This window comes from Parabacteroides sp. Y3-G-102, from assembly GCF_023656845.1.
Taxonomy (GTDB): Bacteria; Bacteroidota; Bacteroidia; order Bacteroidales; family Tannerellaceae; genus Parabacteroides; species Parabacteroides distasonis.
In genome coordinates this window covers 1-57,460 of record NZ_JAMOKU010000027.1, presented here as the reverse complement: position 1 = coordinate 57,460, position 57,460 = coordinate 1, and the positions used below count along the sequence as shown (strand labels likewise).

Below are 57,460 nucleotides of genomic sequence, written 5' to 3'. Positions count from 1 at the left end.
ATGAGGCGGTACTTCCGGCTCGGAATGGGGGTGCCGATTGGTACGATGGCGGAAGGTATGTCCAGTTGAAACGTCATGAGTGGGATAACCAGAACGTGGCTATCACAGGGGCATGGAGATATTGTTATAATGGAATCTCGACGGTTAATGCCATTATCTCACAAATAGAAGGGTCTTCTTTAAAGGATGAGCAGAAAAATAAGATGTTTGCTGAACTACGGGCTATACGTGCTTATTACTATTACCGCTTGATCGATTGGTTCGGAAATGTACCGTTGATTACGGACTATAAGGATCTGACATTACCGACAAACTCGACGCGGGCTGAGATCTTTGATTTTACGGAAAAAGAGTTATTAGCTATTATTGACCAATTGCCTGAATCCGGCTATGGCAAGATGACTAAGAACGCAGGGTATTGTTTATTAGCTCGTCTATATTTGAATGCCGAGGTATTTTCTGGAAAATCCCGTTGGGAGGATTGCCTTAAGGCTTGTCAGCAAATATCCGGTTCATTGGAAACGAATTATTTTACTAATTTCTTGACAGAGAATGAGGTTTCCAAGGAAATCTTATTAGCTATACCCTATGACCATAAGATGGCTACGACCGGGAATTTCTTGAATTGGGCCTTAACGCATAATGAGCAAAGATGGGCGATCTCATCGACCGGAACTTTTTATGGAGGGGGTAATAGTATTGTGGCTCAACCCGGATTATACCATAGCTTCGATGAGAAAGACGTACGCCGTAATACAATGTTGATCGGTGATCAGATCGATCTTCGTACCGGGGAGGTTGTCGATCGAGATCCGAATCAGGAGGGACTTCAACCATTGAGTTTTACGGATGGAATTGGTGATATCATGGACGCAAAAGATTATGAGGGAGTGCATTGGTGTAAATATGAGCAAAAAGATGGTGAGGAGTGGGAACGTGATCATGATTTGGTCGTGATGCGTTATGCTGAGGTGTTATTGATGCAAGCGGAGTGTTATGTGCGCTTAAATCAGCCGGAGAAGGCCCGTCCTTTCTTAGAACAGATTCGTTCCCGTGCCGGCCTTACCGGAACCCCGGAAACAATAACCTTACAAACAATCGAGGAGGAGTTGAAAAAAGAGTTTGTTTTCGAGGATCATCGCCGTACGGATATGATACGCTTTGGGACTTTTTTTACAGGAACTTGGTGGGAGAAAAATAAAATAACCCCAGCCTATAGAGGGATATTCCCTATTCCGGCGTTAGAAATGCAGAAAAATAATAAATTGCGACAAAATCCGGGATATTGATTCATTTATAGCCTTAAAAGGCTATTTGCAAAAGAAGGTGTTTCAAAATACGCACCTTCTTTTTTGTGACAAAGCCCCCACTTTCACAAGTTGGGGCTTTGCTATTACCTAAAGATTTTGTATCTTTTACTTCTAATCTGATAAAGGTACATTTTCATTCTTATACTCCCAACCGAACGATGTTTTTTCTCCAGAAAAACGATCTAGTGAGTATGATTGACGCTTTGGTTGAAAGTCTGAATCTTGAGAATTTCAGAAAGTTATATAAGGAACGCAGTCACAGCCCTTACCATCCCAAAATGATGCTTAAGGTTATTCTGCATGCCCACATGAACAAGCGATTCAAGCGTTTCTTCATCCAAGAGAGCGTAGGCTTGGTAGGGGCTGAGGACCTAAAGATATTATACGATCCAGTAAATAGATAGCTATGAGCGCAGGAAAGAGACGGCGCAGGAATCTATGATGGAATACAGAGAGAAGCGGAAGTGTCTCCGATGATAGAAAAGAAGGAGGTGTGGCAAGCCGGTATATACCGGTGTTCGCCATACCTCCTGAAGATCTGAGGGTGTACCCAAAACGCAAAATGGCACACCCTCGCTTTGTGTTTAGTGCTTAGAAGTTCAGTTTATAGGATTGTTTACCTATCTGGATAACGTAAGAACCTTGCGGCATCGCTTCCGTGTACTCGCCGGCGGACAAGGACAGGGTCTTGTACACACGGCCATCGAAAGTAACGATATAGGCCGTATCGGCTACCGGTGTCTGGATAAACAGGCGACCGTTGACGTCCCATACACGCAATTCATCGGAGCCGATCGTCTCATTCGCTGTCGGATCGTCACCCTTCACGATACCGGTTACGGTTACTACCACGTTACTGCGGATGTTGGCGATCGTGTAGCGACCATTCGCGTCCGGCGTAAGTGTCGTACCGTTGGCTTTCACCACCATCTTGTCGGCGTTATAACCCGCTTTCACTTCCACGGTGAAGGAGAGGCTGCTACCCTCCGAAACGGTAGTGGAACCTGTGGCCGCAATCGTCGCGCCCTCTACTACCGGCAATGTCACGGTGTAAGTGACCGGGGTCGGGGTAGGATCCAGATCGGGTGTTGGATCAGGTATGCGGTTTCCGTCCGCCACAATCACTAGCGTGCCGGTGATCTGCTCCAGTGCGAACTTACCGGTAGAGCGATCGTACGTATAATCCGTTCTGGAAGCAAGTGCCGTACCGCCCATCGTCACGAAGATATCAGACGGACGCTCATAACCGGAGCTAGGCTTCAAAGTCAGCTCGATCTTCGTATCCTTGACTTGCGGTTCGAAGGAGACGGGATCGGAGGTGAGGTTGGTGAGGTTTAGCACTACCTCGAAGTAACCCTCTCGAACGCCTTTGGCCATGATAGATATCGGACCGCTCACGTTCGGGATCTCGATCTTGCCGGAAACACTATCATAAGAATACTCGCTGGCACTCAACAGGCGACCATTCATAATGACATTAATTGCGTATGGCCGCTGGTAACCGGAAACGACATTCAGCGTAGCGATGAAGGTCTCGCCTTCCACGATGTTCTCCGGAGCGTCGATTGTCAAGTTCTCCACATCTCCTTTAACGTTATGGACCTTATCCGCTATGACGGTGATCTCGATCGGACCTAATACCTTGGCGATAGAGATCTTGCCGTTCGCATACGAGAAGTCGGCGGCGGTCAGGTCTTTGCCGTTCATCTTCACGTTGACGCTCTTCGGCAGCTCATAGCCGGCAGTGGCTGTCAATTGGATATCCAGCTTAGCGCCATGGTTCACCTTCGTGCCCTCCTTGAAGTCGGAAGCCAGCTTCTCCAGCGTCAGCTTCACCTCGTAAGTCTTCAATACGGCTACGGCCGTTATCACCACCTCGCCGGTCACCTTGACGATGGAAACCTCGCCGGTAGCCTTGTTGTAGATGTAATCCGTAGCGGCGGCGAGGGTCTTATCGCCCACCTTCACCTTGATAGTCTCCGGTAGCTCATAGCCCTCGTCCGGCGTGATCTTGAATGATAGTGCGTTGCCATGCAGCACGTTCTTCGGCAGCTCTTCGGCAGCTCTTCGGCAGGTGTCGATACATTTGTATAAGCAGTCGTAACGCTATATGACTTTTGCGTGCCCTTGGCGGTGATGGTCAAGGTAGCGGAAAGAGGTGTCTTCAACGTGAAAGGAAGATCGTTCTCCGGCACGTACTCATAGTCTGCCGGGGTAGAAAGAAGCTTATCGCCCATTCTCACCTCGATCTTACCGTCATACTCATATCCTTCGGCGGCGGCAAAAGCGACTTCGAATACAGGTTTCGTATTGATGGTAAACGGTCCTACCTCGTTGGGAGTAGCGATAACACCCTCCAGATTGAATACGACTTGTATCTGATGATTGTCGTTCATAATAATATCTGGCACGTGATTCATATTCATCGGCATTTTCCCCGCAATTCTGTGCCTCATCTAATTTCTTTCCTGCTTCCTCTTTGTAAGTGTCGTATCCCTCATAATCCCCATAGCTAAACTCCGTCCCTGCTTGTTGTAACAAATAGCCAGCCTCTTCCTCCAATCCTTGAGCACGAATTTTATACTCGTGCGCTAAACGATGAAACCTCTCGGATCATCGTCATCAGTTTTTGGCTGGTATCGTTCTTTATCTGGCCTTGAAGACGGCACGGGATATTCCACTCCAGAACCACTGGAATCATTTATGTTATAATCAGACGAAAGTTCGCATTCCGATTCATTTTCAGGCTCTATAGCCGAATGGAAATACGAGTTCCAGCCTTTTATGTAAATTTTGTAGGTAATATATAGAATTAATTCCTAATCCTGCCCCTGTCCACCAATTATCGAAGAAAAGCCATGTGATAAAGGCTAAGAAGAAGGCAGGGAAAAGAAGTCTCAAAACTGTAATCCCTACAAGGAATACTAAACAGGCAATAATACCGGCGATCGCCAATCCCGCAAAAAGTCTTATCGCGCCCCATATCCAGTCCCTAAGTATAATTTTCCAATATTTGATAACAAATATACTAAATAAGTCATTTTTATATATTTTTTGGTTCACATGTAATATCTCTCTAAATTTAGACAACAAATATTTTTTTATCTCAATATGATTTTATTATTTTACGATTATTAGTGATGTATGGTTAACCGTTTTTTGTAAAGACTCTTACCATTGGTTCGTTATAATACGTTTGTATTATATCTCTCTTAGTTCTGCAATATGAATATTCCTTTATTAACGCCTAAATTGCATGTATCATGAAAAAATTATTATTTAAATGTTTGGCTTTAGCTGTTGTTTTCATTATGGTAGGTTGCTCGGATGAGTTATCTGTTCTGAGTAATTCAGAACGATCGTCTGTGGGGACTGTAGGACAAGAGGAAATATGTGTAGATCAGTCTAAAGCCTTGGAAGCATTCTCAGATCTGAAAGATTTTTATGGATTGAATACAAGGAGCTTGCAGGATGATAGCAAGTCTGTTTATTTTCCTGATTATTATGGTGGATCTTATCTAGACGGAAATGAACTTGTTGTATATATTAAAAGGGGAACAGAAAATTTACCATTAATATTAACAGAGAACCCCAATATAATATTGAAAGAATCTGATTTCTCTTTTAACTATTTATCTGGTGTTTTGAGCGACATGAATAAAATCTATTTATCTAGTGGGGCAAAACTTAATCCTGTTATTGAAAACATAGAAATGTTCGGTCTATCGGAAACAAATAACAGAATAGAGGTTTATCTTTATGATTGTAGTAACACTGCGATCTCGGATTTTAAGCATTATATGATGGATTCACCCGCGATATGTTTTATCCGGTCCCGATGTCAACAAGAAGACTTTGTGAATTTTATCGAAAGCTTAAAATCTTCAACTTTCAGAGCAAATTTTACCGTTAATCCTGGAAACTCAATAGGGGCATCACCAGATCCTGATTCAAATCTAGTTCCTAGTTCTTTTGGGTATAAGGCAACGTATAACAACAAAGTGGGATTTATAACCGCAGCTCATGTCGTGGCTTTAAATGACTACTTTTCAATTATATACGATACTAATAAATCAAATCCTATAGGAAGATGTCTTTATTCTAGCAGGTCAGGTAGTGTAGATGCAGCTTTTTGTGATCTATCCGAAGGTAACTGTACTATTACAAACAATATCAGTGGTAACACATCGCAAGTTTTATCTGGTAAATGTATAAGCACATATTTTATATCATAATCTTATCTTGTATCTCTTGCCAGTATACGAAAAAAGATGGTGTAATAGGATATACACCCAAAGATACCCTTATAGTTCCCTCGAACGTTGTGGATGAAAAAAATTGCGAATTACAAGTAGACTCCGTTTTTCCCGTGTCACAACGCGGAATTCCGATCAGGATAATAAATCACACGGATAATGTTATTGAGTTGGGAAGAAATGATTATAAGCTGGAGTTTTATAATGAGAGTTCCCAAGCTTGGGAAAACGCGTTACCAGAAAGCCATGCTTATCTAATGATCGCCGATGCAGTTCTTCCACATGACACATTGGAATTAACCATATACGAGTATACAGGAAGGGCAGGGAGATACCGGGTGACTAAAAACGCCACGGTAACATATGGTCTCAGTAGAAAATCCCATGATTATATACTTTCGGGTGAGTTCCGTTTGGGCAAGGAAGATAATGGTGTCATTAATGATATGGCGATAAAAAAGTCTGTTTATGACAGTTTCAGAGATACGTTTGGAGATTATTACAGGACAGAATATGACAGTTTACCAGGTTTCCTTGGTGGAATCTATGAAGCGGATCAATATAACTTTGTCATTTATGTTGTCGGAGATCTTACGGACGGCAAAATGTTACTAAATAGGATGTTAGGGCGTACGGACTTTAACGTTAAACCCGCTCTTTTTTCTTATAGGCATCTAAGGAGGATGAATGATAGCATATTATCTTTTACGATGAGAGAGAAGAATAAAAATATCCGCAAAGAGATCGGATTTTTGTGTATTTGGATGATTGTAACGATTTATCCATCTCTAAATTTAAAGAATATATAGCAAATGATAGTTGCATTATATTTAGGCAATATGAAAATGTTCCTTTTATTGTCACTGATTAGCACGATGTGCTCTTGTGTACATAAGAATACCAACGAGGAAGTCTGGAAAGACTTGCTAGGTAAAGCGACCATCGCTAACGCGAATAAGGATAAATATAAAGACTCATTCCCCATGGATAGCTTGGGTAACATAAGATACCCGGATTATTACGCAGGATCTTATGTTAATTCCGCATATGAACTGGTCATAGGGATTGTAGGGGATACGTCCGTGTATCGAGATGAGATAAGGAAAACGCTCGGCGATGATTTGTTCTTGATTGCCGAGCGTGAGTATTCATATAATCATTTATTGTCTAAATATGACTCACTTGTAATATTTTTGGAACCATTTATCGAGGAAAAGGACACGGGGAGGATAGAGCACTATGAGATAGGGATTAACGATCTCTATATCTCAGAAGAGAAAAATAGAATAGTTGTGGAGTTGATAGAAATCGATCCGGTACACGTACATCGTTTCTTGGGCCAAATCGCAGACATGCCAGAAATTCAATTAAAAAAGGCCGATTTACCCGTGTTGCATTGATAATCCAAGCTATCTATATGAAGTTCCCCTCCGTATTCCCCTGTCAACCACGTTCCGGTATTTCCTTAGGTTGAATATAAGCGCCAGCGCTTAAAGGCGATTTATTGTCTGATCAGGGACTATGTATTCTTCTACGAATGTTCTTCCTGTTATGGAAAAATAGTTCTTCTGCGCAAATACACATATAGGAAACTCAACAGGATAATTTTTCTCATGGATAACTCAAGCCATGATATGTAAAGGCCAGAAAGCCCCCGGCGAGTCACCCCCGCCGGAGGCTTGTTCTTAGAAATATATATTTAGCGTAAGATATATATGTGCTCGTCCGTGAAGTTCTTCATAATGATTATCTATTATGTTTCATCTCCTTATCCTTGCAATTATAGAAACCCTCTATATAGATATTCAAGTCTTTGTCTATCTCAATGACGGCAAAACTATTATTTTCAGGAAGGCTTCCTTCTATCATTCCTTTCATCGTAAAATAATGGATTCCATGCCGGAAACCATAGTTCCCGGCATGATGGTGCCCTTGGATAACGGCCACGACCTTGCCACTTTGCTCAAGTGCCGAAACGATCTCTTCCGCATTGCCGATACAAAGTTCCTCGTCGACCCCGGAGAAAGTATCCAGCAATTCGTGGATAAAGATCACGACAGGCAAATCGTCTTTCTTCAGCTCTTGCCAGAGCCATTCCCTCTGCCCAGCCGGGACAAACGCTTTCGTCCAATCGAAATCACCGGAATCATAATCGGAACCATCCTCGTTGCAATTACCGTCGAGCACGATAAACTTAATCTGGTTCCGTACGAAGGAATAATAAGGTTTTCCTTTCGCGCTCCCGTAATTGGTCGTACGTGCGAGAAATTCTGACTTTGAGATACTATCCATATCATGATTGCCCAGCACATGATAGACAGGGCCATCGAATGTCTGAAACTTTGCTTCTATCTCATCTAAAAATGACAAAGTCTGCCCTCTTTCAGGAATATCCCCCATATCCTTCAAGTCTCCAAGTTCAATCATGAAATCTAATTTCCGCCTATTAAAAACGTCTATCGCTTCCGATAACTTCGTGATGGATTGTTCATAATAGCGAGTTCCGTGTACATTCCGATGAGCAAAATGTATATCCGTTACCAAGCCGAAGCGCAGTCTCTTCTCATTTTCCCGCACCAACAAGCCCGTTGACACCCCAACTATGAACAACAAACAGACAACTATTTATTTGAGACAGCAGAATGTTTCTGTTTTATTAAAATAAAAAGGAAACAAACTTTTGAAGTAATACTTACGGAAAAACAGACTTTATGATGTTTCTTTTTCGTACATTTGCAGCAACATAATAAAAGCGAAACATATAATGGAGAAGCAAGGAGAAATCATACTATACCAACCGGATGAAGCTGTAAAGTTGGAAGTACGTTTAGAAGATGAAACCGTTTGGCTCACACAAGCGCAGATAGCAGAACTTTTTCAACGTGACAGAACCGTTATAACCAAACATATAAATAACGTTTTTAAGGAAAAGGAATTGGAAGAGAAAAGCAATGTGCATTTTTTGCACATTGCTAATTCCGATAAGCCTGTCAAGTTCTTTAGTCTAGACGTAATAATTTCAGTTGGATACAGAGTTAAAAGCGTAAGAGGTACGCAATTCAGGCAATGGGCAAATAAAATTTTAAAAGAATATTTATTGAAAGGCTATTCTATAAACCAACGGCTCAATGACATGGAATATAGAATGAACAATAAATTCTTCCAAATAGAGAAAACCATTGCTGAACATGATGCAAAGATAGACTTCTTTGTGCGCACCTCATTGCCTCCGGTGGAAGGTATCTTCTTTGACGGTCAGATATTCGATGCGTATAAGTTTGCTACAGATTTAATAAAGTCTGCCAAATGCTCACTTATACTTATCGACAACTATGTAGATGAATCCGTGTTACTCATGTTGAGCAAACGAAACATCGGTGTTTCAGCCACCATTTACACCCAGCGCATCACGCAGCAACTCCAACTCGATCTTGACAGGCATAACAGCCAGTACCCGCCTATCGACATCAGGACGTACCGAGACAGTCACGACCGCTTCTTAATCATTGATAATACGGAAGTATATCATATTGGGGCATCGCTAAAGGATTTGGGCAAGAAAATGTTTGCTTTCTCCAAACTGGAACTTCCTGTCCATACAATAATTGATGTATTATAAAATAAGCTAATCACCCATGCGAGAAACGGAAGAGAATATAAAATTCAAGATGGAAATTGACGTATTGGTTCCCATTCCACGTACTGTCACCCGTGATTTCACCAGTTTGAAGCACCTGCGTCAATGGCAAAAACGGAATGACATTGACGGTTCTCTTTACTGTTTTGCACACCGGGAATACCTGCTCAACGAAAAGGGAGAATGGGAACAATTTACCGTTATCGGCAAACAGGTAGTAACTATCGGAGAATTGGAAAGACTTCTTTTGGCTATGAAGCAAAAGGGGTTCAACCAATACAGCCGTGAGGAATATGAAGAATTAATGTCTTCATGTTTGAAAAAGTGAAGAATTAAAACCTTCATTAAACAACTAAATACAAAACAGGATGAAAATAGGATATGCCCGTGTTTCCACCAAGGAACAACATCTGGATATGCAACTGGAAGCGTTGAAGGCTGCCGGATGTGAGAAGATCTTCTCTGAGAAAATGACCGGACGTCAACAAAACCGCCCGGAACTGGATGCCTGCCTGAACTTTCTCCGGGAAGGCGACACGCTTGTCGTATATAAGCTGGACCGGCTTGGCCGTTCGCTGAAGAATATCCTTACGCTATTGGAAGATTTCAAGAATAGGGGCATCCAATTCACCTCACTGCAAGACAACATCAGTACGGAAGGCGCAATCGGCCAACTGATGAACAACATTCTCGGTGCTTTCGCCCAATTTGAGCGTGACCTTATTTATGAGAGAACCCAAGAAGGCAGAAGAATCGCCAAGGAAAAAGGTGTCAAATTCGGCAGAAAGACACTTATCAACAAAAACAACATCGCCAAGCAGAAAAGCTGCATCCAGCTCTATGAATCCGGAACACCGGTAAGGGAGATACAGAAAATATTAAATATAGGCAGTAGCGGAACAGTGTATCGTCTGCTGCGAAGGAATGGTATTACACTAAAATCTGAGAACAAAAATAGAAAATAAATCTCTTCTCCCATCCTTCACCTTCAAAGATGATTCCGCATGGCACTCATACTATTTTATTTAATGAAGGCAACCCTTTCACCTCGCCGGCGTGCCACTCCCTGTAGTCCGCAAGGGAGAGTCCGGGTACGGTCAATTGCTTGTAATCCATATCGTCTCTTCGCAAGATGTGCCTCCTTGCATACGCACAGAGCGAACGATCCGTCACGGATACCATCACCACCGGGAACGGGTAGCCGAGCAAGCGCATCGGCATGACCTCGCTGTCCGGGAACGTGCGGCGCAACTGATAGGCCGAGCGCTCGAAAGCGACCCAGTAAGGACCCGTGCAATACAGGTGAATCGAGTTTTGGTTCGCACGCTCGCGGTTCATGATATCATTTAAATGCTCGTTCAGCAACCGCACCAAACGAACGCCGGAAGGAAGGGAAGACATTTTGAGTTATGATTTATGAGTTGACAAGTTGACGAGGGGACAGGCGTCCTTGCGGTCTCCTTACCTCTCCACCCGTCCGCCTAACCCGAATCCTACACGGTTTCATCTTCTCCGAGCCGTCGCAGGAAGGCCCGCGGGATGTAAGAGGTGGCGACGGCGCATACGCCCCGGATGACGACCACTAGGCAGCTGTCCTTCCTGATGCGGCAGATGACACCCTCTGCGCCCTTGAACTTCCCGTCGGTGACCCGCACACGGCAACCGCAGTGGAACTTGGGGCTGTCCTCGCCAAGGTACTCCATCCCGCGCTCGCCGGACGAGGTGACCAGCATGAAGATGTTCATCTCCCGTTCGGGAATGGCAAAAGGAATTTTCTTCAGTCCCTCCTGCCTTGTATACAGGATCACCTTGTCTGTCAGCACCCGCTGCACTTCCGTGGCCTGCCTGGCCGTGGAACGGAAGAACATGAGCGAGCTGATAAGCGGGCGGCGGACTTTCTTCCGCACGCCGGCGCGCTCAACAAGGGCCTCCTCGCAGGGGATATAGGTCTGCAGGGCGTCCTTTTTCAACAGCTCTTCGATGTCGAAGACCTTGTTGTAGAATACTTTCAGGGCGAACCAGTGTTCGGCGGTATGCGCTTCTGTCTCCAATGGAAAAATCGGGATGGACGGGTTGAAAAAAAGATATACTTCTCATTCCTGCGCCTCCCGTATTTTCCAATCCGGCAAGGTGCAGCAATCAGGGTTAATCCGGCTGTTCCCCTTATGGAAATCCCGGCACGTGGGCCGCCCCTGACTACAGTGGGCGGGATCCGTAACCCCCGCATCCGTACCGTTTCTAAGTAAGAGACGGTACATCTTTCTTTTTCATTGATAGCCAGTCGTATACATCGACGCGGAAGTGTTTTTTTGCTCGGTTTGCTCGGTTCCGTACTCGGAAATACATCCGGATAGGGAAAAGGAATGGCCTCCTTCCATCCCGCATCCTTATTCCTCCATTATTTGGAATCATTCTATATTTATTTTTAATATACTGATAATCAGTAAATTGAAACAGGGGGGGGGGTAAAACAGGAAAATAAATCCGGCTGTTTCTCATTGCTTTTTTTAATGAAAATTATTACCTTTACCATATATTTGTACCACATCTTACTTAGAAACGGTATCGTTCAAATCCCTTAGAATCCGCTCGTTTGCGTTGTCTATCACGGCATTGTCCAAAGAATCCAGATAAATAAGCGTAGTCTTTTCGCTGCTATGTCCCATTCCCGCGCTGATGACAGCCAATGGCACGCCACGGTCACGCGCGGCGGTGGCCCAGCTGTGGCGCGGCGTATAGGAGGACAGGGGAGCGGTATGCCGAGCAGTCCGCCCAGCCGTTTCAGCTTCCGGTTGTGGTAGTTCAACCCGGTCCGATATTGGCGGTATGCCCGTTCCGGATCCGTGTCTGTAAGGATCGGGAAGACGTAGGGGCTTTCCGGACGGGCCCGCGTGTACAACTTCAGTATCGCTTCCATACACGGTTCCACGCGGATGGTCAGACGCTGGCCGGTCTTGTGACGGCGATAGGTGAACCGTCCCTCGCTCACGTTCTCCTTTCGCAAATACGCCATATCCACGAACGTCATTCCCCGGGCGCAGTAGCCGAACACGAACAGGTCCCTTGAGAGTGCGAGGGCGGGCGAGACCGACAGGTCCAGCCGTTGCAACGCGAGGACAGTCTCCCCATCCACGGCGCGTTTCGGCGTACGGGCCACGCCCGTATAGACCCCACCAAACGGGAAATCCTGCGTCGCGAGACCCTCCCTCACGCCCTTGTTGTAGGCGGCACGCAGAACCCGCATGTAGAACGAGCAGCTGTTCCGATCCACCTTCCGCCCTCGCAGCCATGCCTCGTAGCGACGGACCAGGGCAGAATCGAGGGCGGAGAAAGGGATATCCTTATCGTTCAGGAAAGTGGAGAGACTCTCCATCGCACGCCGGTAGTTACGGGCGGTGCCGTATCGCGCGTTCTCCCTGAGCCGGCCGGCCTCTTTCCCGAGATAGTCTAAGAAACAAGGTTCGGGAGGCAGGCTGCGGTAACGGTTGATTATTTCGGATAAGGTGTACGCCTCTCCGCCACAGTCCAGCTCGCGGATAATCTCACGGACAATCCGCATCTCCCGCTCGGTGCGCTTATGATAGCCAGTGATAATCTCCTCATTGCCGGGGAGAGTGACAAGCCTGCGTCTCGTTTCGTCCCACCATTCGGGGAATATCCGCATGTCGGTGGTGATCTGTCTGTTCTCCTGACGGTGGCAGAGCTGGTAACAGAGCGTACCCGCCTTGCCCCGTACCGTCGACGGACGGAATTTTAATTTGATGGTTGCCATACAGGTTCTGTCTTTATTATGAATAACAGAGCGTAATATAAACCCGCGGGCTATTACATGGTTATGGGAAGGGCACATTTATTGATGCCGCCGGAAACGCTTTCTCGTGTCCCCTCATGGAAGGTCCATGTCCTTTGCCTCCTCTCCGAAAAAGGTTAGATACGGGTGGAGGCGGCACTACGGTGCCATTATGCGAGTATCGGACTCACCCGCGGGGTGTCCATGTTGAGGAAAGCCCCGTGATGTGCGATCATCCCATGTGTTTACTTTTTTGGAAAAACTGGTAATGTATGAAAATGAAAGACGATACATCTTATTGCTGTCACATCATAAATCTTACATAGAAATGATATTGTGTCGCACTAGAGAAAGATTTTGATCTTGATTTATTTTGTTCTTTAGATATATTAGTCTATCTTGTAGCCGAAAATATTACTGATATTATGAATACAATCCACCTTATAGAATCAAGGAAAGGTAATCTTTATCTATTTTCTTATAGAGGAAGAAGTCTTTCGTTTGTTCATCCGAAAATGTCGCATATAATACGTCAGATGTTTAAAGACGAGTATAAGACCGGTAAATCTCGAAAATATTATGAGAGAAAAGTTGCTTATTTAAAAAAACATGGACTATTCAATAATGAAACCTTTGAACATAAAATTGTGAAATTTGATAGATCTCAAGTAAGAGATAGTTTAATTCACGTAGGCCAGATAATTTTTGAGGTGACGAACTCATGTAATTTGAAATGTAAATATTGTTGTTTTAATGATCTTTACGAAGAATCTTCCTTAATAAACAAACAAGGTAAACTGGGATTTGAGACGGCAAAAAAACTGTTAGACTATTTGATGGAACTATGGGGGGATACTTTGTGTTCAAAAGAAGTAGATATAGCTTTCTATGGTGGGGAACCATTGCTTAATTATTCCTTTATAAAAAAAGTGTTGAATTATACGGAACATCTGAAATCAGATAGATTGCGTTTTACTTATTCCATGACCACTAATGGATTGTTACTAGACAAATATCTTGATGATTTAGTGAATAAAAACTTTAAAATTCTTGTGAGTCTAGACGGTGATTTTGATGCTTCAGTATATAGAGTGGGTGAGGATAGAAGAGATTTGTATGATAAAATAATCAATAATTTGGACTTATACAAGAATAAATATCCGTTACATTTTGAACGAAATGTAGATTTTAATGTTGTTATCCATCGAAAGAATGATATACAGTCCGTGTTTTCTTTTATTAAGAAAAAGTATGGAAAAACACCTCGATTTAGCCCATTGAGTACAAGAAATGTAAAGGAATCACAGAAAGAGACGTTTAAAACGATGTATAGAAAAATGCCCGATGATTTGATAGAAGGTAAAGACTTGGATGCGATAACTGAAAATTTGCATCCTTATACATCGGGGTTTATGGAAATGGTCAAATTTGCTAATGCTCTTTTAGATATTCAGTATCAGACATATAATGATCTTTTTGTGAACACAGGTTTAAATGATATAGTATATACACCTAGTGGTACGTGTTGGCCTTTCAGTAGAAAATTTTTTTTAAGTACAAATGGTGATATTTTAGCTTGTGAGAAGATTAGTCACCGAAATGTATTAGGAAATGTTGATAACAATTCCGTAAATATAGATTATATAAATATTGCAGATATATACAATGAAAAAATATACTCGTCTTTTTCTGACTGCAAAAAATGTTATAGATTGCCTTATTGCCCTGTTTGTTTTTTTGACTCTTTATTAGGTGATAGGAGTTGCCTTGCATTTGAGGATGAAAATAAATTCACGGAGAATTTGAAGCGTAAGATCGATTATTTGGAGTTAAATCCGATTCAAGTTAATGAAATACTTAAAATAAAGGTACAATGAGGAACATGAGATCTAAATATATATGGTTCTATGTGGAACCATATGTTTACGTTGAGGTTAATAAGTGGGAGTGTTTGTTGGTAAACACTTTGGATAAACAATTTATATATAGCAAAGATCAACAAGTTTTGTCCTTTTTGAGAGATTTCATGAGTCCTTTAAATGCTGGTGTATCTAGTGTTGACCCTAATCTGTTTAGTCTTGTTGAGTTTAAGCGTTTTATAGGAGAGGTGAGGCATAAGTTTATAGGGGATCTTGTTGTGACAGATACTTTAGATTCTAAACCTATACAGATAACTTCTAATGCGAAAATCATGCATGATGTGAGAGAGGGGAAATATGCATCTTTTGATGATCCTCTAAATTATTTGCATGAAATTACAATACATACAAATAGTTCATGTTCTTCTAGTTGCGAATCTTGTGTGAACTATTTTAAGCAGTTTGATTGTTGTACAAAGAACAGGAATGTAATTAGAAATGAAGCTTTGTCTGTTATAACAAAAATACTAAAAGAATTAGACTTCGCTCGAAAAAGAATTAGGATAAATCTTGTCGTAACAGATGAAATATATGCAAAATCGGATGAGCTAATTGATATTCTGAATAAATATGATAATGATTTTTATTTGGTTGTTAATTATAATAATATACGGAAACTGACATCTCGGTTATGCTCTTTTTTTCAAAATAGAATATCGGTTATAATAGCTGGCGTTCAAATATCTGAAATAGATTTCTCTATATTGAAAGATTTGGATTTGACTTTTTTTGTTGAGAATGAAGTGGAGTTGGAAAATGTCTGTTCTTTTATAAATAGCGAGTTAAGTAATTGTCGCTATGTTATAAGACCAATATTTAATGGAAAGAATATGCCTTTTTTTAAGAAATATGTATTCTTGAAAAAGAAAGAGGTTTTAAATAGTATTGATTCTATGCAGGATATACATAGAAATGAACTGTTGAATACGTTGTTTTTTGGGAAATTATTGGTTTTTTCAGATGGTTCTATATATAATAATGTTCATTTTAAAAAAATGGGTAATATAAAAGAATATGATTTGTCTTATTTTGTGCATAAGTCTCTGGTGAATCCAAACTCATCTTGGTTTTATACAAGAAACAGAGCTCCTTGTTCTAAATGTGTATATAAATATATTTGTCCTCCACCGTCAAATTATGAGCTATTTATGAATCAATTGGCATTATGCGATAAATCCTGTGTTTTGAATTGTTAATTAAAAAAAGTAATGGGTATGAAAGATCTAAGATTGGGGAAACTTGCAAGATTTGAGAAAATGAGAAAGGAAGAACTTGTTAAGCTACAAGGTGGTATTTCTCCTAGAGGATGTAGTTGTAGTTGTTCTGGTGTTGGCCAGAATGATAATACGAGAAAGGCATGGCAATCTACGTCTAGTGAACAGTTAAATTGATTATTAATCGCTCCACTTCTTTTTAGAAGTGGAGCAAAAAATGTATTTATGTCTAAATTTTGGATTTTCTTTAATTGCTCATTGTTTTTCTTTTCTTGCCATTTTGGATCGGAGAAATTTTCAGAGTATAATTTGCCGATAATAAATATGCCGGGTTCCTCTATTTGTGAGAGAATAGAGCTGCGGTCGATTTCGGATGTCTCTTATGTGAAATTGGATACTGATTCCTCTTATCTTGTTATAGGTAACCCTTCTTGTGTGACGGATAGTTTTTTTATTTTTAAAAACTACAAGAACAAAAATATTATGTGTTTTGATTGTACAGGCAAGAAGCGGTTCTTAATAAACCGAAGAGGGAGTGCCCCGGAAGAATATATGGGCATTGGGCGTTTGGCTTATGATGAAAAAGAGGAGGAACTTTTTTGCGAGGCCGTAGGAACAGGTAGAATTAATGTGTATAAGCCGGATGGAACTTTTGTGAGATCATTGGATCTGGTAGCAGGATATTTGGCAGAGATGTATAATTATAACGATAGTTTACTTTTATGTCATGCTCGTGACGAGGAAGAAAAGAGTTCCTTTTTGTATTTACTTCATAAGACGATTCCTCACAGAATCTACGGATTGGATTCAATATCAGGTGATAGATATCGAAGTTTGTCAATCACAAAACAAAACGGTTCATTTATGAAAGGGGGAACAGCTCCGTTGCGAACTATTATTCATAGAAATGATCGATGGATATATTCAGAACCTTCTCATGATACGATTTATGAGTTAAGTGAGACTTTGCGTTTACGTCCATTTCTGGCATATTCTCCACAAATAAGAAAGAAAGAGATACCTTGTTTGATACGTTATAATCAAGAGACCGAAAATGATATATTGATATCTCTCATAGAGATGATATATGATGTTGATAAAGATAAAGGATTCCCAGAGAAGGATTATATATATGATAGGGAAGCCGGGAAAATGAAATGGGTCTCTATTATTAATGAGGATTTTCCTAGCGATCCTGATTTTAACATTTCTTCCTCTGTGTACTATTATTCTGCGGATAACTTGAGAGAGGCATTGGAGAAGGGAGAATTGGGAGGGAGGCTTAGAGAATTAGCACTGGAACTCGATGAGGAAGATAATGGAATTTTACTTTTAATGCGTTTTAAGGAATAAAATGAATATCACAGTATTGGACAATAAAGTTTTTCCGATAATAAGCATTTACCTTTTTTACTGTGGAACAGCACATATAAGCGTCGTGGCAATAAATGATCGCTTGTTCTTCCCGGACGGCTTCCTCCAGCATTCGTATTTTCTCGTTATAAGAAGTGATCGGATAGGTGTCGTAAGCAAGATATCCATTCCGGGGATACGCTGGCTACTAAAGGAATCACGTCCCCGGCAAAAACAAATGTTCGGTAAGCAGTCAAAAATTGGCTATTGATTGAAAGGAATACCTTCGCTGCCAATCAAAATTATAGCATTATGTATACAGTGAATATCTAGAAAGGTTTTACTTTCAGTACCAGAGCGAGGCTTTGCCTCATGGAGAATCTCTCCAATCGTTTTGTGTCAAGAATAAAGTTCCTTATAACATTTTCCAAAAATGGTTTAAGGATACTCGAAAAAAAGTAGTCGAGGTTCAGGTTGATGGTGCTCCTGAGGATTGAGATATTATTGGGAAGCAATGGTATTGGGTTGCCCTTGGTATAACTACAGTATGTATCATCCATTAAGCGGATCGCGTCGCAGGCGGTCGTGCAACGTTGCAAGGCGATTCGCTGAAGTTCCTCGATCATGAACATTCCTTTCTTGTTGACAAGGGCTTTCCGGCCGGTGATCGTTGTTTCCCCGATGCCTAGTTGCTTCTCGTTCAGGCAAGGATAGGCCGTGTTGAGGAATTCATGCGTTAAACAATCGGTGTGGCCTGTATACGGCGACACTTCTTCATCGTTATTTTTCATATAATAAAGACACTTGGCTGTAACTTGCCATTTACGGAATCCAGAAACCTCTGCCGAGCAAAAAGCCGGACTCGGATCGGAGGAAAGAAGCCGGGGGAGGCAGCCCATAAAAAGGGCAATCCGATACAATCAAGAAATTAACCTGCTATACCCTTGTACGAATGAAATAATCCATCATAGACACTACATACCTAAGCAATGGTATCAATACACCGATTACATATATCATAGCGTACCCCAAAAGGACAAAAGGTAATGTTCTACGATAAAGACATGCAACAGCGAGCAATATAAACGAAAAAGAAAAGCCATAAACTCCTATTTGAAAACCGGGTATCAATTCATAAACAGGTACGGGTTCCGGATGAAGCATGGCTCCGGCCACAATAGAATAAAGGCTGGTCAATAATATAAGCAGCGTATATAAGCAACTCTTAAGAATCCTGGGATCATTCCTTTTACAATAGAGAATCGTTCGGATATCACTTCTAAGAAACTCAATGCCCAGTAAAAGAGCCACCATAACGCCTGTATCAAAAGCAGAAAATATATTCATTCCGATCACCTTTGGCGCGAAGATATGTATTTATTCTGAAAAGCCACGTCCTTGCGTATTTTACGATGTCGCATCGATAGTCTGGGAAGCATTTTTTTGGTTCTTTTTTGGGGTAACTGCCAAAAAAGAACCCCGAAGCCGAAATTCCGGGCAGACGGGATTTCTCCCGTCCACCTTTACCTCTTTTGCAATCTTCCCTCGTCCGCATAGCTATAATAGTTATTGCCTGCCACAATCACATGGTCTAACAGACGGATGTCTAATGTTTCAGCGGCTTTTTTAACCGCTTCCGTCAAACGGTCATCCGCACCGCTGGGCTTGCGTGCCCCTGACGGATGGTTATGCACCATGATAAAAGATACGGCGTTATAATACAATGCCTGCTTCATGATAACCCGTATATCCACAGGGGCGGTATTTATCCCACCGCATGAGATACGGACTTTACGGATGAGTTTGGACGAACTGTTCAGCAACAGCACCCACATCTCTTCAGTAGTTATATCGGACAAAACAGGATGCATCATTTTATAAACATTATTGCTGGATAAAAGCGCAGGACTTTCAACTTGCCCTTCTTTCAGCCGTTTATATAGCTCAATCGCCGCATAAGCGACTTTTTTACGGCTGGGTGTCAGTGTTTCCAGTACATCAGACAAAAACAACCCGTCCATTTCCATCTGTTCATACTTATATTCTTCACGTTTCAGTTTCTCACTGTTCGTCAAGGTATAAATCAACTCGCTGTTTTCCATCACCCGATAAACGTCATTCACCTCAAATACGGTTCTCTTCGTTTTCATACTGCCAAAAATTAAAAGATTAATACTCGCAAACATCGCTTGTCGCCCCAACCATAAATTTTTCCTCAACTGATTGGGAACAGTGCATTGAAGAGAAAGCGGGAAAGACGGATCAGAACGGGATTGAACTGGTAAATACTACCTCCCGGAATGGGAGGATGGAGATTTGGCTTTTCAATATCGGGCGTTCCGTCCACGCCTACCTTCGCAACGTTCCTATCAGTTCAAGAAAAAATCATCATACCTCTCTTCCGGCATAGCCGGAGCGTAGAGCGTTAGGGATAGCAGGGAAAAGCCCGGAGGGTAACGAGGACTTGCAACGAATAGTCCGGCCAGAAGGGAACGCCCTGAAAAACCAATTGGGATACAAAAGAACAGAACCGCCTTCCAATCATATAAAAAAACGTGAAAATCAACACATACTTCCGAAAAATCTTTTTCCGAAAGTATGTATAGGGCATGTGAAGGGAAAATAAATTTTCCCGGTCATTTCTTTGGGGATATTTAAAGGGGTTAGGAGTTTAGGTCTTTATTATGTATTTTGGTGGATGGTTTTACACAGCCAATGCCTTTTATTCAAAAACTTCTCTATTTTATTTCACTGATATACTGACATATAAAAAACAGCTATTACCTATTCCTTTCATCAACGGGTGGACGGTTTTACACAGCTGACCAGTGAAACCGGACATTTTTACACAACTAAAGCAAAAGGAGTGGACGGTTCTACACAGCTGGATTGTCCATATTCACCGCCCCGTCCGTTTCCGGGGATATAAACTCTTCAGGAGCAGGAGCAACTTCCGTTCCATTGGCACTCTCCAACTCTTCCTGTGCCCATCCTTCCGGAAACCTGCCGAATACAGCCACGAAATCACTGATATATATTTGTTTTTTCTTTTCTACGCTTTCCGGGGAGTTTGCCCATAAAAGGAACTCTTTATACAGTCCGGCATCTTCCTCCACCTCTTTGATCTTCTTCCTCCTGACAGCCATATCCGTGTCCGGGTAGGCAATCTCGACATACAGCCCAAGCAGGTTCTTATAGAATTTCTTCACTACGACAGCATATTGTCCTTCATCAAAATAGTGCAGCGTATGCCTAGGAAACGAGAACAACACGGTATATACCCATCTCTCATGATCGCCTTTCACAAAAGAGAAATTGAAATTGGTATATTTCAGGTAAGTATTCATCTTTTTCAGTATCGAGGCGACCTTCTTTTTCCGGTCTTTGGGTTCGGCAATCTCTATGCCGAGCTTTTTAGCCAGTTGATCGACTGTCAGCACATAAAAAGGAGCCTCATTCTTGGCGGTCTTATACTTGATCAGGTAAACCATCTTGGAAAGCTCCAGATAGAAATAGCGGTAACGGCTGGGCATGCTGCGGTAATCCTGAAGCTCCAAGAGGTTATAGAGCGAGAACATGAAATTTTTTATCTCCGGGCTTACCACTGCCGAGTACAGCCTTTTCGTTGACTTCTTCGTCTTGAAATCGGTCATTATGTCGAAACGTTTCAGGATCTGCACGAAATTATAGGATGTACGGCCATCCTCGCCAATGGTCGGATAGCAGAGGTTCTCCAATCCCAGTTTATAGAGAGCCGCCTCAAAAACCGTCTCGATAGGATGGCTGATTCTCTGTCCTGCCGTGCCAGTACATACATATTCCGGCTACATATTCTTTCCGAACATGGCCGCAAGCTGCCGGCTATCCAGCTTGCGCTGCAAGTTGGTACGGTCATACCCCATCTTACGGCAAAAGTCTTCTACGGAGAACCAGGAAGTCCCGAACAAGTCTTTGAGGTGATAGCTGCCCAGGTATATGATCAGATCGAGCATGACGTTTCCACCTGCCTCATACAACCGTTCAATCAGCACGGAATTATACCTGGGGACACGGATCAGTTCTTTTGCCATGATAAAACTTACAAAATTGTACTAATACACTAAAATACTAAAAGTAGTAAATACTACATTCTAGGGAACAAACCTCTATTCTTTTTAAAATCAATCCAGAAAAGCCATAAAATCCTTGTATAAACGAGATATACTCCCTATACTTGCGTAGTAATCCTCTGTTGTCCCTGTCGTAAGACAAACTCCAGGGTTTTGTTTTTATATACTCCCCTATTCATTACTTGACCAATGATGCGATTACTTTCGTAAACTCCGAAATATCCCCTTCCACGCTGGCCTTTTCCAACGCTTTCATATATTCTTTTCTACGCTCCACCGGAACGACCGTCCAGTTATAGCCTCCAGACGCAAGCATGGCGTTCAAGACGAACCGTCCCATTCTCCCGTTCCCGTCCATATAGGGGTGAATATACACGAAAAAGAAGTGTCCCAGGACAGCCCTTACCGCCGGGTGCGGCTCATTCTTCAAGAGATCGAAAAGGACGGGCATAGCGTCCCTGACCGCTTTCGGGTTCAACGGGATATGTTGCGGTCCCCGTATATAGACCTGCCCGGTACGATAACCCACAAGATCCTCCCTTTGCAAGATCCCCACCGTAACGAACGGCATCCACATCTGCATATACCAGACCGGATGATCCGCCCTTACCGCTTCCCCTGCGTTCTTTCCTTTCAGTATATCGGAGATCGTCCCCCTGACAGCCTGGAACGCCTGGTAATACCCACGTGCCACCAGCGCGTTTTTATGCTCCTTATCTTCTTCCTCCGGCTTCCAGTTCCCGACACGCACTTTCTCGATCAGTTCCGGGGAAACCCTATATCCCTCGATCGAGAGAGAATGATAAGCGTCCTCCGAATACTTTTCATCGACGGATCTCAAATACCCCTCCACGTCATCAATCTTTCCAGGGGCTTCGGGAAACAGTTCTACAACCTTATCCCTCATGTTCTCCCACATCAGGCGCAAGCGTGTGACGTAAGGCGACACCTCATAAACAAGGGGCGTTCGTGGCTGATCCTCGAACGGATCTTCTTCTCTCACGTCATACCCGAACCCCCGCATCGTGGAAACGATGCAGTCGGCGATTTCGCTGTTCCCGATGTTCCGGAACGCCCCGGCTATTCTTCCGGCACGAAGCGAAGCCCCGTTTCTCGCCAGTACCTTTAATATATCGGCAGCGTCCCGTATCATGGCCAGGCAGGTACGGGCCGCGATCCTCTCCACCTGGAAATATCTCGGCGTGGCATATACCAGGGCTTCGGCAAGCGGATAGAGATTAAGGCCGTATTCCGGCTCTTTATATACCTGATCCGGGATCTCGCTTTGAAACACCAAAAGCGAGGTATCATACATCAGCTTTTGCGTGTTGTTATGGCCTTTCGGCGACTTGATAATCACCAGCACGGGCACGGTCGTTTTCCCCGAATACAGATCCAGCGACTGGTCGGCCGTCAAACACCACCGTTCCCCCAGCCGGACGGCCGCGTATTTCGCGATAAAATACCAGAATGAGGTGTACCAGATCGTCGTATCCCCCTCTGTTCCCGGCCTGGCCGCAATATACCAGCCTTTCATTACTTCCTGCAACCAGCCGTTATCCAACAGCCGGGTTAAATGCGTCCTCCCTATCTCGGCCGTCCCTTGTAGGACGACACAGCGGTCTTTCTCCTGGAGCTTTCTTAATTCCTCCAGTGAAGCCGCCATTTTCTCCGCCATTGTTGCCATACTACCGTTTTTATTTAGATTCTGATTATTTTCGTGCAAATACTCGTTTTTAGACATGTGCAAATACTCGTTTTTAATTTCGCGCATTTACTCGTATTTGTTGCAAAAATACAATATTTGTTCCGATAATCAGCTATTAATGAAGTCTTTTTTTACTTGTTGTATCGTCGAAACGGCTTTTCCCGTGAGCTTCGCCACGTTCCGGATCGAGTAGCCTTTCTTCAACAAGGCGATCGCCTCCCGGTATTCCTCTTTCCTCTGTTCGGCCGTTTTCCGGCTTCCCGGCTTCCGTCCCAGCCTGCCCCCTTTCTGGATGTACAACTCCCGTCCGCTATTAAGGCGGTCAATGATCCCCTGGCGTTCGATCGCGGCCAGTTCCCCCAATAGGGTAGTAATCAGAGAGGACAAGGGGTTTACCGTCTTGTCCGGCCGTAATGTTTCCAGGTTCAAGTTTTGGATATACACGCATATTTTATGCGTGTGCAGCGTATCGAGTGCCTTTAGTATCTCCAGGGTGGAACGCCCCAGGCGTGAGATCTCGGTCAGCAACAGCATATCCACCCGGTTCTGCGGATCTGTGCAGTATTCCAGGCAACGGCTTAAAACCGGGCGTTCAATATTGGCCTTTCGTCCGCTTATCTTTTCCTCAAAGACCGCCGTCACCTCGTACCCCCGTCCGGCTGCGAACCTCTCCAGATCGACAACCTGCCGTTCGGTCGATTGCCTGGCCGACTGCGAGCTTACACGTGAATAGATAACCACATTCATAAGACAAGGGATATTATAACAGGTCAGTTATCACAACCGCCGGAATATCCAGCTTTGAGAAAGCGAACATCTTTTTCCCCAGATCCTTTAACGAGGCTCCGATATGGTACACGTCCGTTTCATCAACGATCAGGAAACGGTCGTGACTGTCCCGGTACGTCCTGATGTCGATAGGTGGGTACTGGCTGTTATGCCTGTCAAGATCAAGTTGGAGTTGCTGCGTGATACGCTGTGTGTAAATGGTGGCCGAGACACCGACGCTGCGTTTACTCAACATGAGCAAGACCGTTTCGTCCACATAGTTGTCGATAAGCACGATCGAACGCCTGGCCGACTTTACCAGATCGGTGGCGAACTTGTACGCATCGAAAATCTGGCCGTTATAAAAAATGCCTTCGACCGGGGGCAAGGCAGTACGCACGAAAAAATCTATCTTCTCGGTATGTTGAGCGACAGTCCTTTCAAGTTCTGACAAACGTTTATTAATGGAATACCCCTTTAAAAGATAATCCTTTAATACACTATTCGCCCATTTCCTAAAAAGGGTTGCGTTCTTGCTATTAACCCGATATCCTATTGACAGAATCGCATCAAGATTATAATATTTAGTAGTATATCTCTGTTTGCCGTCATTACCCATATGTTCCAAAATGGAACATGTGCTATCTATATCAAGTTCGCCGCTTTTGTAAATGTTGTTCAAATGTTTGGTAATAGCTGGCCTTTTAGTCCCGAACAAGTCGGCTATTTGTTCTTGTGTCAGCCAAACGGTTTCATCTTCCAACCTCACTTCCAACTTGACCGCTTCATCCGGCTGGTATAATATGATTTCTCCCTGTTCCATTGCTTACTTACCTTTTCTTAATTCATCAAGCCTCTGCATCGCACCGCTGAACTTCTCACCAAACATCATATCATCGGGCAAAACAAACCAGGTGGGAATACCTCTCGACTGTGGATTACCTATACATTCATCTTGCCCGTTCTGTTTGCGGTAATCGTCCCATTCACTATAAGCGATGTTCCAACGAATACCTAATTTATAGGTATTTTCCCATTTAATAATAGCCAGTGAATAGGCCGGATCATCTTTGCCGTCATAAATCACTTCTACAACTTCAACCACCCCTTTAGGGGAATTTATAAACTTCGGATTTTTATACGAATAAGTGCTCATGTCTTTTATTTTTTATTTATAGCACACAAAGATACTCAAAAACAAATATATACATATATACATACGTATGATTAACGTATAAAAACATTTATGGTTATTCTAATCTTTGATTAATTCCGGTACAGAAACAAAACGTACCGAAAGACGGAAACAGGATTTATTTCGGTACGCTTCCCCGATCGGTACAAAAAACACGCAAAAAACGAAAATACTACTTTTAGTCTTTTAGTATATTAGTATTTTGACTATATTTGCGGACATGACAACCATTTAAAAAACTGAATTTATGAGCAAAGCAAAAGTAATCTCCGTATTGAATCACAAGGGGGGAGTAGGAAAGACCACAACCACGATCAACCTGGGCGGCGCGTTACGTCAAAAAGGGTACAAGGTTCTTTTGATCGACCTTGACGGGCAGGCCAACCTGACCGAATCGCTGGGCTTCTCCGCGGAGCTTCCCCAAACGATCTACGGCGCGATGAAAGGCGAATACGACCTGCCGATCTACGAGCATAAGGACGGTCTTAGAGTCGTTCCCTCCTGCCTGGATCTCTCGGCCGTTGAAACGGAGTTAATCAACGAGGCCGGGCGGGAACTTATCTTAGCCCACCTTATCAAGGGCCAAAAGGAAAAATTCGATTATATCCTGATCGACTGCCCCCCCTCGCTGTCGCTGCTCACGCTTAACGCACTGACGGCCTCGGATCGGTTGATTATCCCGGTTCAGGCTCAATTCCTGGCAATGCGTGGAATGGCCAAACTTATGCAGGTCGTCCACAAGGTGCAGCAACGTTTGAACTCGGATCTTTCGATCGCCGGGGTCCTGATAACCCAGTACGACGGAAGAAAGAACCTGAACAAGAGCGTTTCGGAACTGGTACAGGAAACATTCCAGGGCAAAGTGTTCAGCACCCATATACGCAACGCCATTACGCTGGCCGAAGCCCCGACACAAGGGCAGGATATTTTTCACTATGCCCCCAAATCTGCCGGGGTAGAGGACTACGAAAAGGTATGTAACGAACTGCTAACAGAAATAAAGTAACCATATGGCAAAGAAGAACGATTTAAAAAACAGTATGTCGGCCGGGCTGACCGGGGGATTAGACAGCCTGATCCAATCCACGGCCGGGCAAAAAGAGGCTCAAAAGCCGAAGAAAGCGAAAACCGTGCATTGTAATTTTGTCATGGACGAAACCTATCACCAGAACTTAAAGCTGATCGCGATCCGCAAAGGCGATTCGCTAAAATCGGTATTGCAAGAGGCTATATCTGACTACTTGGATAAAAACAGTTCCCTGCTATAACAGCGTATCGGGAATATACAGGGCAAACACTCCACAAAAGAAATTCTCCAGGAAAAAGGTACGCAAAAAGCAACCCTACACATAAATTACAGATGATAAAAGCAATAAAAAACCCGTTGGCGGGATTAATCTTGCGTATGTTTAACCTGCCAACGGGTACGATATTAATAAACGTTTGGATTAAGGTTTGACGTTTACGTCTTTATTATCTGCATCAACCCAGCCTGTTGTCTCTGCATCAAACCGGATCGGATTCAACACAGCCTCTCCCTGATCATCATAACCACCACCGAAAATCAACGTGTAGATATGACGCTTGCCCGCTACCCATGTATCTCCGAACGGAACATAAATTGTTTTGTATTCGCTTGCTGAACCCAACAGATAAGCTCCGGACTGCCGGATTTTGCAGGAGATCTCCAGGTAACATTGCTTCGCATTATCGGCCTCCAACTTGCTTTTGTTGGGTGCGGAAACAGTCCAAGCAGTCAGCGTCTGTGGTATATTCAGCATAGGAGTATTTGTGGAAATATCGGTAGCTGCGGTATTACTATTGACCGTGATATTTGCGTTTTTCACTACGGTAAATGCGTGTGGAAATGCTAAATCAGACGAACTCCAACTTCCCGTTTCTTCGGCTGTCGCAGGCAATGTGAAGGCGCCGGCAAATTTGAAATTATGAATCTTGATCATGTCGATGTCCACCTCCATGTTATCGTATTCGGTCTTTGCTTTGAATACGACCTGTGACAGAATATGCTTGAAGTTAAATTTCACTACTCCGTTGTTCATGTCTTTTGTCCGGTCTTTGGCCATGGCATACATCACGTCGTAGTTTTCATGAGTACCGGCTCCATACTCATCGATGCAGGTATAACTTATCTTTTGGACAGTCCCGGAGGCTTCCCACATATAATTCACCATCATGTCTTCACTAACCGTTCCGGGATTGAACGCGTAAAAGTCCAAAGCCTCGGTAGGCCAATAACGAAGGTCGCTCGCATTGTCATAATCCCACTTACCATTTTTGTACACGATCTTCACTCCGTCATGTCCAAAATCCGTGTCTACCTTTCCCATGAAGGCAGTACCATCCGCCGTAAAAGCGAACACGTCGAAATCGGTGTTCTTCAAGTTGGTGTTGGTAGTAGGGGTAGCCCTCGTTTCCGCCGCATTACTTAACACGTTAAAACCAATCGCATTTCGTGAGGAGATTTCCACATTCGCAATCTCCTCTTCTGAGCAACTCATCAGTAGTACTCCAAAGATTGCCCAAAGCATTACTGTACTTTTTTTCATAAAATGAATAAAATTGTTAATAAATATAATTAATAAAACTCGATTACAACACTATATCCACATTCACATCATCCCAATCATCAACGTCCACATCAAATCCCGGACCGCCACTTCCCGGCTCGGATGGTACCTCATAATCAAAATTCAACACCAGATGCACATCACCGATATGCCCCGCTACCGGGACATCATGCACTTGGTCGCTCACGTCCTGTTCCAATACAGACATGCTGCCTGAACGGTTCTTGAGATACAGCCGGAAAACATTGGGCTCTCCTTCAAGTGCGGAATGTCCAAACGTATAGAATCCGCCTATAATCTGATTCCGTGAAACCATTCCATCAAAGAGCAGGCTCTCCGAAAGATCGGCGGGCAAACTGTCGCCGGACATGTTAAGCGAGCCGGACATGCCGGAAAGAGCGGCCCGCAAATCCGCCACCCTGTCCAGTCCCCGAATTCCGTTCACCTCATACGTGTAGTGACATACCATGTTTACGGGAGTTAGCCGTATTATCTTCGTGCTTCCTTCCGGAATGTCCTTGAGGATAACTCTGTCTATATGGTCGCCACACAGCCAGGGTGGGGTGACGGCCATTGTCTGGTTATCCGGCGACCGAACATCACGCGTATCGGCAGTAAAAAGCGTGTAACTGCCGTTTTCTTTCCAAACCATCCCGTCGGTATCGTAGTTGAAGCAAATTACCCGGTAATCATTCTCGGGGAGCTCCACTTCCCCATCCTCTCCTCCGGGGAAATCAAATATCCACGTGTTGCTTTCATCATCGGTCGGATAAAATACGACCCTCATGCCTTCAGGCTTGTCATGATTGGAAATCTTGGTCCAGTCGAATACTACCCGCACCGTGGCAAAGTGCGGATGATCGTAACATAAATCCTTATGCTCACAAGCCGTCAGTCCCATCCATAAAAATATGAACACCAGACTAAAGCGTATCAGTATCACTGCCTGCCTCCTTTCTTCCGGCTATAATTCCCCCGCCCGATCAACCACACCAAAGAGATACCCGCCTTGGTCGGGCCGAACCAGCGGCGTTTTTTAGTGGTCTGCCATACATAGTGACCGTCCAAAGGGATGTACTCCTTGTACAATCCTCCAAGGTAGCCGATTCCCAACGTGAAATCCACATTGAACCGATGTCCCACAGGTAACGAGTAGCCGTAAGCCACGCCTCCCCCGTAACTCCATTTATCCCCCAAGTAACCTTTCCCACCCAATTCGAAATCATAGGTGACGATCTGCCCGTACAATCCGACATGATGCCCGGAAAACGGTTTTTCCACCGCTCTCCGACCGAACCAGCGGCGCAACTCCACATCTCCCCCATAGATACGCCAATAATTATGCTTCCGATCACTTTTCCACCAGGCATACATCCAATTCCCGGCCACAGACCAGTTCTTCCCCAAACAGAACTCAACCCCGATGTCAGGTATCAAAACAGCGTCATAAAGCAAGTTTGTTTTCACCGCCATGCAAAACGGCCGTTTCTTTACCGGAGCTATGACGGTAACGGTATCACGGATGCACAACGTATCACGTGTATGTATATATACCGTATCTCTGACGGGATTTATCGGATCACTATCATAGCATATTTTCACCATCGACGAACGAAGTTTCGGAAAATGGAATTTATACAAATATGAGTATGGCCTCCCCCCTTTCAGTCTTTTCAGTTCTCCCCCCCAATAAGGGCTGTCCTGGTTTTCCAAACGGACGATCTTCTCCAACAAACGAAGGACATCCTCCCTCTCCGGAACATTCACATCCGCTCTCACCATCGTTATAAGTCCGTTCCAGTCGCTTCCCGAAAAATGAAAATCCCTCTCCAATACCGGAATCTTTATATAAGGTGATATATACCGCCACAAAACCTCTGCTCGTTTTTCAGACAGCCTTCCATTCAACAGCCCCCCTCCTTCCGGGGAAGCTCCTCCTATTATTTGAATTTTCCTGATAAGACGGACGGAGTCGTTCAATGCGGAACAGATTTTAGCAAACCGCTCCATCTCGTTCCCATTGTCAAGTAAACATGTATCTATATTTACCTTTCCTTGATGAAAATAGATCCTTACCGAATCACGCTTCTCCTGAGCGGATATTTCTCCGCTTATACTCAACACGAGCACGAACAATACACATTTAATATAAAAAAAACATCTTTTCGTCATTTAATCGTTTGTTAATATGACAATCCCAACCCAGGCTTTTACACCCCTTGAATTTCGACCGCAAAATACACACCTATAAACCAACCTCCAAAGCAAAAAACAAGTATTTTAAACTTATAAATACTTAAAAAGACAACCACACAACAGCTACAACACTTACCACAGCAGCCAATCACGCTTACACAACAATTAAAAACACTTAACATCATAAAGAAAAGTACTTAAACATACAAAAAAAAAAAAAAAAAACAGTTATTTTTACAGGAAACATTATACTTAATAACACTTAAAACAATAAAACACATGAAAATCAGCACAAAAGCCACTACTTTTCTAAGCTCAATAAAAACTCAAACTTACGACAAAAAAGAAAGAGAAATGATAATAACGTATCAACAAAAACGTGTCTTTCATCTATCCCTGCTCATGCTGGCCTTATGCGCACCCATATACATATATTCAGTTCCATTTCCCAATGAACAGTTTTATTATATTAACAGCGTATTATTCCTGTTTATCATTATGTGCACTCTCGCTTATTTTAAAAAGAGAGTAAATCTGACCACGACCTTTTCCATTATACTGATAGCCATACATATCGAGATTTTTATCGAGATAATTTATTGCTCAATATGTAGCGGATATGAATATAGTTATCAAAGAGCATTGATAATGAGTAACATTACTATCTCTCTCTTATTTACCATGCTTTCCATCTGTGCCTATATGAGTAATATCTCCATCCTATTGTCCTCCCTTACCATAGCTTCCTATACAATCTGCACACTTATCACCGACGAACCGTTCCTATACAGTTATCTGCCTTTGGTCATCATCATATACACCATGATCCCCTTATTAGGAAGATCCTTACACAGTAATATCAGCAGCTTGCTAAAAAGTAGCAACTTGCTAAAAGAGGAAGAGGAAATGCTTTTGAAACGTCTCCAAATGAAAAGGGAAGAACTATTCGCGTTCGCCGAGTTGTTAAGCGAGAATAACCCGGAAGAAAAGACAAGCTCCCTGTTAAGCATAATAGGGGAACAATCCAAAGAAAATCTTTTTACAGCCCTTGCCGCACACCAGAAAAAGGAAAAAAGTAAACTTGATACGATCAGGAGAATATATCCCTATTTATCCCCGTCCGAATTAAACATCTGCCGTTTAATACTGCAAGACAAGACCGTCAGCCAAATATGCGAATTATTACATCGGAGTAGCGGAAACATAACCAGCCAACGAGCGAACATACGTGCCAAACTCGGACTGAAAAAAAGCGACAATTTAAAAGAAGCATTACAAGAACGCATGAGGCTGTATGAAGAAGAACACCGGCAAGAGGACTTTTCAGCCATGCGTTAGGGATTGCAGAGTAAAGCCCACAGCCTTTAGGCGAGGACTTGAAACGTAAAGCCCGACCGTCCCACGGGAACGCCCAAAAGAAAAAAAATCCCCCGAACATTCATCCGGGGGACATTCAGGCCGTCACGTCAATTATAATACAGATTCAGATCATCCGTGCCAATCTCCTTTCCGTCCCGGAAAACAAGGCGTAAATCAATCCTCTCTCTGTTTTCATTGCCACAAAGATAGACATACCGGCCAACATACGCATCATACTTATCAATCAGTTCTAACGGTATGACCGGCATGGGAAAAGAAGAAGTACTTTCCTGAAGAATGCTTTATCCGCCCTTCATCAGAAAGAAAGCGTCTTACACCTGTACCCCATAGACATCCTATTATTGCTTTTTCAGTTCTTCCGATAAAAAGGAACGGTCTATCAATACTTGCACCAATGATTTCTCTTTGACAAACTCATCAAGCTCACGCTTTATCAATTTACCGCCCAGCCCTATGCGTCGTCCAAATTCCTCGAAATCCTTCCGCCCTACCTGATGGGTATCACCCAAATTCATTCCTTCTTTAAACAATCCTTTATCAAGAGCGAATATTCGGGGTTCAGTCAAATGCAATGAGGTGTTTATCAAGTCATACGCGGGAGAAAGCCGATATTCGTTTCCTCTATTAATCAGAGAGAAATTCTTCAGATGCGCATCGTCATTCAAAGAGATGAAGTTAAATACAATCAGCCTGAAGAAACGAAGCAAATCAATCCGGGCAGCTTTTACATATTTCTGTATTACCTCCGCACACTCTTCATAGCTGCCATTGCAATATTTATAGTCACTCCCTCCATTCGCTTTCGTATATCCCATCAATGCCGCAAAATCTTCCTGCTGATATTTTCTCCCGTCATGAACATCAAATCGCCGTGTCAAATAAGCGGCTTCATCATTACTGAAAAAGCAAAGCCTGTTGGCCGCCGTCTCTATTCCATATACTTGTGCCGCAATTTGCATGGTCAAATGCTCATTGGCAGCGCAATAATCCCGGTTCAGTATATGGTAACTGCTGGGACACGGCTTTAATATATATGCTCCCTGCTCGCCTTCCTGTGTATAACGAAGATACGATTCTTGTTCATCAACAATGACCGAATACTTGGGCTGTACGCCCGACAATGAGATGCGCTTTGCATTCCGTATGGCTTCATTGGCTTCTTCACTGTTTGTCGAAGGGCTTGGCACTCTCAGATAATGAGACACCGCTTTATCGTCAAACATTTTTTTTCGTGCGGCAAGAGAATAAGTATCGAATCCCTCGGCCAATGTCGAAGGACAAACCGTCAAAGTCATCATGGCAATACAGGGTTAGTGGTTACGGCACCTATGGTATCATAGCGGGCTGTGGCCAGCAGTATGCCAAAGTCATCTTCGGCATCGATGTGCAACAATTGGGATTGCAGTTTCCGGTTTTCACCTTCCGACAACATATTAAAGAAGAACGGGAATAAGACCGTTGACCGATACGGCTCTTCACGTAATGGAAGAGTCAAGCTGACCGATGGATAATCCTCTTTTTCCAAATAAGAAGAATCATAGGTGAATGTATATTCTCCATTATCCTCTTCTGTCAACATCCCGGCTCTAATACCGTGCAAATAAACTTCACATCGTCTCATTTCAATTAACAGTTAAATTCAACTTTTCAATCCGATAGTCATTTGAAGCCCAAGCGTGTCAAGAATGGAAAGCAGTGTCTCCAATTTAGGATTTCCTTCTCCACGCTCGATGGCCACCAACGTATTGATGCCCACACCTGCCAGCTCGGAGAGTTCCAGCTGATTGACCTTCAAACTCTTTCTACGCTCTTTAATAATCTTTCCTATCTCTTTCATATTCACAATACATTGTGATTTTATTTGCTTTTAATTCAAGAAAAGACAAGGCAACTATAATCATTATATTTATATAGATTAACATCATATATTCAAGTTAATCTATACATTTACATGGATTATTTGTATATTTGCAAAAAAGGAACAACCATGTGGCATGAAATGAGCAATCCGGCTGTGCTGATGAGAATCGGCCAACGCATCAAAGAGACACGTATCAGGCAGCGTATCACGCAGGAAGAACTGGCAACGGCTTCCGGTGTAAGCCCCTTGACCGTTGCGAACATCGAGAAGGGCAAATCGGTATCGCTGCTGTTGTTCATCAGCGTACTCCGCTCGCTCGGCCTGCTGGAGAACCTGGAGCAACTGGTACCGGAAATCCGGGTCAGCCCGATAGAGCTCAAAAAACTGCAAGGGAAGAAACGCTACCGTGTACGCCATTTAAAACAAGATAACCATGAATGATTTGATAGTAGATGTAAAGCTGTGGGGAGAAAGCGTAGGCTCTCTCTATTGGGAAAAGGAAAGCAATGCCGCCTTGTTCGACTATGAACGGAAGTTCATCCGCTCCGGTCTTGACATTTCTCCCATCATCATGCCCATCGACCAATACAGGAACACACCCTACCGGTTCCTTGAAAACCGCACCGACTGTTTCAAGGGGTTGCCCGGACTGTTTGCCGATTCACTGCCGGATACTTTTGGAAACCAGATCATCAATGAATGGTTTGCCAGCAAGGGATTGTCCAGAGAAGAGATAACCCCTTTAGACAGGCTTTGCTATGTAGGCAAACGTGGCATGGGCGCACTGGAGTTTGAGCCGTCCTCGCCAATCAACGGCATGAACGAATCATCGGTCCTCCATATCGAGGAACTGACGGAGCTTGCCCAATTCGTATTCACAGATAGGATGGCTTTTCAGACCCAACTGCGCCAGGAAGGAAGAAACATACTGGATATACTGAAGGTAGGAACATCAGCCGGAGGTGCCAAGCCCAAGGCCATCATCGCCTATAACGATATTACCGGAGAGGTACGCTCCGGGCAGGTAAAAGCCCCTGAAGGATTCGGGTATTGGCTGCTGAAATTTGATGGCGGCAAATACAGCGAACACACGCAGATAACGGACAATCCACAAGGAATAGGAAACATCGAATATGCCTATCACCGAATGGCAAAAGCCTGTGGTATCGATATGATGGAATGTCGGTTACTTCAGGAAAAAGAGTCATGCCATTTTATGACACGCCGTTTTGACCGTATGGAAAACGGAGAGAAGATTCATGTACAGACATTGGCCGGGCTTGCCCACTATGACCGTGACCAGCGCCATTCATACGAAGAGATATTCCGCATCATGAGGCAAATGAACCTGCCTTATCCCAGCCAAGAGGAGCTTTACCGAAGAATGGTGTTCAACGTCATGGGCCGGAACCATGACGACCATAGCAAGAACTTCTCTTTCCTGATGGATAGACAAGGGAAGTGGAAACTGTCACCGGCATACGACCTCTGCTACTCATACACACCGGGCGGCAAATGGACGAACCGCCACCAACTGTCACTCAACGGCAAACAAGACAATTTCACGATGGAAGATCTGCAAAAGGTGGGTGAGAACATGGGTATCCGGGAACACAAACAGATTATCGAAAAGGTACAGGAAACCGTATCGCATTGGCATGAGACTGCCAAGGATTGCGGGGTCAAACCGGAACACGCCGACTTTATCGGAAAAAACCTGCTCTTGTTCGGCAGGCAACTGCATACCATCCAAATGCCGGACATTGCCAACGAACAAGAGCAGGCTTTCATGAAGGCTATGTGGAATGATGACTTCAACGCCATCCTGGAACTGAAGATGAAAGGATATCAGCCATCGGAGAAGGTACTGAAAATCCTCCAGCCGGATATATCCGCCACCACCTTCATCGCTGCCGCCAAAATCTTCCAAATGGAGGAAGTGCTAAAAAGCATTCAGGACATAAAGCCCGCACAAAGCCCGATTATAGGCGGCAATAAGCGAAGCATGGAATTGGGGGATTAGCACACAAACGACATCTCGCAACATTCAATATAATAGTAAATATATTAATTATTATCTATTATATTTTGATTTAACAGTTAATATATTTACCTTTGTGATATGACAACGAATCACATCACCCAAGCCATGGCCAATCCGGAAATCATAGCGGAACTGGGCAGGCGATTTAAGGAATACAGACTAACCTATAGGTTCACCCAAAAAGAGGTTGCCGAGAAAGCCGGTGTCAGCCTTATCACCTTGCGCCAGTTTGAGAACGGGAAGGCCTATAACATCAATATGGGCAACTTTCTTGCCCTGCTGCGAGTAGTGGACTGTCTGGAACAGATGGACGACCTGCTGCCGGAAATACCTGTTTCAGCCTATACTATGGAACAAATAATGAATAAAAAGCCGAAAAGGATAAGACATGGAAAATAATGTTGTGAGTGTTATGTTATGGGGGGAAGAAGTCGGAAAGCTCTATTGGGACGAAAGGAGCAAAAGAGCCGTCTTCAACTATCATCCGGACTTCATCAAGAAAGGAGTGGAAATCGCCCCACTGACCGCTTCTGTCAAAGGATCGACGGCAAAGGGTATGCCCATACTCGGAAACAGAGAAAAGATTTATCAAGGTCTTCCACCGTTCTTGGCAGATTCATTGCCTGACCGGTGGGGTAACATGGTCTTCGACCAATGGGCGGCACAAAACCATATCCCCAAGCGCAAACTCACGCCGGTAGATAAACTGTCTTTCATCGGAAAACGGGGAATGGGAGCCTTTGAGTTCATTCCGGCCACACCGGGATTGGAATCCTCTTCTACTCTCCAGATAGAGAGTTTATACCAACTGGCACGCCGTATCTTTGAGGAACGGGAGGAAATATCCGTGCAAGATGATGAAGCACTGCAACTGCAAAGTATCTATGAGATAGGGACATCAGCCGGAGGACAGCACCCGAAAGCCATCATCGCCATCAATGAAACGACACATGATATACGTTCCGGCCAAGTTCCTTTGCCGGAGGGCTATACCTACTACATATTGAAGTTTGCAGAAGGGGACGATTTTCCGTTCACGCAAATGGAAATGGTATATTATGAGTTGGCAAAAGAAGCCGGGATTACGATGATGCCTTCCCGACTCATTCAAATTGAGGGGAAACATCACTTCCTGACGGAGCGTTACGATAGGATAAACGGAGAGAAGATACATACACAGACGCTCGCTGCCATGAATCCGGACGCAACAAGCTATGAGGATTTGTTTGAAGTCTGCCGAAAGCTGAGCATCCCGGCAAGTGAGCAATCTGAACTGTACCGCCGGATGGTATTCAATGTCATGGGTGGCAACGTGGATGACCACATCAAGAATTTCTCTTTCCTGATGGAAAGAAACGGCACATGGCACATCACCCCTGCATACGACATGACATTCACCACCAATTTAGACGGTGCGGCCTATGAAAACGTACACTCTATGAATATTTCGGGAAAAGACAACGGCATCACGGAAGATGACCTCTTGCAATTTGCCCGACAAAACGGAATAAAGAATGCGAAAAGAATAATCGAGGAAGTCAGCCTTGCCATCAGCCATTTCTACGATTATGCCACCAATTATCAAATCGATGAGTATTGGAAAGACCGCATCGAAGAGCATCTTTCCGGCTTGGTATCTCCGCTCATAGGGGAAACCATGAAGCACTACCTGCCCACCATCGTTGAACCCTACGAAACAGAGGATGGCTTTCTAGTATCAGAAATCAACATCATCGAAAACACCCGGCATGATTTCCGTATCGAGGCAGTCATCAACGGAAAGCGACAAAAATACATCGCCGGGCGTAAAAGCGATTTGGCTGCTGAAATCATAGCCAAAGGAAGAAACAAAATGACCGTTGAGAACAAGAAAGAACTTCTGGAACGGTTGTTGCTCCCTTTGACTAGAAGGTGAACTACCGCTAAACTAAAGATTTAGCGGCTTCGGAGATACCAATACCTCCTCTCTTTTCCTGCTTCTTCCTGCCATTGCTTTTTAGGACACGAGGTCGGTCATCCACAAGAGGACAGTCCACAGGCTTGACTTTCCCACGCTCCGTGGGTAGGGCTTTCAAGCCAAATTCTTTGATGTTGCAAGCGGCATTGAAGTCCCGGTCGTGATGCGTGCCACATTCCGGACAAGTCCAGTTTCGCTCGTTCAATTTCAATCCTTTATACACATAGCCGCATTTGCCGCAGGTCTTCGAGCTTGGGACAAAGCGGTCTATCTTGATGAGATTCACACCATACCAGCGGCACTTGTATTCAAGCAGCATCAGGAATATCCCGAAAGATGCGTCACCTACGGCTTGCGCCAAATGGTGGTTATGCTGCATACCCTTCACGTTCAAATCCTCCATGCAGAGGGTACGCACTTGGCTGTCGTGCGTGAGTGCGTGGGTGATTTTATGAAGGTTATCCTCACGGCAGTTAGCAATACGCTCCTGCAACCGAGCTACACGGATGCGAGCCTCGTTGCGGTTGGCAGAACCTTTCTGTTTGCGGCTCAACCGCTTTTGTAACAGCTTCAAGCGGTCAAGGCTTCTCTGCAAGTTCTTCGGGTTGTCAAACGTGCGTCCGTCAGAACATACAGCGAGTGATTTGATTCCTAAGTCAATGCCCAAAGTCGTATTGCCCTGTATCGCTGATGCCGGAAGTTCTTGAATGGTCGTATCAACCAATACGGAAGCAAAGTATTTTCCCGAAGGTGTCATGCTGATGGTAACGGTCTTCACCATACCCTTGAACTTGCGGTGCGGTACGGCAGAAATATCTTTGGCTTTCGGTATGGTGAGTGTCCCTTTTTCAAAATCCACACGGCAATGCTGGGGGCAAAGAAAACTCTGCCTGTCCCTGCGGCTCTTGAAACGTGGTTTATCCTGTGTTATTTCCGTGCAATTCGTTTCGTAAACCATAACTTCCGTTTTTAAGTTCAACATTCCGTTTACCCCTTAATCAATTCAGGCAATCCTTTACCGTCGTACCGGTTTTCAGCCCTTTATCCAGCTGCACGGTCAACCCACGAACATTCACCTCTTGAATTTGAGAAAGAAGCACATACCCCCATTCCTATTCTTGAATATGGCAATAGCCGAAAAAGAGCCAGTCACCGTCTTCCTGCTGTTCAGCTTCCGTTACCAACCATACCGCCGAAGAGAAAGGAAGAAAAAATCTCGCTATAACTTCCGCATTAAGCCCCTGCCCCTCTTTTGAATACAAAGGGTTGGCTTCAAACACATTCTTTAGTTGTTCTGTCACTGTAATCATACGTCACATTTTTAATGGGTTAAACTTCTAATTTTATGCTTCAGCTAGATTTAAAGACCTTTTTTTAAACCCCCTTTCCGGGATAGCCTTTTCTTTCTGCCGACTTTTTTTTGAGCTTTCATGCCCCATCTGAGTTAATGAGCCTTTTTTTTACGGCACGCATCAATAAGGAAGGAGGGATTTAGAAAAGTTTTGGACGACAAAAAATGTTGGGGACAGCGAAGCCGTCCGGCGTTATTTTTTTCAGGACAAAGGGCGAAGACCGGAACTCTTTCATATCCATCCACCGACATAAATTTGCCGTTCAAAAACAAAGGGTCTCAGATGGAGCTATGAAAAAGCACACAAGAGGAGGCAGAAAACAAGGAAAAGGGAAGAACGGAAATAAAAAAAGAGTAAAATCCAACCTTATTTACACTGATATATAATAGCTAAGTATTTCGCCGTATTGATACAAACCCAACTATAATCAAAATTAAACAGATGTCTAATTTATTGGTTATTAACCATATAATACACCAAAATATTTATTTTGGAGAATATATAATATTAATTAAACAAAAAATGGCATCATTGAAAATAAAGTATCGACATTCCTCTATAGAAGGAAAAGCGGGAACCTTGTTCTATCAAGTAATTCATAATCGTGTAGCAAGACAGATAAATTCAGGATACAAGATTTATCCTGATGAGTGGGATATTTTCAACTCCCAAATAATCATACCGGCAAAGACCGGAGAAAACCGACACCGGTATTTGGTTTCTTTAAAAAAATGTATAAAAGAAGATACCTCACGTCTAAAAGATATCATGATAAGATTTGAGAATCTTGGATACAAATATACAGCAGACGAAATCATTGAATATTATTCCGCTCCTCCTGTAAACGAATACTTTGTGTCTTTTTGTGAGAATCTCATTGAACAACTGAGACAAATAGGGAAAATGCGCACCACCGAAACTTATACCACTACACTCAATAGCTTCAAGCGATTCATGCACTCCCGAAAGAGAGACAGGGACATCCCTTTCGACAACGTAGACTCCAATCTGATGATAGAATATGAACAATATCTAAAATCTCAGGACATTTGTCCGAACAGTACTTCTTATTACATGAGAAATCTCAGGGCCATGTATAACCGTGCCGTAGAGAAAGAATTGGTCATACAGCGATATCCGTTTAAACATGTATATACAGGCATAGATAAAACTATAAAACGGGCGGTTCCGGCCAAAATTATCCGGCAGATACGCGATATGGATTTAAGCCACGATTCCTCTTTGGAATATGCAAGAGACCTATTTATGTTCAGTTTTTATACTCGGGGAATGTCATTTATAGATATGGCTTATCTAAAGAAAAGTAATCTGCAAAACGGTTTTTTATCATATCGCAGAAAAAAGACCAACCAACAGCTACTAATCAAATGGGAAAAGCCCATGCAAGAAATCATAGATAAATACGACACCATGGGTTCTTCCTATCTGTTGCCGATCATTCTCGACGCAGAAGCGGACGAACGGAAGCAATACAAGAGTGCAGCCCAGCTGGTGAATTCAAAACTAAAGAAATTGGGAGAACAAATCGGTCTTCCTATTCCGCTGACGAGTTACGTGGCGAAACACAATGCTTTTGCTATCTAACTGAAAATTAAATAGTTCTCTTGTTATTTTTATTTAATAGGTAACTATTTAGAAACGAGCGAAATTCAGCGGCTTGTTTCATCTTGCATACATTCAAAGGACGTTTTTGTTATGCAAAAAAAGGTTTTCAAGTGAGAAAAACAAAATATCCTTAGGCTTTATCTCCTAAAAACTACCAGTAATGGGGGGGCTGGAAAACAATCCTCCTTTTGAAGATATTTCTCTTTTTTTATGTACATATCCGCGTATGCTTTGCGGAACAAATGTCTTTTTCTATTATTAATATTCATCATTTCCTTTTTTGCCAAACGCATCTTACTATCAGGTCTGTCCTTTTTTCTATAGTTGTGTCCCTGGCATAAGACTGTCCTGCCGGGTTACGGGTATGGAAGTGTTCCTCTTCCCCTTTGTCTGGCGGTTGCATCTCAAAGGTTCATCCCGGGCAAGGCAGCCGGTAACACAAGCAGGGCGGTCCGTCGGAGTCCACGTAATAATTTCACATTCTCTGTGTTTCTTTCTGTAAGGCTTCCTTCAGCGTCTGCTTGTCCAGTGTTTTCTGTTTCGACATGAGCAGCTGCAGGGCGCAGCGGCGCACCACGTTGGTTATGGAAGGAAAGGTAAAAATAATAAAAGAATTGATTCGCTTCAATAAAAATCCAGTTTTTTTTCATATCGGACATTATACCTTTGTTGTTTCGGGTATATTAAAAGGCGTGCCATAAGAAACTTTACAAAAGTATTAGGACACAAAATCAATCTTTTCTATGCAGATATATGCTGAACTGATTAACCCAAAGGTCGGAGAAGATACGGACAAAATTTTCGATAAGATTAGTTTCATATATCGCTTAGCTAATTAGAAATGTATTCTACATAGAGATACACTTGGCACAAAAAACATCGTAAGATATATAACTTGATGCAATCCTTTCCGCACAGCCATGCAAGCGTCGGAACAAACAGGCGGGATATTTGACGTAACTTGTGCACCGCTTATCAACCTGTGGGGATTTGGCTTTACAAAGTTCGACAGCATCACTCCGCAACTCGTAGACAGTATCCGCCACTTTGTAGGCTTCCGGAAAGTGCGTTTACAGGGCAACCGTGTGATGAAAGACGATCCCCGCATCCTGCTCAATTTCTCGGCGCTCGGCGGCGGTACTATCTGTGACATAATCGCGTGTTTGTTCGACCGCAAAGGCATATCGAACTATATGATAGACATCGGCGGCGAAATGATAGCGAAAGGAAAGAACCCGCAAGGGTGGAATTGGTGCATTGGCATTGTCAGACCGAAGGATGACAGTACCGGAACAAACTCCGAGCTTGAACAAATTGTGCAACTGCCGGAACGGCTGGGACTCGCAACTTCCGGCAACTACCGTAATTTCTATCTGAAAGATGGAAGGAAATACGCTCATGCCATCAATCCGATAACAGGATATCCGGTTCAAAAGGATATATTGAGTGCTACAATTATTGCCCATCAGTGCATGCTTGCTAATGCCTATGCAACGGCCTTTATGACGTTGGGGAGCCGCAAAGCCCGTCAGTTGTAGAAAGAGCATCCGGAAATTGACAATTTCATTATCTATACGGACAGTTGCGGAAACTACCGGACAGAGTACTCGCCGGGAATGAAAAGGTATCTGGCAGATTAATGCTTTCTATATTCCTGCGGAGTAGAGCCGGTGAACCGTTTAAAGAATTGGGTGAAGAACGTCGTATTTTCAAATCCCAGCGAATGGGCCATCTCCTTTACGAACATATACGCAATTACTTCGGCGTGAAAGTGACAAAGGGAGTCGCTTTCCAGTTTATGGTGAACAACCTGTTGAGCAAGGAGTGCGGCTATCGTTCGATAACATTCATGGTGAAATTGGATATTACTTTTTAACAGTAGAAGGATAATAACCAGGAGCCGTAATGGAGAGATTACTTTCGTTACGACTCCTTTCGCATGCCGTCTGCATGATTTTAACGTCTCAACTCTCTTATTCACAGTCGTTAGACCATGTGTATCGCATTCCACATCATTGTAGAAAAAATGCCCATCAGACATTTGCATTATGCAATATGAATAATTCATAAGGGTCTGTTTTACAGCAATATGATAAATATCCATTTATTTGGCACGGTGATTGTCTATTCTTTAGCGTAAGACGATAAGATGTTTAACAATTTAATAATTAGCATTATGAAAAAGGTATTGTTTGCAGTAGCACTGGTAATGGGATTAGGTAGTTCAGTAGCATTCGCTAACAACATGGCATCAGATGTTGAAATCGTTGCAATGGTGAACGAGTTTAAACCGATTGATATAAAGGAACTCCCGCAGGCAGTTCAGGACGCCATCAAGAAAGACTATGCTGAATCCACCATTAAGGAAGCAGCCGTAGAAGTGGCAGAAGATGGCGTAAAGACTTATAAAGTAACTTTGGTTGATGCCGTCGGAACCGAAAGCGTTGTGTTTTTCAACGAAAAAGGTGAAATGCTGAAATAATTCTGAATGGTTATTTAGGATAACAGTTACATTTGCACATAAAATAAACAAGGCTGTCTCAAATAAACTTTGGGATGGCCTTTTTTGTGTCCGCAAAAAATCGGGTAAGCCCTAACTTCGCTCAGCCAGAACTTGCCCATCTCCCTAATTTTTTGTATCTTAGGGCATCAAGTAAGATATCCCAAAGATAATGTTTAAAAGTTACACATCCAACGATAATCTGCTTTTACCTCCGTGTTTAGGCGATTTTATTCCCCGGAACGATCCGGTCCGGGTTGTTCACCGCATCATTGAACAGATAAACCTTGAAGCACTTTACCGTAAGTATTCCCCTAAAGGCTGTTCTGCGTACCACTCACGCATGATGCTTCAGATTCTTGTCTATGCATTTGCGTAATATCTATTCCAGCCGTCGCATAGAAGAGTTCTGTCGTAATGACATACGCTTCATGTGGCTTACCGGCAATGTAACTCCTGACCATAATACCATCAACCGTTTCCGCAGCAGCCGGCTAAAGGATGTGCTGAAGACGATATTTGCAACCATTGTAAAGTTTCTCGTGGCGGAAGGTTTTGTAAGTCTGGATGTGGCCTGTACCGACGGGACGAAGATGGAGGTGAACGCCAACCGTTATACGTTCGTCTGGGGGGGCAAATCTATACATACCCGCATATCCAGAATCGCGGAACAGCTTGAGGAGATATGGCAATACGCCGAGTCCCTCACCAAGCAGGAACTGCGTGATTCCGCTCCGGTTGCCTATCAGGATATCACCCCGGAGAAAGTGGAAAAGGCACTCGGGCAGATAGATGATGCCCTGAATGGAGTGGATGCTGACAAGAAGATGAAAGCGAAGGTAAGACGTGTAAGGAAGTCATGGCCTGAACAGCTCAAGAAATATGAATCGCAGGGAAAGATACTTGACGGACGTAACAGCCACTCAAAGACAGACAATGATGCTACTTTCATGCGCATGAAAGATGACCATATGAAGAACAGACAACTCAAACCCGGATACAATCCCCAGTTCAGTACCAATAAACAGTTCATTCTGAACTATACCATCCATCAGTGTTGGGCGATACCTCCACCTATCCTCTGCATATGGATGATTTCCATTCCCTCTACGGCAGATACCCTGACGTGTCTGTCTGTGATGCCGGATACGGAAGTGAAGAGAACTATCTGTATGCTTTCAGACATGGCATTGAAACCTTTATAAAGTACAATTATTTTCATAACGAAGAAACCGACGGCATGTATTGTCCTACGGGACAGAGAATGGAAAGACTCTCCGATGCAAGGCGGGTAACAAACAACGGTTTTGTGCAGACCATATCAAGATACAAGGCACGTAACTATAAGGGCTGCCCGTTAAGATGCCGGTGCTACAGAAGCCGCTCGGAAAGGATTGTACAGGTAAATCACCGTCTGAGGAAAATCAAGGAAAGAGAACGTGAAAAGCTACTCTCTGATGAAGGTCTGAAATATCGCAGTCAGCGACCACAGGATGTGGAAGCCGTATTTGGAAACCTCAAGAACAACAAGCACTTCAAGAGGTTCCATCTTCGTGGATTTAAGAAGGTTGAAATTGAGTTCGCCCTGCTAGCCATAGCATATAATCTTGCAAAAGTAGCCTCTTAGGAGGCTTATGGCAACGAAAAAGCAGTTTGAAAGGATGAAATCTTCAAAAGTAAGTTTGTAAACACCTCTTTTGAGACAGCCTCTCCTTTTTTAGTAAATTTGTATCTGTCTAATTTTTAAGCCCCTATATCCATACTCAATCTAACCAAACATCGCATGAAGTGGTACTGCTTCATCCAAATGCAACTGATAGGCACGTTCGTACATTATTTTGTGCTTGATTGTATCGTTATATCCATTGCAGCCATTATCTGTAGTCCATTTGTATCCATGACCCATTACAGACAGGCGTTGTTCAGTATGACTTATTTTTCCTCCCTTGTGTTTTTTGTGGAGTATGCATTGCGCATTTTGCGGCGCCGGCCAAATATCCGGATAGAGGCATAAACCGTGCACGATGGAAATATATTTTTTCATTCTACGGTTTGTGGACTCCGTGACCATTCTCCCTTATATGTTAACCTATATGTATTGGGATACGAATATTGTCCATGCCATTATCCTCCTTTACATTTTTATTATTGTCAAATAGATAAGATACTCACGGAAGAGTGGGTTATGGCCTATACTGCCTGCGGCATCATGGTCTGTTTTTCTGCTTGTACTATATAGAGCTTAATGTACAGCTTGAGGATTTCAAAAAAATTGTGACGGGCTTTGGCAGGCAGTAATTCTAAGACTTTCAATGAAGAAAAATTAAGCCACCCCTTAAAAAAGGAGATATTTCCTTTGAAAGAATTCATTTCTTTTATTACATTTGTATTAGTCTTTTAAAAATAGAAGATTTATAGTAAAGCGTTAAGGTCTTATCCAAGTTCAGGAAATCCCCAATTTCGAAACAACAATTGGATAATACATTGGACGCTCCACGTACTATTTATATAGATTTTTGTTATATATAGGCGTGGGGCTTTGTGTATTATATGTTGTTGAGTATGGGGATACTTCTGAACGGTAATACCAAAGTTCCCACGCTTAACTTTATATAAACACAACTCCAGGGAACAGGGTTGGCTTATTATAAACATTATGAAAGCAAGTTGTTTTAAAAGCGAGACAACTGTCTCCAACGACTTCCCCCCTTCGTTTGTTACTGTCTTTTGTGGAATATTCTATCCTTTCATTTCCATCCTGTCTCTTTCGGGACATACCGTTCATTATCATACAAATTACATGCCAAGACACTTTTCTGCCTTCTCCTTCTATGGTACTAGATAATAGTAACTCCCCCTGTCACACAGAGGAAGAACTTTGGTTGCAGGTACTTTCTCTATCAAGAGAGTTGCAGGACTGTAAAGCTAGTCTGCACCATAATACTTTGGACTGTATTTCCGATAAGATTGAAGGAATAGAAAGAGAACTGGATATCTTATTGGATATTCTGCAAGAAAAACAAGACAAAAAGACACCATAGCACTATTTTTTGTGACAATTTGTCTATGCGGATAAGTATCCTATTATTTAAGCCTCGTTTAAGAATTCCGTTTTATGGGTTACCCACAATCGAATGGAATTTTTATATACAGGGAATAACACATAATATTAGTAATGGATTTTCAATATTCAGAGTGATAATGGATAAACGAATAGAAAACGCCATGAATGAGTTGATCAATACAGAAATATGGTCAACCGGTTTATACCTGTCATTGCAGGTCTATTTTGAAGATGAACGGCTTCCAATACTTAGCTCCTGGCTAAACTCCCAAGCACAGGACAATATGAACAAGGTTTATCAGATGATGAATCGGATATGCCATGATGGAGGATGTGTTGCAATCAATGAAATGAAACGGGATACACATGAATGGACAACGCCATTGAATGCCCTGAATGAATTGCTTGAACACGAGCAGTACATATCATGTCAGGTAAACACATTTCTCATATTATGCCGGAATGTGAACATGTCCTTCCATTCTTTCATCAGCGGGCTGTATGCAGACCGTATATATGTAAGTACGGTATTTATGGAATTATTACAAGGAAAACGAACGGAGACTACCTTATTTTTGACGGTATGGATTTAAGATTGATATTCTGCAAAATTTAATATTGCAGAATGCTATCTGGTATGTTTTTTGCGATATAATAATCGACAATAAAATATATGTCATCATGGATATATTTGTATATATAACATTGTGTTTCACTTCGCTATTCACCTTGATGGACCCGCTTGGAGTGATGCCGGTATTCCTGCAAATGACTGATGGAATGGATACGAAAGAACGCAGATGTATCGCCTTGAAAGCATGTACCATTGCATTTATCATATTAGTCCTTTTTACATTATCGGGCAGGTTCCTGTTTCATTTTTTCGGTATCTCAACAGACGGATTCCGGATTGTGGGAGGTATCATCATCTTTAAAATCGGATATGATATGTTGCAGGCACATTTCACCCATGTGAAACTGAATGAAACTGAACGAAAAGAATATTCCAAAGATATAACCATCACACCTCTTGCCATTCCGATGTTATGCGGTCCGGGAGCGATTTCCAGTGGAATAACATTGATGGAAGATGCTTCGGAATATACTTTCAAAATAGTATTGCTTGGCGTAATCGCTTTGGTCTGCATTCTTTCATTCTTTATTCTGTGCGCGTCCACCCAGCTTTTAAAAATCTTGGGAGAGACGGGAAACAATGTAATGATGAGACTGATGGGACTTATTCTGATGGTGATCGCCGTGGAATGTTTTATCAGCGGGATACGTCCGGTATTAATTGAAATTTTGAAACAAGCCCATGCTTGTTCTTAAAGAAGAGAGATAATTTGGATTTATTATTAACATTAAAAGTTTGATTCGTCATGACTGAAAAATTGCAAAATGCCCTGAATGAGCAAATCACAGCAGAATTATGGTCTGCCAACCTGTATTTATCGATGTCTTTTTATCTGGAAAGAGAGGGCTTTTCCGGAATGGCTCGCTGGATGCAGAAACAATCTGCAGAAGAGATCGGGCATGCATATGCCATTGCTGAGTACATGATTAAGCGTGAGGCAACCCCGAAAGTGGACAAGGTCGATGTGGTTCCACAAGGTTGGGGTAACCCTGTTGAAGTATTCGAACATGCTTTGGAGCATGAAAAACATGTTTCCAAACTGATTGATGAATTGGTACAGGTAGCATCCGAAGAGAAAGACAATGCCACTCAGAACTTCTTGTGGCAATTTGTTCGTGAGCAGGTAGAAGAAGAAGCGAATGTACTCAATATTGTTAGTCGGCTGAGGAAAGCCGGAGACAGTGCTATCCTTTTTATGGATGCAAAACTGGGTGAACGGGAGTCATAAACCAGAATAATCAATAAAAATAAATAAGATGAAAATAGTAGATTTATTGGGAGGACAGGCTGAGTACTACCTGAACCATACATGTAAGACGATAGACAAACAACTTATCCATATTCCGGGACCGGATATGATAGATAAGGTATGGATGAATTCCGACAGGAATATACGCACCTTGGAGAGCCTGCAAGCCCTGTACGGGCACGGGCGTCTGGCCAATACCGGGTATGTCTCCATCCTGCCGGTGGATCAGGGGATAGAACATTCTGCAGGAGCGTCTTTCGCCCCCAATCCGCTTTATTTCGATCCCGAAAACATCATAAAGCTGGCCATTGAAGGAGGATGCAACGCCGTGGCATCCACATTCGGAGTTCTGGGAGCTGTGGCACGTAAGTACGCCCATAAGATTCCTTTCATCGTGAAGTTGAACCATAACGAGCTGTTGACTTATCCGAACAGCTACGACCAGGTAATGTTCGGTACGGTAAAAGAGGCATGGAACATGGGTGCTGTAGCTGTCGGCGCTACCATTTATTTCGGTTCGGAACAAAGCCGCCGCCAGATAGTGGAAGTGTCACAGGCTTTTGAATATGCCCACGAACTGGGAATGGCTACTATTTTATGGTGCTATTTGAGAAACAGCAGCTTCAAAAAGGATGAAACCGACTATCATGCCGCTGCCGATTTAACAGGACAAGCCAACCATATCGGGGTTACCATCAAAGCCGATATCGTGAAGCAGAAGCTCCCATCCAATAACGGCGGTTTCAAGGCTATCGGATTCGGAAAGACAAACGAGCGTATGTATTCGGAACTGACCACTGACCATCCGATAGACCTTTGTCGTTATCAGGTGGCGAATGGCTATATGGGACGTGTCGGATTGATCAACTCGGGCGGGGAATCCCATGGGGAATCCGACCTGCATGATGCCGTCGTAACGGCAGTAGTAAACAAGCGTGCAGGTGGTATGGGGCTGATCAGCGGTCGTAAGGCTTTCCAGAAACCGATGAAAGACGGAGTTCAACTTCTGAACACCATTCAGGACGTATATCTGGATTCTTCAATAACCATTGCATAAAGGAGAAGTATCCATGAAAAGAATAGTGTTATTACGTCATGGCGAAAGCCTATGGAACAAAGAAAACCGTTTTACCGGATGGACGGACGTGGATTTAAGCGAGAAAGGAGTCGAAGAAGCCTGCAAGGCAGGCGATGCATTACGGGAGGCCGGATTTTCTTTTGAGGCAGCTTACACTTCTTACTTGAAACGTGCCGTAAAAACGTTGAACTGTGTCCTGGACCGGCTGGATGAAGACTGGATTCCGGTTGAAAAGACCTGGCGGCTGAACGAGAAGCATTACGGCATGCTTCAAGGACTGAATAAGAGTGAGACGGCGGTCCAATATGGTGAAGAACAAGTACACATCTGGCGAAGAAGCTATGACGTGGCTCCCGCTCCGGTAGGCAAAGATGATCCCCGTAATCCGGGCATGGATATCCGCTATGCCGGTGTGCCAGATAGGGAACTTCCCCGTACGGAATCCCTGAAAGATGCTATTGGGCGTGTCATGCCTTACTGGGAATGCATCATCTTTCCCGCATTGATGTATAAGGACAGCCTGCTGGTAGTCGCCCATGGCAACAGCCTGCGCGGAATCATCAAGCATCTCAAAGGGATTTCCGATACGGATATTTCCAACCTGAACCTGCCTACGGCGGTTCCTTATGTCTTTGAATTTGACGACAGGCTGGTTCTTGTCAAGGACTACTACCTTGGAAACCCGGAAGAGATACGGAAACGGACAAAGGCTGTAGCCGAACAAGGTATGATCAGACGATAAAAGTCAGTCAATCAGACTGGATTGTATTGTCTTTTTGAATATTTTATTTATTAACAATTAAAAAAGGAGGTAAAAATGGTACCTGTAAAAACAAACTCAAACTGGTTGCCGAGTATTTTTAACGATTTCTTCGAGAATGAGTGGCTGGCAAAAACGGGAGTTACGGCTCCTGCCATCAATGTCATTGAGAATGACAAGGACTACAAGGTTGAAATGGCGGCTCCCGGAATGACAAAGGATGATTTCAAGGTGAATGTTGACGAGAACAACAACCTGACAATCTGCATGGAAAAGAAAGAAGAGAAGAAGGAGGAGAAGAAAGACAAGAAGTATCTCCGCCGCGAATTCTCATATTCCAAGTTCCAGCAGACCATCCTGCTGCCTGAAAATGTGGAGAAGGATAAGATCTCCGCAAAAGTCGAACACGGGATTCTGTCCATTGAAATCCCGAAAATGAAGGAGGAAGAAAAACAAAAAACTTTCAAGGCTATCGAGGTTAAATAATTCCAGATCTGGAATGTCGTAAGGTCGGACAGGCTTTTCTTGTTCGGAAAAGCCGTCCGACCTTTAACAGACACTTCCGGAACAGGGAACCGGCACAACCGATGAAGGAATTCAATTTTGAAAAAGAACTACTTGGCGTACAGGACGAACTGTTCCGTTTTGCGTACAAACTGACAGCTAACAGGGAGAAGGCGGAAGACCTGTTGCAGGATACCCTGCTCAAGGCAATGCTTCACAAAGAAAGTTACAACAAGAACACGAATTTCAAAGGGTGGCTGTTTATCATCATGCGCAACACGTTTATCAACGGTTACCGGGCGGAGGTCGGTCATACCCGCCTGTACATATCCTCCGATCCTGCATATTATTCGCGGATCATGGACGAGTCCTGTAGAGAGGAGGTGGACAAGAACTATGACCTGGAAAAGATACGTAATGCCATCAAAAGTGTACCGGAGTCACATTTCATACCTTTTGAGATGTACCTGTCAGGATTCAAATACCGTGAGATAGCGGAAAGAACCGGCGTGAGTTTGGGAACTATAAAGAGCCGTATTTTTCACTGCCGGAAAAAACTGAAAGCTATATTGGCAGAATGAAACAAAACAAGAACTGAGATAGATGAAAAAAGATGAATATATAGGAATTCTGACTTCCGGAGGGGACGCTTCCGGAATGAACGCGGCTATCCGTGCCGTGACCCGCGCCGCTATTTTTAACGGATTTAAAGTGAAAGGAATTTATAGAGGTTACGAGGGGCTGATTGCCGGTGAAGTGAAAGAACTCACTACGGAAGACGTAAGCAGCATTATCCAGAGGGGAGGTACCATACTGAAAACAGCCCGCTCCGAGACTTTCATCACTCCCGAAGGACGCAAGAAAGCTTATGAGATCATACAGAAAGAGAACATCAATGCATTGATAATTATCGGTGGAGACGGTTCCCTGACGGGAGCCCGGATCTTTGCGGAGGAGTATGATGTGACGTGCATAGGATTGCCCGGCACCATTGACAATGATCTGTACGGCACCGATTTTACCATAGGATATGATACGGCCCTGAACACCATCGTGGAGTGTGTGGACAAAATCCGGGATACGGCCACCTCGCACGACCGCATTTTCTTTGTCGAGGTGATGGGGCGTGATGCGGGCTTCCTGGCACAAAACAGCGCAATAGCTTCCGGTGCTGAAGCGGCCATCATTCCGGAAGACCGGACGGACGTGGACCAGTTGGAAACATTCATCGGACGTGGATTCAGAAAGACGAAAAACAGCAGCATCGTAATTGTGACCGAAAGTCCTGAAAACAAGAATGGAGGTGCCATGTATTACGCCGACCGGGTAAAGAAGGAATATCCCGGATATGATGTCAGGGTTTCTATCCTGGGCCATCTGCAACGGGGTGGCGCTCCGAGTGCCAATGACCGCATACTGGCAAGCCGGCTGGGTGAAGCCGCAATCCAGGCCTTGATGGAAGGCCAGCGAAATGTTATGATAGGCATACGGAACAACGAGATTGTTTATGTTCCTTTTGTCCAGGCAATCAAAAAGGACAAGCCTATTGACAAAAGCCTGATCCGGGTCCTTAACGAATTATCGATCTAAAATAACCGTTAATATGTCAGAAGTTGCTCCTTTAATATCGGATCTTGCCATAATTCTGATTATTGCCGGTATTGTAACCGTCATTTTCAAGTGGCTGAAGCAACCGGTCATATTGGGCTACATTGTAGCCGGTATTATGGCGGGTCCTTCCGTTTCCCTGGTCCCGACTGTTTCCGATCCTGCCAATATCAAAATATGGGCGGACATCGGTGTCATTTTTCTGCTGTTCGCGATGGGACTGGACTTTTCGTTCAAGAAATTGATAAATGTGGGCATTACGGCTATCGTTGCCACTGTCACTATTGTATGTGGCATGATGTTCATAGGCTATACAGCGGGGAATGCAATGGGGTTCTCCCACATGAGCAGTATTTTTCTGGGTGGAATGTTGTCCATGTCGTCCACGGCCATCGTATTCAAGGCCTTCAATGACATGGGACTTCTCCAACAGAAATTCACCGGCATTGTCTTGGGGATTCTTGTCATCGAAGATCTGGTGGCGGTAGTGATGATGGTTATTCTTTCCACGTTGGCGGTAGGCAAACATTTTGAAGGGAAGGAGATGCTGGAAAGTATATTGAAGCTGGCCGCTTTCCTGATTTTCTGGTCGGCATTGGGTATCTATCTGATACCTACCCTGCTGAAGAAGATACGCCGTTTCACCAGCAACGAGATTTTATTGATAACCTCTCTGGGACTTTGCCTGGGAATGGTGATGATTGCGACAAAAGCGGGATTTTCTGCCGCATTGGGAGCCTTTGTCATGGGGTCCCTGCTGGCAGAGACCGTTGAAGCGGAAAAAATCGCACATATCGTACAGCCGGTAAAAGACCTGTTCGCTTCCATATTTTTCGTGTCGGTGGGAATGATGATCGATCCTGCCATGATGTGGGAATATGCCGTCCCTATTCTTATCCTGACATTGCTGGTACTGTCCGGTCAGGTCCTGTTCGGGAGCTTTGGTGTCCTGCTTTCCGGCCAGCCGTTGAAAATTGCCATACAGTCCGGCTTTTCACTGACACAGGTCGGTGAGTTCGCATTCATCATCGCATCTTTAGGCGTCAGTCTGAATGTCACGGACAAGTATCTCTATCCGGTCATAGTGGCCGTATCTGTCATAACGACTTTTCTTACCCCCTATATGATACGGCTTTCGGAACCGGCATACCGGTTTATAGACATCCACATGCCTGGATTCCTGAAAGATTATCTCGTACACTATACGTCCGGGGCAATGACTGTAAAACACCAGGGCACTTGGCATAAACTGATCCGGTCTATGCTGGTGTCTGTCACACTCTATCTGGTCGTATGCGTTTTTTTCATCACTTTATATTTTTCCTATGTGCATCCTTTGATTAGGAAAAGTCTGCCGGGAATGGAAGGGAACTTGTTGGGCTTCATCATCATCTTTCTTGTCATATCCCCGTTTCTATGGGCCATCATCATGAAAAAGAACAATTCAGCCGAGTTCCGTAAACTCTGGACGGACAACAAGTTCAACAGAGGGCCTTTGGTATCAATCGTACTTGTCAAAATACTGATTTGCACGATTATCATGATGAGTATCATTACCCATCTTTTCAATGTTGCCTTGGGAGCCGGGCTGGTAGTCTCTTCCCTTATCATTGCCGTCATTTATTTCTCCAAGCGGATCAAGAAACGGTCGCTGACTATAGAGAGACAATTTATGGCAAACTTTCAAGGGACGGACGGGAATGGACTTTCTACAGAAAGTGATACAGGCTCCACCCTTGGCAGCAATATCCCGTTCAAGGAATTACATTTGGCGGATTTCACAGTATCCCCTGATTCCATATATGTGGGCAGAACATTAAAAGAAAGCAGCCTGCGCACCTTGTTTCAGATAAATGTGATTTCAATCACCCGTGGAGAAAAACGCCTGGATATACCACAAGGGGAAGAGCATCTCTATCCATATGACAAGGTTACGGTCGTAGGTACGGACCGGCAGTTGGAAAGCTTCCGGACATCCATGGAGCAAAAGAAGGTAGAAAGGAACGGGAACGGAACATCCTCGCAGGATGAGATGGAAATAGGGCAATTTCCTGTCGAAGGAGGTTCACCATTGATCGGAAAGACGATCCGGGAGGCGGACATATCGGATAGCGTCATTATCGGAATAGAGAGAAGTACCGTGAATATTATGAATCCAGACCCTGATACAATTTTCAAGGAGAATGATACGGTATGGATTGTCGGTAAACGAAAAATAATAAAAGGATTGAATAAAGATTAGAACTTATTTAATTTAATATAAAATGTCATGGAATATTCAAGTTATAATGTAAATACCCCTCAATGGAGGGAGATTACAGTAGGTTCACATCTTCCTGCAGAACTGCGGAAGCTTGCAGAAATCGCACATAATCTCTGGTGGACATGGAATGATGACGTAAAGAAACTGTATTGTGATTTGGACCCGGGACTTTGGAAAGAGGTGGAACAGAATCCGGTATTGTTTCTGGAGCGGATAAATTATGAAAAGCTGGTAGCGCTGGCACATGATGAGAACTTTGTCTATAAAATGGATGCCGTCTATTCCGCCTTCAAAAAATACGTCGATGTGGAACCGGACCACCAGCGCCCGTCAATAGCTTATTTCAGCATGGAATACGGCTTGGATGAAGTTCTTAAGATATATTCCGGTGGTTTGGGAATGTTGGCGGGGGATTACCTGAAAGAGGCGTCGGACAGCAATGTGGACCTTTGTGCCATAGGACTTTTGTACCGTTACGGTTATTTTGACCAGTCGCTTTCCATGGACGGCCAGCAGACAGTCAATTATAAAGCGCAGAATTTCGGGCAGCTCCCGATTGAAAAGGTAATGCAACCGGATGGGAAACAACTGGTAATCCACGTCCCCTATGCCGACAGTTTTGTGGTACATGCCAATGTTTGGAAAGCCAGTGTGGGGCGTATCCCCCTTTATCTGCTGGATACGGACAATGAACTCAACAGCGAGTTTGACCGCCCTATCACTCACCATCTGTATGGAGGTGACTGGGAGAATCGGCTAAAACAGGAAATTCTGCTTGGCATAGGCGGGATGATGACGCTGAAAGCTTTGGGTATAACGAAGGATGTATATCACTGTAATGAGGGGCATGCCGCATTGATCAATATCCAGCGGCTTTGTGATTACATAAATGGCGGCTTGAATTTTGGGCAGGCCATGGAGCTGGTACGTGCTTCCTCACTTTATACCGTACATACTCCCGTACCCGCTGGTCATGATTATTTTGACGAAGGGCTTTTCAATAAATATATGAAGGGATATCCTGGCAAGTTGGGTATAACCTGGGATAACCTGATGGATCTCGGGCGTCACAATCCGGGAGACAAGGAGGAACGTTTCTGCATGTCTGTCTTCGCCTGCAAGACCTGCCAGGAGGTAAACGGCGTCAGCAAGTTACATAAATCGGTATCCCAGCAAATGTTTGCGCCGATCTGGAAGGGATACTTCCCGGAAGAGAACCATGTGGGTTATGTAACCAACGGGGTACATCTGCCTACCTGGTGTGCGGCAGAATGGAAAAAGCTTTTCAAGGACAATTTTGATGAGAACTTTTTCTGTGACCAGTCCAATCAGAAAATCTGGGAGGCTGTCTATGGCATCCCAGATGAAGAGATATGGAATACCCGGTTAAAACAGAAAGCAAAATTGCTGGACTATATCAAAAGCAAATGCAGCAAGGACTGGCTCAGGAGTCAGGTTGATCCGGCATTGAGCGTTTCCATTTTTGAGAGATTCAATCCCGATGCCCTTCTAATAGGTTTCGGACGCCGTTTTGCTACATATAAGAGGGCTCATCTTCTGTTCACGGATATAGACCGACTTGCTAGGATCGTGAATAATCCGAAATATCCGGTACAGTTCATCTTTGCAGGCAAAGCCCATCCCAATGACGGTGCCGGGCAGGGACTGATCAAGCAAATCGTGGAAATATCCCGGCGCCCGGAATTTTTAGGTAAAATCATATTCTTGGAGAATTACGACATGGACCTGGCGCGCCATCTTATCTCGGGGGTGGATATCTGGATGAATACCCCTACGCGGTTGGCAGAAGCTTCGGGTACGTCGGGCGAGAAGGCATTGATGAACGGTGTGCTTAATTTCTCCGTGCTGGACGGTTGGTGGTATGAAGGATACCGCAAGGATGCCGGATGGGCACTGACCGATAAAAGTACTTATCAGAATGAACAGTACCAAAACCAGCTGGATGCCGAAGCCATCTATTATTTGTTGGAGCATGACATCCTGCCACTATATTACGAGCATGGGGGGAAGAACTATTCGGAAAACTGGGTCAAGTATATCAAGAACTCAATCGCACAAATCGCTCCCCATTTTACCATGAAAAGACAGTTGGACGACTACTATGACAGGTTCTATAACAAGCTGTCAGAGCATTTCCATATTCTGGCAGCCGACAACTTTGCGAAGGCGAAAATGATGGCTGACTGGAAAGCAAACGTCCGGAGCAGATGGGATGCCATAGAAATCAAATCCATAGAGGCTGGGAATGGGCTGAATGCCACGGTTGAAGCCGGAAAGGAATATGAGGTGACGGTTGTCGTTGATGAGAAAGGCCTGGATGACGCAATCGGAATAGAATCGGTCATTATCAGGCATGAAGGCGGTCAGGATCACATATATGAGGTAATTCCCCTTTCGTCAGTTTCCAAGAATGGGAATTTATATACCTTTAAGGCGACATCCGGCATTTTCAACGCCGGAAGCTTCAAGCAGGCCTTCCGTATGTATCCCAAGAATGCTTTGTTACCTCACCGGCAAGATTTCTGTTATGTACGATGGTTTTAATGAACAGTAAAAGGATATGCAAAAACAACGTATGAGCGGGCAAAATCAAAAAACAGATAAACGGATAGCATGGCCGATCATCATCATGAACTTCACGGGAGTGTATGACTACGAGGCGTTTGCCCGGAACAATAAGTTTATATGGCTGGACTGTCGTCATCTTTATGGTACAGAGGGCTACTGTGACAGGGATGGTACTTTGGCTTTGAAGCGGATGATTGCTGATCATCCGGCGGAGGGAGTCCATTTCATCGATTCAGGCAATTATCATTATTTGACTAAATTCTGGACAGACAAACTCGAAACTCCGTTCTCGCTGATTGTGTTCGACCACCATCCCGATATGCAGCCACCGTTGTTTGACAACATACTTTCTTGCGGAAGTTGGGTAAAGGATATATTGGACCATAACAACAACTGCAAGAAAGTAATTATCGTAGGTGCTTCAGACAAACTGATACAGGCTGTGCCGAAAGGATATGAAAGACAAGTCCGGTTTTACAGTGAAACTACGCTCATGCACGAAGAGGGTTGGCAGGACTTTTCTTCCGGACATATCAACGGGCCGGTTTATATTTCCATAGACAAGGATGTCTTGAATCCGGCTTCGGCAGCAACAAACTGGGATCATGGTTCTCTCAGCTTATGGGAATTGGAGAAACTGCTGGCTGTTATTCTTCAGAAAGAACAGGTAGTGGGCATTGACATCTGTGGGGAATGCTCCACAACACTCAATCTTTTTGAAGAAAAACGGGAAACCATCATGGATAGCCGGGCAAACAAAGAATTGCTCAGACTTATCCGGTCATCCTCCGGTCTTCAATAGAATTAGTTTTTTTGTTATTATAATAGAGTTTATATTGAATAATTGATTAAGGCGTTCTTTGACTTATCTTTGTGGTCTAAAAAGTTCAATTGATGTATTACGACAAGATTCGCCACCGTAATAGCCAAGTACTTGCAGCTACAGGA

The 57,460-nt window shown here is 43.7% G+C and carries 57 protein-coding genes and 7 pseudogenes (1 of these 64 cut by a window edge); 37 read left to right on the top strand and 27 right to left on the bottom strand.

The features are described from left to right. Both NBH16_RS14405 and NBH16_RS23445 read left to right on the top strand, forming a co-directional pair. A protein-coding gene (locus tag NBH16_RS14405) for a RagB/SusD family nutrient uptake outer membrane protein (protein WP_122383076.1) crosses the window boundary here: on the top strand, window positions 1–1,289 show its 3' portion. Its footprint begins 232 nt before the window's first position; only the last 1,289 of its 1,521 coding nucleotides appear in the window; its start codon lies off the left edge, out of view; it ends in the stop codon at window positions 1,287–1,289. 137 nt (window positions 1,290–1,426) lie between these two features. Next, window positions 1,427–1,624 (top strand): annotated as a pseudogene (locus NBH16_RS23445) (transposase); the annotation flags it as partial. A 277-nt stretch (window positions 1,625–1,901) separates the two neighbouring features. On the opposite strand, the gene NBH16_RS14395 reads toward NBH16_RS23445, so the two are convergent. Further along, the gene (locus NBH16_RS14395) at window positions 1,902–3,350 is read right to left on the bottom strand and encodes a hypothetical protein (protein WP_233554265.1); all 1,449 of its coding nucleotides are present in this window, start codon (window positions 3,348–3,350) and stop codon (window positions 1,902–1,904) included. Beyond that, complete coding sequence (locus NBH16_RS14390; protein WP_147423687.1) at window positions 3,275–3,766, bottom strand: hypothetical protein; 492 nt, start codon at window positions 3,764–3,766, stop codon at window positions 3,275–3,277. Before NBH16_RS14390 ends, NBH16_RS14395 begins: the two co-directional genes overlap by 76 nt. 807 nt (window positions 3,767–4,573) lie before the next feature. Between NBH16_RS14390 and NBH16_RS14385 the strand changes: the two genes are divergently transcribed. From NBH16_RS14385 to NBH16_RS14375, 3 genes are all read left to right on the top strand, one after another. Beyond that, window positions 4,574–5,545, top strand: coding sequence for a hypothetical protein (locus NBH16_RS14385; protein ID WP_147423686.1), 972 nt, complete (start codon window positions 4,574–4,576; stop codon window positions 5,543–5,545). A gap of 191 nt (window positions 5,546–5,736) precedes the next feature. Beyond that, window positions 5,737–6,375: a hypothetical protein gene (locus tag NBH16_RS14380; protein ID WP_233554263.1), complete on the top strand. Its 639-nt coding sequence runs from the start codon at window positions 5,737–5,739 to the stop codon at window positions 6,373–6,375. 3 nt (window positions 6,376–6,378) lie between these two features. Next, entirely contained in the window at window positions 6,379–6,966 is a 588-nt protein-coding gene (locus NBH16_RS14375; RefSeq protein WP_122383071.1) for a hypothetical protein, read from the top strand. A 346-nt stretch (window positions 6,967–7,312) separates the two neighbouring features. On the opposite strand, the gene NBH16_RS14370 is transcribed toward NBH16_RS14375, so the two are convergent. Continuing rightward, on the bottom strand, window positions 7,313–8,179 hold the full coding sequence (locus NBH16_RS14370) for a metallophosphoesterase (RefSeq protein WP_233554261.1): 867 nt from the start codon (window positions 8,177–8,179) through the stop codon (window positions 7,313–7,315). Between the two features lie 151 nt (window positions 8,180–8,330). Between NBH16_RS14370 and NBH16_RS14365 the strand changes: the two genes are divergently transcribed. Genes NBH16_RS14365 through NBH16_RS14355 form a run of 3 tightly spaced genes read left to right on the top strand, consistent with a single transcriptional unit; the run spans window position 8,331 to window position 10,168 of the window. After that, window positions 8,331–9,185 (top strand): virulence RhuM family protein, encoded by an 855-nt coding sequence (locus NBH16_RS14365; RefSeq protein WP_250788782.1) that lies wholly within the window; start codon window positions 8,331–8,333, stop codon window positions 9,183–9,185. Window positions 9,186–9,201: 16 nt separating this feature from the next. After that, window positions 9,202–9,531 (top strand): hypothetical protein, encoded by a 330-nt coding sequence (locus NBH16_RS14360; protein ID WP_008781191.1) that lies wholly within the window; start codon window positions 9,202–9,204, stop codon window positions 9,529–9,531. Between the two features lie 40 nt (window positions 9,532–9,571). Next, entirely contained in the window at window positions 9,572–10,168 is a 597-nt protein-coding gene (locus tag NBH16_RS14355; protein WP_250788781.1) for a recombinase family protein, read from the top strand. Between the two features lie 46 nt (window positions 10,169–10,214). Here the strand turns inward: NBH16_RS14355 and NBH16_RS14350 are convergent, their stop codons facing one another. From NBH16_RS14350 to NBH16_RS14335, 4 genes and pseudogenes are all read right to left on the bottom strand, one after another. Further along, complete coding sequence (locus NBH16_RS14350) at window positions 10,215–10,604, bottom strand: hypothetical protein (protein ID WP_250788780.1); 390 nt, start codon at window positions 10,602–10,604, stop codon at window positions 10,215–10,217. Window positions 10,605–10,696: 92 nt separating this feature from the next. Beyond that, window positions 10,697–11,254 (bottom strand): UpxY family transcription antiterminator, encoded by a 558-nt coding sequence (locus NBH16_RS14345; protein ID WP_250788779.1) that lies wholly within the window; start codon window positions 11,252–11,254, stop codon window positions 10,697–10,699. Window positions 11,255–11,296: 42 nt separating this feature from the next. After that, window positions 11,297–11,461, bottom strand: a complete 165-nt coding sequence (locus NBH16_RS14340) for a hypothetical protein (protein ID WP_250788777.1) — start codon at window positions 11,459–11,461, stop codon at window positions 11,297–11,299. A 291-nt stretch (window positions 11,462–11,752) separates the two neighbouring features. Next, window positions 11,753–12,975: pseudogene (locus tag NBH16_RS14335) on the bottom strand (tyrosine-type recombinase/integrase). Window positions 12,976–13,418: 443 nt separating this feature from the next. On the opposite strand from NBH16_RS14335, the gene NBH16_RS14330 reads away from it, so the two are divergent. Genes NBH16_RS14330 through NBH16_RS14315 form a run of 4 tightly spaced genes read left to right on the top strand, consistent with a single transcriptional unit; the run spans window position 13,419 to window position 17,479 of the window. Further along, window positions 13,419–14,870: a radical SAM peptide maturase gene (locus tag NBH16_RS14330; RefSeq protein ID WP_250788776.1), complete on the top strand. Its 1,452-nt coding sequence runs from the start codon at window positions 13,419–13,421 to the stop codon at window positions 14,868–14,870. 32 nt (window positions 14,871–14,902) lie between these two features. Further along, complete coding sequence (locus tag NBH16_RS14325) at window positions 14,903–16,108, top strand: TIGR04150 pseudo-rSAM protein (protein WP_250788775.1); 1,206 nt, start codon at window positions 14,903–14,905, stop codon at window positions 16,106–16,108. Window positions 16,109–16,126: 18 nt separating this feature from the next. Beyond that, window positions 16,127–16,303 (top strand): hypothetical protein, encoded by a 177-nt coding sequence (locus NBH16_RS14320; RefSeq protein ID WP_250788774.1) that lies wholly within the window; start codon window positions 16,127–16,129, stop codon window positions 16,301–16,303. Between the two features lie 48 nt (window positions 16,304–16,351). Beyond that, window positions 16,352–17,479 carry a DUF4934 domain-containing protein gene (locus NBH16_RS14315; protein WP_250788773.1) on the top strand — a complete coding sequence of 376 codons (1,128 nt, stop codon included), beginning with the start codon at window positions 16,352–16,354 and terminating at the stop codon, window positions 17,477–17,479. Here NBH16_RS14315 and NBH16_RS23440 read toward each other — a convergent pair. The 10 genes and pseudogenes from NBH16_RS23440 to NBH16_RS14270 form a co-directional block, all read right to left on the bottom strand. Continuing rightward, a pseudogene (locus NBH16_RS23440) lies at window positions 17,469–17,733 on the bottom strand (MBL fold metallo-hydrolase); the annotation flags it as partial. The gene NBH16_RS14315 and the pseudogene NBH16_RS23440 sit on opposite strands and share 11 nt — an antisense overlap. Before the next feature lie 270 nt (window positions 17,734–18,003). Further along, window positions 18,004–18,216: pseudogene (locus NBH16_RS14310) on the bottom strand (peptidase); the annotation flags it as partial. 199 nt (window positions 18,217–18,415) lie between these two features. Continuing rightward, window positions 18,416–18,826, bottom strand: a complete 411-nt coding sequence (locus tag NBH16_RS14305) for a hypothetical protein (protein ID WP_122140448.1) — start codon at window positions 18,824–18,826, stop codon at window positions 18,416–18,418. A gap of 176 nt (window positions 18,827–19,002) precedes the next feature. Beyond that, complete coding sequence (locus NBH16_RS14300; protein ID WP_233554289.1) at window positions 19,003–19,629, bottom strand: JAB domain-containing protein; 627 nt, start codon at window positions 19,627–19,629, stop codon at window positions 19,003–19,005. 726 nt (window positions 19,630–20,355) lie between these two features. Next, on the bottom strand, window positions 20,356–21,216 hold the full coding sequence (locus NBH16_RS14295) for a hypothetical protein (RefSeq protein WP_009276891.1): 861 nt from the start codon (window positions 21,214–21,216) through the stop codon (window positions 20,356–20,358). Between the two features lie 87 nt (window positions 21,217–21,303). After that, complete coding sequence (locus NBH16_RS14290; RefSeq protein WP_009276890.1) at window positions 21,304–21,549, bottom strand: hypothetical protein; 246 nt, start codon at window positions 21,547–21,549, stop codon at window positions 21,304–21,306. 217 nt (window positions 21,550–21,766) lie between these two features. Beyond that, complete coding sequence (locus NBH16_RS14285) at window positions 21,767–23,275, bottom strand: Fic family protein (protein WP_250788772.1); 1,509 nt, start codon at window positions 23,273–23,275, stop codon at window positions 21,767–21,769. A 129-nt stretch (window positions 23,276–23,404) separates the two neighbouring features. Beyond that, window positions 23,405–24,043 (bottom strand): recombinase family protein, encoded by a 639-nt coding sequence (locus tag NBH16_RS14280; RefSeq protein WP_005648594.1) that lies wholly within the window; start codon window positions 24,041–24,043, stop codon window positions 23,405–23,407. A 13-nt stretch (window positions 24,044–24,056) separates the two neighbouring features. Further along, window positions 24,057–24,887, bottom strand: coding sequence for a virulence RhuM family protein (locus NBH16_RS14275; protein WP_007756681.1), 831 nt, complete (start codon window positions 24,885–24,887; stop codon window positions 24,057–24,059). A gap of 3 nt (window positions 24,888–24,890) precedes the next feature. Then, a complete protein-coding gene (locus NBH16_RS14270) occupies window positions 24,891–25,220 on the bottom strand; it encodes a hypothetical protein (protein ID WP_004327465.1) in 330 nt (109 codons plus the stop codon). A gap of 286 nt (window positions 25,221–25,506) precedes the next feature. Here NBH16_RS14270 and NBH16_RS14265 point away from each other — a divergent pair, with 286 nt between their 5' ends. Together NBH16_RS14265 and NBH16_RS14260 are read left to right on the top strand one after the other, a co-directional pair. Continuing rightward, entirely contained in the window at window positions 25,507–26,265 is a 759-nt protein-coding gene (locus NBH16_RS14265; protein ID WP_125042326.1) for a ParA family protein, read from the top strand. Window positions 26,266–26,269: 4 nt separating this feature from the next. Then, window positions 26,270–26,527, top strand: a complete 258-nt coding sequence (locus tag NBH16_RS14260) for a hypothetical protein (RefSeq protein ID WP_005648607.1) — start codon at window positions 26,270–26,272, stop codon at window positions 26,525–26,527. Window positions 26,528–26,707: 180 nt separating this feature from the next. Here the strand turns inward: NBH16_RS14260 and NBH16_RS14255 are convergent, their stop codons facing one another. From NBH16_RS14255 to NBH16_RS14245, 3 genes are read right to left on the bottom strand one after another with little or no spacing between them, the layout of a single operon-like run. Further along, window positions 26,708–27,826: a fimbrillin family protein gene (locus NBH16_RS14255; RefSeq protein WP_077153010.1), complete on the bottom strand. Its 1,119-nt coding sequence runs from the start codon at window positions 27,824–27,826 to the stop codon at window positions 26,708–26,710. 43 nt (window positions 27,827–27,869) lie between these two features. After that, the gene (locus NBH16_RS14250) at window positions 27,870–28,790 is read right to left on the bottom strand and encodes a DUF5119 domain-containing protein (RefSeq protein WP_007856438.1); all 921 of its coding nucleotides are present in this window, start codon (window positions 28,788–28,790) and stop codon (window positions 27,870–27,872) included. After that, window positions 28,787–30,019, bottom strand: coding sequence for a DUF3575 domain-containing protein (locus NBH16_RS14245; protein WP_250788771.1), 1,233 nt, complete (start codon window positions 30,017–30,019; stop codon window positions 28,787–28,789). The genes NBH16_RS14250 and NBH16_RS14245 overlap by 4 nt, the downstream gene beginning before the upstream one ends. A 303-nt stretch (window positions 30,020–30,322) precedes the next feature. Between NBH16_RS14245 and NBH16_RS14240 the strand changes: the two genes are divergently transcribed. Further along, window positions 30,323–31,381, top strand: coding sequence for a helix-turn-helix domain-containing protein (locus tag NBH16_RS14240; RefSeq protein ID WP_250788770.1), 1,059 nt, complete (start codon window positions 30,323–30,325; stop codon window positions 31,379–31,381). A 380-nt stretch (window positions 31,382–31,761) separates the two neighbouring features. Here the strand turns inward: NBH16_RS14240 and NBH16_RS14235 are convergent, their stop codons facing one another. The 3 genes from NBH16_RS14235 to NBH16_RS14225 are packed head-to-tail and all read right to left on the bottom strand — an operon-like array spanning window position 31,762 to window position 33,260. Then, entirely contained in the window at window positions 31,762–32,721 is a 960-nt protein-coding gene (locus NBH16_RS14235) for a HipA domain-containing protein (protein ID WP_122383140.1), read from the bottom strand. Further along, window positions 32,718–33,044 carry a HipA N-terminal domain-containing protein gene (locus NBH16_RS14230; protein ID WP_122383139.1) on the bottom strand — a complete coding sequence of 109 codons (327 nt, stop codon included), beginning with the start codon at window positions 33,042–33,044 and terminating at the stop codon, window positions 32,718–32,720. Before NBH16_RS14230 ends, NBH16_RS14235 begins: the two co-directional genes overlap by 4 nt. 18 nt (window positions 33,045–33,062) lie before the next feature. Further along, the gene (locus NBH16_RS14225) at window positions 33,063–33,260 is read right to left on the bottom strand and encodes a helix-turn-helix domain-containing protein (RefSeq protein WP_010185730.1); all 198 of its coding nucleotides are present in this window, start codon (window positions 33,258–33,260) and stop codon (window positions 33,063–33,065) included. Window positions 33,261–33,374: 114 nt separating this feature from the next. Here NBH16_RS14225 and NBH16_RS14220 point away from each other — a divergent pair, with 114 nt between their 5' ends. From NBH16_RS14220 to NBH16_RS14205, 4 genes are all read left to right on the top strand, one after another. Beyond that, the gene (locus tag NBH16_RS14220; RefSeq protein ID WP_009276864.1) at window positions 33,375–33,725 is read left to right on the top strand and encodes a helix-turn-helix transcriptional regulator; all 351 of its coding nucleotides are present in this window, start codon (window positions 33,375–33,377) and stop codon (window positions 33,723–33,725) included. Beyond that, the gene (locus tag NBH16_RS14215) at window positions 33,718–35,307 is read left to right on the top strand and encodes a type II toxin-antitoxin system HipA family toxin (RefSeq protein ID WP_009276865.1); all 1,590 of its coding nucleotides are present in this window, start codon (window positions 33,718–33,720) and stop codon (window positions 35,305–35,307) included. The genes NBH16_RS14220 and NBH16_RS14215 overlap by 8 nt, the downstream gene beginning before the upstream one ends. Before the next feature lie 99 nt (window positions 35,308–35,406). Beyond that, window positions 35,407–35,727, top strand: coding sequence for a helix-turn-helix domain-containing protein (locus NBH16_RS14210; protein WP_122383138.1), 321 nt, complete (start codon window positions 35,407–35,409; stop codon window positions 35,725–35,727). Continuing rightward, window positions 35,717–37,243, top strand: a complete 1,527-nt coding sequence (locus tag NBH16_RS14205) for a type II toxin-antitoxin system HipA family toxin (protein WP_009276866.1) — start codon at window positions 35,717–35,719, stop codon at window positions 37,241–37,243. Before NBH16_RS14210 ends, NBH16_RS14205 begins: the two co-directional genes overlap by 11 nt. Window positions 37,244–37,250: 7 nt before the next feature. Here NBH16_RS14205 and NBH16_RS14200 read toward each other — a convergent pair whose 3' ends face one another. Both NBH16_RS14200 and NBH16_RS14195 read right to left on the bottom strand, forming a co-directional pair. Further along, a complete protein-coding gene (locus tag NBH16_RS14200; protein ID WP_157261311.1) occupies window positions 37,251–38,243 on the bottom strand; it encodes an RNA-guided endonuclease TnpB family protein in 993 nt (330 codons plus the stop codon). Between the two features lie 154 nt (window positions 38,244–38,397). Further along, window positions 38,398–38,595, bottom strand: coding sequence for a DUF2958 domain-containing protein (locus NBH16_RS14195; protein WP_233554288.1), 198 nt, complete (start codon window positions 38,593–38,595; stop codon window positions 38,398–38,400). Between the two features lie 564 nt (window positions 38,596–39,159). Here NBH16_RS14195 and NBH16_RS14190 point away from each other — a divergent pair. Further along, complete coding sequence (locus tag NBH16_RS14190; protein WP_009276869.1) at window positions 39,160–40,242, top strand: tyrosine-type recombinase/integrase; 1,083 nt, start codon at window positions 39,160–39,162, stop codon at window positions 40,240–40,242. Between the two features lie 425 nt (window positions 40,243–40,667). Here the strand turns inward: NBH16_RS14190 and NBH16_RS14185 are convergent, their stop codons facing one another. Next, window positions 40,668–40,913, bottom strand: coding sequence for a hypothetical protein (locus tag NBH16_RS14185; RefSeq protein ID WP_199712380.1), 246 nt, complete (start codon window positions 40,911–40,913; stop codon window positions 40,668–40,670). Here NBH16_RS14185 and NBH16_RS14180 point away from each other — a divergent pair. The 5 genes and pseudogenes from NBH16_RS14180 to NBH16_RS14160 all read left to right on the top strand — a co-directional run. Beyond that, window positions 40,911–41,102, top strand: a pseudogene (locus NBH16_RS14180) (site-specific integrase); the annotation flags it as partial. The gene NBH16_RS14185 and the pseudogene NBH16_RS14180 overlap by 3 nt on opposite strands. A gap of 81 nt (window positions 41,103–41,183) precedes the next feature. Then, the gene (locus NBH16_RS14175) at window positions 41,184–41,801 is read left to right on the top strand and encodes an FAD:protein FMN transferase (RefSeq protein ID WP_250788769.1); all 618 of its coding nucleotides are present in this window, start codon (window positions 41,184–41,186) and stop codon (window positions 41,799–41,801) included. A gap of 101 nt (window positions 41,802–41,902) precedes the next feature. Then, window positions 41,903–42,139 carry a hypothetical protein gene (locus NBH16_RS23560; RefSeq protein ID WP_044546565.1) on the top strand — a complete coding sequence of 79 codons (237 nt, stop codon included), beginning with the start codon at window positions 41,903–41,905 and terminating at the stop codon, window positions 42,137–42,139. A 300-nt stretch (window positions 42,140–42,439) separates the two neighbouring features. Continuing rightward, window positions 42,440–42,745, top strand: a complete 306-nt coding sequence (locus tag NBH16_RS14165) for a hypothetical protein (RefSeq protein WP_005859437.1) — start codon at window positions 42,440–42,442, stop codon at window positions 42,743–42,745. A gap of 190 nt (window positions 42,746–42,935) precedes the next feature. Then, window positions 42,936–44,390: pseudogene (locus tag NBH16_RS14160) on the top strand (IS1182 family transposase). Window positions 44,391–44,531: 141 nt separating this feature from the next. On the opposite strand, the gene NBH16_RS14155 reads toward NBH16_RS14160, so the two are convergent. Continuing rightward, window positions 44,532–44,807, bottom strand: coding sequence for a hypothetical protein (locus NBH16_RS14155; RefSeq protein ID WP_232432656.1), 276 nt, complete (start codon window positions 44,805–44,807; stop codon window positions 44,532–44,534). Between the two features lie 787 nt (window positions 44,808–45,594). On the opposite strand from NBH16_RS14155, the gene NBH16_RS23435 reads away from it, so the two are divergent. The 12 genes and pseudogenes from NBH16_RS23435 to NBH16_RS14100 all read left to right on the top strand — a co-directional run bounded on the left by NBH16_RS23435 (window position 45,595) and on the right by NBH16_RS14100 (window position 57,314). Then, window positions 45,595–45,804 carry a hypothetical protein gene (locus NBH16_RS23435; RefSeq protein WP_009016900.1) on the top strand — a complete coding sequence of 70 codons (210 nt, stop codon included), beginning with the start codon at window positions 45,595–45,597 and terminating at the stop codon, window positions 45,802–45,804. Between the two features lie 184 nt (window positions 45,805–45,988). Further along, window positions 45,989–46,406, top strand: a pseudogene (locus NBH16_RS14150) (ferritin-like domain-containing protein). Between the two features lie 102 nt (window positions 46,407–46,508). After that, the gene (locus NBH16_RS14145) at window positions 46,509–47,156 is read left to right on the top strand and encodes a MarC family protein (protein WP_005851956.1); all 648 of its coding nucleotides are present in this window, start codon (window positions 46,509–46,511) and stop codon (window positions 47,154–47,156) included. Between the two features lie 50 nt (window positions 47,157–47,206). Beyond that, on the top strand, window positions 47,207–47,689 hold the full coding sequence (locus NBH16_RS14140) for a ferritin (protein WP_005859444.1): 483 nt from the start codon (window positions 47,207–47,209) through the stop codon (window positions 47,687–47,689). Window positions 47,690–47,717: 28 nt separating this feature from the next. Next, on the top strand, window positions 47,718–48,767 hold the full coding sequence (locus tag NBH16_RS14135) for a class I fructose-bisphosphate aldolase (RefSeq protein ID WP_005825795.1): 1,050 nt from the start codon (window positions 47,718–47,720) through the stop codon (window positions 48,765–48,767). Window positions 48,768–48,780: 13 nt separating this feature from the next. Beyond that, window positions 48,781–49,530 (top strand): 2,3-diphosphoglycerate-dependent phosphoglycerate mutase, encoded by a 750-nt coding sequence (gene gpmA, locus NBH16_RS14130; protein ID WP_005654449.1) that lies wholly within the window; start codon window positions 48,781–48,783, stop codon window positions 49,528–49,530. 75 nt (window positions 49,531–49,605) lie between these two features. Next, window positions 49,606–50,034, top strand: a complete 429-nt coding sequence (locus NBH16_RS14125; protein ID WP_005825798.1) for an Hsp20/alpha crystallin family protein — start codon at window positions 49,606–49,608, stop codon at window positions 50,032–50,034. A gap of 101 nt (window positions 50,035–50,135) precedes the next feature. Further along, a complete protein-coding gene (locus NBH16_RS14120; RefSeq protein WP_032537059.1) occupies window positions 50,136–50,633 on the top strand; it encodes an RNA polymerase sigma factor in 498 nt (165 codons plus the stop codon). A 22-nt stretch (window positions 50,634–50,655) separates the two neighbouring features. Next, window positions 50,656–51,642 carry a 6-phosphofructokinase gene (pfkA, locus tag NBH16_RS14115; protein WP_005825800.1) on the top strand — a complete coding sequence of 329 codons (987 nt, stop codon included), beginning with the start codon at window positions 50,656–50,658 and terminating at the stop codon, window positions 51,640–51,642. 13 nt (window positions 51,643–51,655) lie between these two features. Then, window positions 51,656–53,902: a cation:proton antiporter domain-containing protein gene (locus NBH16_RS14110; protein ID WP_057088921.1), complete on the top strand. Its 2,247-nt coding sequence runs from the start codon at window positions 51,656–51,658 to the stop codon at window positions 53,900–53,902. A gap of 27 nt (window positions 53,903–53,929) precedes the next feature. Further along, entirely contained in the window at window positions 53,930–56,488 is a 2,559-nt protein-coding gene (gene glgP / locus NBH16_RS14105) for an alpha-glucan family phosphorylase (protein ID WP_122383136.1), read from the top strand. Between the two features lie 16 nt (window positions 56,489–56,504). Further along, complete coding sequence (locus NBH16_RS14100) at window positions 56,505–57,314, top strand: arginase family protein (protein WP_250788767.1); 810 nt, start codon at window positions 56,505–56,507, stop codon at window positions 57,312–57,314. Window positions 57,315–57,460 lie beyond the last annotated feature (146 nt).

What these genes read in the sequence shown, in the direction of transcription:
- NBH16_RS14390 (WP_147423687.1), bottom strand. Translation starts at nt 3,766, where the DNA reads ATGAGGCACAGAATTGCGGGGAAAATGCCGATGAATATGAATCACGTG.
- NBH16_RS14385 (WP_147423686.1), top strand. Translation starts at nt 4,574, where the DNA reads ATGAAAAAATTATTATTTAAATGTTTGGCTTTAGCTGTTGTTTTCATT.
- NBH16_RS14375 (WP_122383071.1), top strand. Translation starts at nt 6,379, where the DNA reads ATGATAGTTGCATTATATTTAGGCAATATGAAAATGTTCCTTTTATTG.
- NBH16_RS14365 (WP_250788782.1), top strand. Translation starts at nt 8,331, where the DNA reads ATGGAGAAGCAAGGAGAAATCATACTATACCAACCGGATGAAGCTGTA.
- NBH16_RS14360 (WP_008781191.1), top strand. Translation starts at nt 9,202, where the DNA reads ATGCGAGAAACGGAAGAGAATATAAAATTCAAGATGGAAATTGACGTA.
- NBH16_RS14355 (WP_250788781.1), top strand. Translation starts at nt 9,572, where the DNA reads ATGAAAATAGGATATGCCCGTGTTTCCACCAAGGAACAACATCTGGAT.
- NBH16_RS14350 (WP_250788780.1), bottom strand. Translation starts at nt 10,604, where the DNA reads ATGTCTTCCCTTCCTTCCGGCGTTCGTTTGGTGCGGTTGCTGAACGAG.
- NBH16_RS14340 (WP_250788777.1), bottom strand. Translation starts at nt 11,461, where the DNA reads ATGTACCGTCTCTTACTTAGAAACGGTACGGATGCGGGGGTTACGGAT.
- NBH16_RS14330 (WP_250788776.1), top strand. Translation starts at nt 13,419, where the DNA reads ATGAATACAATCCACCTTATAGAATCAAGGAAAGGTAATCTTTATCTA.
- NBH16_RS14320 (WP_250788774.1), top strand. Translation starts at nt 16,127, where the DNA reads ATGAAAGATCTAAGATTGGGGAAACTTGCAAGATTTGAGAAAATGAGA.
- NBH16_RS14315 (WP_250788773.1), top strand. Translation starts at nt 16,352, where the DNA reads ATGTCTAAATTTTGGATTTTCTTTAATTGCTCATTGTTTTTCTTTTCT.
- NBH16_RS14305 (WP_122140448.1), bottom strand. Translation starts at nt 18,826, where the DNA reads ATGAATATATTTTCTGCTTTTGATACAGGCGTTATGGTGGCTCTTTTA.
- NBH16_RS14300 (WP_233554289.1), bottom strand. Translation starts at nt 19,629, where the DNA reads ATGAAAACGAAGAGAACCGTATTTGAGGTGAATGACGTTTATCGGGTG.
- NBH16_RS14290 (WP_009276890.1), bottom strand. Translation starts at nt 21,549, where the DNA reads ATGGCAAAAGAACTGATCCGTGTCCCCAGGTATAATTCCGTGCTGATT.
- NBH16_RS14285 (WP_250788772.1), bottom strand. Translation starts at nt 23,275, where the DNA reads ATGGCAACAATGGCGGAGAAAATGGCGGCTTCACTGGAGGAATTAAGA.
- NBH16_RS14280 (WP_005648594.1), bottom strand. Translation starts at nt 24,043, where the DNA reads ATGAATGTGGTTATCTATTCACGTGTAAGCTCGCAGTCGGCCAGGCAA.
- NBH16_RS14275 (WP_007756681.1), bottom strand. Translation starts at nt 24,887, where the DNA reads ATGGAACAGGGAGAAATCATATTATACCAGCCGGATGAAGCGGTCAAG.
- NBH16_RS14270 (WP_004327465.1), bottom strand. Translation starts at nt 25,220, where the DNA reads ATGAGCACTTATTCGTATAAAAATCCGAAGTTTATAAATTCCCCTAAA.
- NBH16_RS14265 (WP_125042326.1), top strand. Translation starts at nt 25,507, where the DNA reads ATGAGCAAAGCAAAAGTAATCTCCGTATTGAATCACAAGGGGGGAGTA.
- NBH16_RS14260 (WP_005648607.1), top strand. Translation starts at nt 26,270, where the DNA reads ATGGCAAAGAAGAACGATTTAAAAAACAGTATGTCGGCCGGGCTGACC.
- NBH16_RS14255 (WP_077153010.1), bottom strand. Translation starts at nt 27,826, where the DNA reads ATGAAAAAAAGTACAGTAATGCTTTGGGCAATCTTTGGAGTACTACTG.
- NBH16_RS14245 (WP_250788771.1), bottom strand. Translation starts at nt 30,019, where the DNA reads ATGACGAAAAGATGTTTTTTTTATATTAAATGTGTATTGTTCGTGCTC.
- NBH16_RS14240 (WP_250788770.1), top strand. Translation starts at nt 30,323, where the DNA reads ATGAAAATCAGCACAAAAGCCACTACTTTTCTAAGCTCAATAAAAACT.
- NBH16_RS14235 (WP_122383140.1), bottom strand. Translation starts at nt 32,721, where the DNA reads ATGATGACTTTGACGGTTTGTCCTTCGACATTGGCCGAGGGATTCGAT.
- NBH16_RS14230 (WP_122383139.1), bottom strand. Translation starts at nt 33,044, where the DNA reads ATGAGACGATGTGAAGTTTATTTGCACGGTATTAGAGCCGGGATGTTG.
- NBH16_RS14225 (WP_010185730.1), bottom strand. Translation starts at nt 33,260, where the DNA reads ATGAAAGAGATAGGAAAGATTATTAAAGAGCGTAGAAAGAGTTTGAAG.
- NBH16_RS14220 (WP_009276864.1), top strand. Translation starts at nt 33,375, where the DNA reads ATGGATTATTTGTATATTTGCAAAAAAGGAACAACCATGTGGCATGAA.
- NBH16_RS14215 (WP_009276865.1), top strand. Translation starts at nt 33,718, where the DNA reads ATGAATGATTTGATAGTAGATGTAAAGCTGTGGGGAGAAAGCGTAGGC.
- NBH16_RS14210 (WP_122383138.1), top strand. Translation starts at nt 35,407, where the DNA reads ATGACAACGAATCACATCACCCAAGCCATGGCCAATCCGGAAATCATA.
- NBH16_RS14205 (WP_009276866.1), top strand. Translation starts at nt 35,717, where the DNA reads ATGGAAAATAATGTTGTGAGTGTTATGTTATGGGGGGAAGAAGTCGGA.
- NBH16_RS14200 (WP_157261311.1), bottom strand. Translation starts at nt 38,243, where the DNA reads ATGGTTTACGAAACGAATTGCACGGAAATAACACAGGATAAACCACGT.
- NBH16_RS14195 (WP_233554288.1), bottom strand. Translation starts at nt 38,595, where the DNA reads ATGATTACAGTGACAGAACAACTAAAGAATGTGTTTGAAGCCAACCCT.
- NBH16_RS14190 (WP_009276869.1), top strand. Translation starts at nt 39,160, where the DNA reads ATGGCATCATTGAAAATAAAGTATCGACATTCCTCTATAGAAGGAAAA.
- NBH16_RS14185 (WP_199712380.1), bottom strand. Translation starts at nt 40,913, where the DNA reads ATGAAAAAAAACTGGATTTTTATTGAAGCGAATCAATTCTTTTATTAT.
- NBH16_RS14175 (WP_250788769.1), top strand. Translation starts at nt 41,184, where the DNA reads ATGCAAGCGTCGGAACAAACAGGCGGGATATTTGACGTAACTTGTGCA.
- NBH16_RS23560 (WP_044546565.1), top strand. Translation starts at nt 41,903, where the DNA reads ATGCTTTCTATATTCCTGCGGAGTAGAGCCGGTGAACCGTTTAAAGAA.
- NBH16_RS14165 (WP_005859437.1), top strand. Translation starts at nt 42,440, where the DNA reads ATGAAAAAGGTATTGTTTGCAGTAGCACTGGTAATGGGATTAGGTAGT.
- NBH16_RS14155 (WP_232432656.1), bottom strand. Translation starts at nt 44,807, where the DNA reads ATGAAAAAATATATTTCCATCGTGCACGGTTTATGCCTCTATCCGGAT.
- NBH16_RS23435 (WP_009016900.1), top strand. Translation starts at nt 45,595, where the DNA reads ATGGTACTAGATAATAGTAACTCCCCCTGTCACACAGAGGAAGAACTT.
- NBH16_RS14145 (WP_005851956.1), top strand. Translation starts at nt 46,509, where the DNA reads ATGGATATATTTGTATATATAACATTGTGTTTCACTTCGCTATTCACC.
- NBH16_RS14140 (WP_005859444.1), top strand. Translation starts at nt 47,207, where the DNA reads ATGACTGAAAAATTGCAAAATGCCCTGAATGAGCAAATCACAGCAGAA.
- NBH16_RS14135 (WP_005825795.1), top strand. Translation starts at nt 47,718, where the DNA reads ATGAAAATAGTAGATTTATTGGGAGGACAGGCTGAGTACTACCTGAAC.
- gpmA (WP_005654449.1), top strand. Translation starts at nt 48,781, where the DNA reads ATGAAAAGAATAGTGTTATTACGTCATGGCGAAAGCCTATGGAACAAA.
- NBH16_RS14125 (WP_005825798.1), top strand. Translation starts at nt 49,606, where the DNA reads ATGGTACCTGTAAAAACAAACTCAAACTGGTTGCCGAGTATTTTTAAC.
- NBH16_RS14120 (WP_032537059.1), top strand. Translation starts at nt 50,136, where the DNA reads ATGAAGGAATTCAATTTTGAAAAAGAACTACTTGGCGTACAGGACGAA.
- pfkA (WP_005825800.1), top strand. Translation starts at nt 50,656, where the DNA reads ATGAAAAAAGATGAATATATAGGAATTCTGACTTCCGGAGGGGACGCT.
- NBH16_RS14110 (WP_057088921.1), top strand. Translation starts at nt 51,656, where the DNA reads ATGTCAGAAGTTGCTCCTTTAATATCGGATCTTGCCATAATTCTGATT.
- glgP (WP_122383136.1), top strand. Translation starts at nt 53,930, where the DNA reads ATGGAATATTCAAGTTATAATGTAAATACCCCTCAATGGAGGGAGATT.
- NBH16_RS14100 (WP_250788767.1), top strand. Translation starts at nt 56,505, where the DNA reads ATGCAAAAACAACGTATGAGCGGGCAAAATCAAAAAACAGATAAACGG.